51 protein-coding genes, 1 tRNA gene and 1 pseudogene (1 of these 53 cut by a window edge) are annotated in these 55,609 nt (G+C 72.6%); 23 read left to right on the plus strand and 30 right to left on the minus strand.

Going from position 1 to position 55,609, the window contains the following annotated elements; translation table 11 throughout:
- Window positions 1-235 precede the first annotated feature (235 nt).
- From KBB57_RS13685 to KBB57_RS13705, 5 genes and pseudogenes are all read right to left on the minus strand, one after another.
- Entirely contained in the window at window positions 236-640 is a 405-nt protein-coding gene (locus tag KBB57_RS13685; RefSeq protein WP_290751177.1) for a cytochrome c family protein, read from the minus strand.
- Between the two features lie 41 nt (window positions 641-681).
- Window positions 682-1,509, minus strand: a complete 828-nt coding sequence (fghA, locus tag KBB57_RS13690) for an S-formylglutathione hydrolase (RefSeq protein ID WP_290751180.1) — start codon at window positions 1,507-1,509, stop codon at window positions 682-684.
- 171 nt (window positions 1,510-1,680) lie between these two features.
- Complete coding sequence (locus tag KBB57_RS13695) at window positions 1,681-3,099, minus strand: aminotransferase class I/II-fold pyridoxal phosphate-dependent enzyme (RefSeq protein ID WP_290751182.1); 1,419 nt, start codon at window positions 3,097-3,099, stop codon at window positions 1,681-1,683.
- A gap of 11 nt (window positions 3,100-3,110) precedes the next feature.
- A pseudogene (locus KBB57_RS13700) lies at window positions 3,111-3,611 on the minus strand (aldehyde dehydrogenase family protein); the annotation flags it as partial.
- A gap of 25 nt (window positions 3,612-3,636) precedes the next feature.
- Window positions 3,637-4,473, minus strand: a complete 837-nt coding sequence (locus tag KBB57_RS13705; protein ID WP_290751183.1) for an N-acyl homoserine lactonase family protein — start codon at window positions 4,471-4,473, stop codon at window positions 3,637-3,639.
- Window positions 4,474-4,561: 88 nt separating this feature from the next.
- Between KBB57_RS13705 and KBB57_RS13710 the strand changes: the two genes are divergently transcribed.
- Complete coding sequence (locus tag KBB57_RS13710; protein WP_290751184.1) at window positions 4,562-5,176, plus strand: TetR/AcrR family transcriptional regulator; 615 nt, start codon at window positions 4,562-4,564, stop codon at window positions 5,174-5,176.
- Window positions 5,177-5,308: 132 nt separating this feature from the next.
- On the opposite strand, the gene KBB57_RS13715 is transcribed toward KBB57_RS13710, so the two are convergent.
- Both KBB57_RS13715 and gfa read right to left on the minus strand, forming a co-directional pair.
- Window positions 5,309-6,439: an S-(hydroxymethyl)glutathione dehydrogenase/class III alcohol dehydrogenase gene (locus tag KBB57_RS13715; protein WP_290751186.1), complete on the minus strand. Its 1,131-nt coding sequence runs from the start codon at window positions 6,437-6,439 to the stop codon at window positions 5,309-5,311.
- A 143-nt stretch (window positions 6,440-6,582) separates the two neighbouring features.
- Window positions 6,583-7,164 (minus strand): S-(hydroxymethyl)glutathione synthase, encoded by a 582-nt coding sequence (gene gfa / locus KBB57_RS13720; protein ID WP_290751189.1) that lies wholly within the window; start codon window positions 7,162-7,164, stop codon window positions 6,583-6,585.
- A gap of 196 nt (window positions 7,165-7,360) precedes the next feature.
- Here gfa and KBB57_RS13725 point away from each other — a divergent pair, with 196 nt between their 5' ends.
- From KBB57_RS13725 to KBB57_RS13755, 7 genes are all read left to right on the plus strand, one after another.
- Window positions 7,361-8,170 (plus strand): ABC transporter permease, encoded by an 810-nt coding sequence (locus tag KBB57_RS13725; protein WP_290751191.1) that lies wholly within the window; start codon window positions 7,361-7,363, stop codon window positions 8,168-8,170.
- A 40-nt stretch (window positions 8,171-8,210) separates the two neighbouring features.
- Entirely contained in the window at window positions 8,211-9,218 is a 1,008-nt protein-coding gene (locus KBB57_RS13730; RefSeq protein WP_290751193.1) for an ABC transporter substrate-binding protein, read from the plus strand.
- A gap of 8 nt (window positions 9,219-9,226) precedes the next feature.
- Window positions 9,227-10,009, plus strand: a complete 783-nt coding sequence (locus KBB57_RS13735) for an ABC transporter ATP-binding protein (protein WP_290751196.1) — start codon at window positions 9,227-9,229, stop codon at window positions 10,007-10,009.
- A 53-nt stretch (window positions 10,010-10,062) separates the two neighbouring features.
- Window positions 10,063-10,138, plus strand: a tRNA-Trp gene (locus KBB57_RS13740).
- 28 nt (window positions 10,139-10,166) lie between these two features.
- A complete protein-coding gene (gene secE / locus KBB57_RS13745) occupies window positions 10,167-10,364 on the plus strand; it encodes a preprotein translocase subunit SecE (RefSeq protein ID WP_290751198.1) in 198 nt (65 codons plus the stop codon).
- Between the two features lie 219 nt (window positions 10,365-10,583).
- Window positions 10,584-11,246, plus strand: coding sequence for a dienelactone hydrolase family protein (locus tag KBB57_RS13750; RefSeq protein WP_290751201.1), 663 nt, complete (start codon window positions 10,584-10,586; stop codon window positions 11,244-11,246).
- 602 nt (window positions 11,247-11,848) lie between these two features.
- Window positions 11,849-12,436: an HNH endonuclease gene (locus KBB57_RS13755; RefSeq protein ID WP_290751203.1), complete on the plus strand. Its 588-nt coding sequence runs from the start codon at window positions 11,849-11,851 to the stop codon at window positions 12,434-12,436.
- Here the strand turns inward: KBB57_RS13755 and KBB57_RS13760 are convergent.
- The gene (locus KBB57_RS13760; protein ID WP_290751206.1) at window positions 12,409-12,882 is read right to left on the minus strand and encodes a disulfide bond formation protein B; all 474 of its coding nucleotides are present in this window, start codon (window positions 12,880-12,882) and stop codon (window positions 12,409-12,411) included. The genes KBB57_RS13755 and KBB57_RS13760 overlap by 28 nt on opposite strands.
- Window positions 12,883-12,961: 79 nt before the next feature.
- Between KBB57_RS13760 and KBB57_RS13765 the strand changes: the two genes are divergently transcribed.
- Window positions 12,962-13,699, plus strand: coding sequence for a neutral zinc metallopeptidase (locus KBB57_RS13765; RefSeq protein ID WP_290751208.1), 738 nt, complete (start codon window positions 12,962-12,964; stop codon window positions 13,697-13,699).
- A gap of 145 nt (window positions 13,700-13,844) precedes the next feature.
- Here KBB57_RS13765 and gyrA read toward each other — a convergent pair whose 3' ends face one another.
- On the minus strand, window positions 13,845-16,571 hold the full coding sequence (gene gyrA, locus KBB57_RS13770) for a DNA gyrase subunit A (protein WP_290751210.1): 2,727 nt from the start codon (window positions 16,569-16,571) through the stop codon (window positions 13,845-13,847).
- Between the two features lie 247 nt (window positions 16,572-16,818).
- Between gyrA and KBB57_RS13775 the strand changes: the two genes are divergently transcribed.
- From KBB57_RS13775 to KBB57_RS13785, 3 genes are all read left to right on the plus strand, one after another.
- A complete protein-coding gene (locus KBB57_RS13775; protein ID WP_290751213.1) occupies window positions 16,819-17,007 on the plus strand; it encodes a hypothetical protein in 189 nt (62 codons plus the stop codon).
- Window positions 17,008-17,137: 130 nt separating this feature from the next.
- Window positions 17,138-17,842 (plus strand): hypothetical protein, encoded by a 705-nt coding sequence (locus KBB57_RS13780; RefSeq protein WP_290751214.1) that lies wholly within the window; start codon window positions 17,138-17,140, stop codon window positions 17,840-17,842.
- Window positions 17,743-18,603: a ParB N-terminal domain-containing protein gene (locus tag KBB57_RS13785; RefSeq protein ID WP_290751216.1), complete on the plus strand. Its 861-nt coding sequence runs from the start codon at window positions 17,743-17,745 to the stop codon at window positions 18,601-18,603. Before KBB57_RS13780 ends, KBB57_RS13785 begins: the two co-directional genes overlap by 100 nt.
- Before the next feature lie 275 nt (window positions 18,604-18,878).
- Here KBB57_RS13785 and KBB57_RS13790 read toward each other — a convergent pair whose 3' ends face one another.
- From KBB57_RS13790 to KBB57_RS13810, 5 genes are all read right to left on the minus strand, one after another.
- Complete coding sequence (locus KBB57_RS13790) at window positions 18,879-19,820, minus strand: ABC transporter permease (RefSeq protein ID WP_290751218.1); 942 nt, start codon at window positions 19,818-19,820, stop codon at window positions 18,879-18,881.
- Between the two features lie 988 nt (window positions 19,821-20,808).
- A complete protein-coding gene (locus KBB57_RS13795) occupies window positions 20,809-21,735 on the minus strand; it encodes an ABC transporter permease (RefSeq protein WP_290751220.1) in 927 nt (308 codons plus the stop codon).
- A 110-nt stretch (window positions 21,736-21,845) separates the two neighbouring features.
- Window positions 21,846-23,465 carry a hypothetical protein gene (locus KBB57_RS13800; RefSeq protein ID WP_290751222.1) on the minus strand — a complete coding sequence of 540 codons (1,620 nt, stop codon included), beginning with the start codon at window positions 23,463-23,465 and terminating at the stop codon, window positions 21,846-21,848.
- Window positions 23,462-24,883: an ATP-binding cassette domain-containing protein gene (locus tag KBB57_RS13805; RefSeq protein ID WP_290751225.1), complete on the minus strand. Its 1,422-nt coding sequence runs from the start codon at window positions 24,881-24,883 to the stop codon at window positions 23,462-23,464. The genes KBB57_RS13800 and KBB57_RS13805 overlap by 4 nt, the downstream gene beginning before the upstream one ends.
- Window positions 24,884-24,888: 5 nt before the next feature.
- Window positions 24,889-25,899: an ABC transporter substrate-binding protein gene (locus KBB57_RS13810; RefSeq protein ID WP_290751227.1), complete on the minus strand. Its 1,011-nt coding sequence runs from the start codon at window positions 25,897-25,899 to the stop codon at window positions 24,889-24,891.
- A 132-nt stretch (window positions 25,900-26,031) separates the two neighbouring features.
- Here KBB57_RS13810 and KBB57_RS13815 point away from each other — a divergent pair, with 132 nt between their 5' ends.
- A complete protein-coding gene (locus KBB57_RS13815) occupies window positions 26,032-26,244 on the plus strand; it encodes a DUF6324 family protein (RefSeq protein WP_290751229.1) in 213 nt (70 codons plus the stop codon).
- Between the two features lie 58 nt (window positions 26,245-26,302).
- Here the strand turns inward: KBB57_RS13815 and KBB57_RS13820 are convergent, their stop codons facing one another.
- Window positions 26,303-26,755, minus strand: coding sequence for an MmcB family DNA repair protein (locus KBB57_RS13820; protein ID WP_290751231.1), 453 nt, complete (start codon window positions 26,753-26,755; stop codon window positions 26,303-26,305).
- A 257-nt stretch (window positions 26,756-27,012) separates the two neighbouring features.
- On the opposite strand from KBB57_RS13820, the gene ctaD reads away from it, so the two are divergent.
- The 3 genes from ctaD to KBB57_RS13835 all read left to right on the plus strand — a co-directional run bounded on the left by ctaD (window position 27,013) and on the right by KBB57_RS13835 (window position 29,722).
- Window positions 27,013-28,671 (plus strand): cytochrome c oxidase subunit I, encoded by a 1,659-nt coding sequence (gene ctaD, locus KBB57_RS13825; protein WP_290751233.1) that lies wholly within the window; start codon window positions 27,013-27,015, stop codon window positions 28,669-28,671.
- 5 nt (window positions 28,672-28,676) lie between these two features.
- Window positions 28,677-29,231: a DUF2244 domain-containing protein gene (locus tag KBB57_RS13830; protein ID WP_290751235.1), complete on the plus strand. Its 555-nt coding sequence runs from the start codon at window positions 28,677-28,679 to the stop codon at window positions 29,229-29,231.
- Window positions 29,232-29,539: 308 nt separating this feature from the next.
- Window positions 29,540-29,722: a hypothetical protein gene (locus tag KBB57_RS13835; RefSeq protein ID WP_290751237.1), complete on the plus strand. Its 183-nt coding sequence runs from the start codon at window positions 29,540-29,542 to the stop codon at window positions 29,720-29,722.
- Between the two features lie 109 nt (window positions 29,723-29,831).
- On the opposite strand, the gene KBB57_RS13840 is transcribed toward KBB57_RS13835, so the two are convergent.
- From KBB57_RS13840 to KBB57_RS13875, 8 genes are all read right to left on the minus strand, one after another.
- Complete coding sequence (locus tag KBB57_RS13840) at window positions 29,832-30,773, minus strand: AEC family transporter (protein WP_290751239.1); 942 nt, start codon at window positions 30,771-30,773, stop codon at window positions 29,832-29,834.
- A complete protein-coding gene (locus tag KBB57_RS13845) occupies window positions 30,770-31,564 on the minus strand; it encodes an MBL fold metallo-hydrolase (protein WP_290751241.1) in 795 nt (264 codons plus the stop codon). Before KBB57_RS13845 ends, KBB57_RS13840 begins: the two co-directional genes overlap by 4 nt.
- Entirely contained in the window at window positions 31,561-32,361 is an 801-nt protein-coding gene (locus tag KBB57_RS13850; RefSeq protein ID WP_290751243.1) for a TatD family hydrolase, read from the minus strand. Before KBB57_RS13850 ends, KBB57_RS13845 begins: the two co-directional genes overlap by 4 nt.
- Before the next feature lie 27 nt (window positions 32,362-32,388).
- Window positions 32,389-33,516, minus strand: coding sequence for a DNA polymerase III subunit delta' (locus tag KBB57_RS13855; RefSeq protein WP_290751246.1), 1,128 nt, complete (start codon window positions 33,514-33,516; stop codon window positions 32,389-32,391).
- Window positions 33,513-34,127, minus strand: a complete 615-nt coding sequence (gene tmk, locus KBB57_RS13860; protein ID WP_290751248.1) for a dTMP kinase — start codon at window positions 34,125-34,127, stop codon at window positions 33,513-33,515. Before tmk ends, KBB57_RS13855 begins: the two co-directional genes overlap by 4 nt.
- A complete protein-coding gene (locus KBB57_RS13865; RefSeq protein WP_290751250.1) occupies window positions 34,124-35,296 on the minus strand; it encodes a D-alanyl-D-alanine carboxypeptidase family protein in 1,173 nt (390 codons plus the stop codon). The genes tmk and KBB57_RS13865 overlap by 4 nt, the downstream gene beginning before the upstream one ends.
- A gap of 55 nt (window positions 35,297-35,351) precedes the next feature.
- Window positions 35,352-35,855, minus strand: coding sequence for a hypothetical protein (locus KBB57_RS13870; RefSeq protein ID WP_290751252.1), 504 nt, complete (start codon window positions 35,853-35,855; stop codon window positions 35,352-35,354).
- Between the two features lie 82 nt (window positions 35,856-35,937).
- On the minus strand, window positions 35,938-37,944 hold the full coding sequence (locus KBB57_RS13875; protein ID WP_290751254.1) for a type II secretion system protein N: 2,007 nt from the start codon (window positions 37,942-37,944) through the stop codon (window positions 35,938-35,940).
- A 156-nt stretch (window positions 37,945-38,100) separates the two neighbouring features.
- On the opposite strand from KBB57_RS13875, the gene KBB57_RS13880 reads away from it, so the two are divergent.
- Window positions 38,101-38,802 (plus strand): SIMPL domain-containing protein, encoded by a 702-nt coding sequence (locus KBB57_RS13880; protein ID WP_290751256.1) that lies wholly within the window; start codon window positions 38,101-38,103, stop codon window positions 38,800-38,802.
- Window positions 38,803-38,879: 77 nt separating this feature from the next.
- Here the strand turns inward: KBB57_RS13880 and KBB57_RS13885 are convergent, their stop codons facing one another.
- Window positions 38,880-39,074, minus strand: a complete 195-nt coding sequence (locus KBB57_RS13885; protein WP_290751259.1) for a hypothetical protein — start codon at window positions 39,072-39,074, stop codon at window positions 38,880-38,882.
- A gap of 117 nt (window positions 39,075-39,191) precedes the next feature.
- Window positions 39,192-40,475 (minus strand): O-acetylhomoserine aminocarboxypropyltransferase/cysteine synthase family protein, encoded by a 1,284-nt coding sequence (locus tag KBB57_RS13890; RefSeq protein WP_290751262.1) that lies wholly within the window; start codon window positions 40,473-40,475, stop codon window positions 39,192-39,194.
- Window positions 40,476-40,759: 284 nt separating this feature from the next.
- On the opposite strand from KBB57_RS13890, the gene KBB57_RS13895 reads away from it, so the two are divergent.
- Together KBB57_RS13895 and KBB57_RS13900 are read left to right on the plus strand one after the other, a co-directional pair.
- Window positions 40,760-42,394 (plus strand): M10 family metallopeptidase C-terminal domain-containing protein, encoded by a 1,635-nt coding sequence (locus KBB57_RS13895; protein ID WP_290751264.1) that lies wholly within the window; start codon window positions 40,760-40,762, stop codon window positions 42,392-42,394.
- 92 nt (window positions 42,395-42,486) lie between these two features.
- Entirely contained in the window at window positions 42,487-42,750 is a 264-nt protein-coding gene (locus KBB57_RS13900; protein ID WP_290751266.1) for a hypothetical protein, read from the plus strand.
- A 27-nt stretch (window positions 42,751-42,777) separates the two neighbouring features.
- Here KBB57_RS13900 and KBB57_RS13905 read toward each other — a convergent pair whose 3' ends face one another.
- The 5 genes from KBB57_RS13905 to KBB57_RS13925 all read right to left on the minus strand — a co-directional run bounded on the left by KBB57_RS13905 (window position 42,778) and on the right by KBB57_RS13925 (window position 49,634).
- A complete protein-coding gene (locus KBB57_RS13905) occupies window positions 42,778-44,172 on the minus strand; it encodes an L-serine ammonia-lyase (protein WP_290751268.1) in 1,395 nt (464 codons plus the stop codon).
- Between the two features lie 390 nt (window positions 44,173-44,562).
- A complete protein-coding gene (locus tag KBB57_RS13910) occupies window positions 44,563-45,027 on the minus strand; it encodes a sarcosine oxidase subunit gamma (protein WP_290751270.1) in 465 nt (154 codons plus the stop codon).
- Window positions 45,028-45,043: 16 nt separating this feature from the next.
- A complete protein-coding gene (locus KBB57_RS13915) occupies window positions 45,044-48,043 on the minus strand; it encodes a sarcosine oxidase subunit alpha (protein WP_290751272.1) in 3,000 nt (999 codons plus the stop codon).
- Complete coding sequence (locus tag KBB57_RS13920; RefSeq protein WP_290751274.1) at window positions 48,040-48,342, minus strand: sarcosine oxidase subunit delta; 303 nt, start codon at window positions 48,340-48,342, stop codon at window positions 48,040-48,042. Before KBB57_RS13920 ends, KBB57_RS13915 begins: the two co-directional genes overlap by 4 nt.
- A 38-nt stretch (window positions 48,343-48,380) precedes the next feature.
- Window positions 48,381-49,634, minus strand: a complete 1,254-nt coding sequence (locus tag KBB57_RS13925) for a sarcosine oxidase subunit beta family protein (RefSeq protein WP_290751276.1) — start codon at window positions 49,632-49,634, stop codon at window positions 48,381-48,383.
- A gap of 103 nt (window positions 49,635-49,737) precedes the next feature.
- On the opposite strand from KBB57_RS13925, the gene KBB57_RS13930 reads away from it, so the two are divergent.
- From KBB57_RS13930 to KBB57_RS13945, 4 genes are all read left to right on the plus strand, one after another.
- Complete coding sequence (locus KBB57_RS13930) at window positions 49,738-50,703, plus strand: GlxA family transcriptional regulator (RefSeq protein WP_290751278.1); 966 nt, start codon at window positions 49,738-49,740, stop codon at window positions 50,701-50,703.
- Window positions 50,704-50,889: 186 nt separating this feature from the next.
- Entirely contained in the window at window positions 50,890-53,451 is a 2,562-nt protein-coding gene (locus tag KBB57_RS13935; protein WP_290751280.1) for an FAD-dependent oxidoreductase, read from the plus strand.
- A gap of 117 nt (window positions 53,452-53,568) precedes the next feature.
- Window positions 53,569-55,368 (plus strand): translation elongation factor 4, encoded by a 1,800-nt coding sequence (gene lepA / locus KBB57_RS13940; protein ID WP_290751282.1) that lies wholly within the window; start codon window positions 53,569-53,571, stop codon window positions 55,366-55,368.
- Between the two features lie 2 nt (window positions 55,369-55,370).
- Window positions 55,371-55,609, plus strand: partial view of a hypothetical protein gene (locus tag KBB57_RS13945; protein ID WP_290751284.1) — the 5' portion only. Its footprint extends 148 nt past the window's final position; 239 of the gene's 387 nt are visible here — the first part of the coding sequence; it begins with the start codon at window positions 55,371-55,373; the stop codon falls past the right edge of the window.

Here is a 55,609-nt window from a genome sequence, read left to right on the forward strand (position 1 = left end):
GACATGGCCCCATAGCGTCCGGGAGAGGGCGGCGACGGCTCGGTGAGACATGGGACGATCCTTGCAAGGGAGTCGTCCAGTAGAATCCAACCAGCCGCCCTCAGCCAGCACTGTGTCGTGTAGTGTGGGTGATGACGGACGCGGAATCGCGCCGTAATGAAATCAATGGCTTGCCGAATTTTCACGCGTGAACACGCGCGAGGCCGGCCGCGCGCCGGGGGCAGGGGGCGGGGGGTCAGCCGCCGCTCTGGCCCTGGATGTAGGCGATGACGTCGGCGCGCTCCTCGGGCTTCTTCAGGCCGACGAAGGTCATCTTGGTGCCGGGGAACATCTTCTTGGGGTTCTCGAGGAAGAGCGAGATCTCCTCGACGGTCCAGACATGGCCGTCCTCGCCCGCCTTCTTCATCACGTCGGAATAGGCGAAATCGGTCGTGCCGGTGACGCGGCCGACCACGCCGTAGAGGTCGGGGCCGACCTTGGCCTTGCCGCTCGGGTCGAGGCTGTGGCAGGCGGCGCACTTGCGGAACACCTTCTCGCCCGCGGCGACGTCGCCGGCCGGAGCGTCCTGGGCGAGGGCGGTCGCCGCCCAGACGGCGAGCGGCGCGGCCGCAAGCGCGAGCCGGGCGAGTTTCATGGGCATGGGCGTCATTCTCCTCTGGCTGGCGTCGGACGGCCGCGGCGTCACGCGAGGTTCTCCGCGTGCCACCGGACGTGATCCTCCATCACGCTGGCGACGTAGAAGTAGCTGTGGTCGTAGCCTTCGATCATGCGGAATTGCATCGGCTGGCGGCGCTCCGCCGCCGCGGCCGCCAGCGCCTCGGGCTTGAGGAGGTCGAGGAACTGGTCCTGGGCCCCCTGGTCGACGAGGATCGGCCCCGGATAGCCCTTCTCGCGCATCAGCACGGTGGCGTCATGCGCCTGCCAGGCCGCCTCGTCCGGGCCGAGATAGGCGGCGAGCTGCTTGCGCCCCCAGTCGGAGCGGGTGGGGTGGGCGATCGGCGAGATCGCCGACAGCGAGCGGTAGGTCCCGGGCCGGGTCATCGCGATGGTGAGCGCGCCGTGGCCGCCCATGGAGTGGCCGGTGATCCCCTGCCGCTCCGGGTCGAGCGCCAGCTCGCGGAAGACGAGCGCCGGCAGCTCGTCGACGATGTAGTCCCACATGCGGAAGTTGGGCGCCCAGGGCGCCTCGGTGGCGTTGACGTAGAAGCCCGCGCCCTTGCCGAGGTCGTAGGCCGGGTCGTCCGCCACCGCGTCGCCGCGCGGCGAGGTGTCGGGGAAGACCACGGCGATCCCGGCCTCGGCGGCCCAGCCCTGCGCGCCCGCCTTGGTCATGGCGTTCTCGTGGGTGCAGGTGAGGCCCGAGAGATACCACAGGACGGGCACCCTGCCGGCCCGCGCCTGCGGCGGCAGGTAGACCGCGAAGGTCATGTCGCAGCCGCAGACATCCGAGGCGTGGGAGTAGACCCCCTGCACCCCGCCGAAGCTCGCGTTCTCCGATACCGTCTTCATCCCCACCCCGGTCCGCCGTCTCGGCCGCCATAGGGCCAACGGCGAGGGGGGGCGTCAACTCCTGCCAAAGGTGGAGGGCGGCGGCTCGGGCGGAATAGGGATGATGGTCTGACGTGTCCCGCGCGACAATTGTCCGAGGGCGCCTGCTCCCTGTCGTCAGGCCGGCTTTCGTCAGGTCGGGCGGGCCAGCATGTCGATGGTGCGGGCGATGTCGTCGCGGGTGGTCAGGGGGTTGATCGTGCAGAGCCGCAGCACGCTGCGGCCCTTCAGCGCCGTCGAGGACACGCAGGCGAAGCCGGATTCCGAGACGATCCGCGCCCGCTCGGCATGCTCGCCGGGCTTCGCGTCCCTCAGCGCGAAGCAGACCACCCCGATCTGCGCCGGCGTGACGATTTCCCAGACGTCCGACCGCTCGCGCAGGCAGGCCTCGGCGATCCTGGCGTTGTCGATGCCCTGCTGCACGGCGGCGCGGAACTTCCGCGCGCCGTAGGTGCGGATCGACATCCAGAGCTTCAGGGCGCGGGAGCGGCGGGTCAGCTCCAGGCTGCGGTTGCCGAAGTTGACGGCGCCGGTCGCGGCCTGCACGTCCTTGAGGTATTCGGGGCTCATCGCGTAGCAGCGCTCGAGCGCGCCCGGGCGCATCACGAAGCAGGCCCCGACGTCATAGGGCTGGAAGAACCACTTGTGCGGGTCGAGCGTCAGCGAATCCGCGCGCTCGATCCCGGCGAGCGCGTGGCGGCCTTCCTCGGTGATCGCCGCCGGCCCGCCATAGGCGCCGTCGACGTGCAGCCACATGTTCTCGGCGGCGCAGAGGTCGGCGATCTCGGGCAGCGGGTCGGCGGCGCCGGTGTTGGTCGAGCCCGCGGTGGCGACGGCGAGGAGCGGGCGCTTGCCCGCCGCCTTGTCCTCGGCGATGGCGGCCTTCAGCCGCTCGACCGACATCCGGTAGCCGTCGTCGGATTCGAGGATGCGCACGTGCCCGGTCGGGCAGCCCATCTCGCGCAGGCCGCGGGGCAGCGAGGAATGGGTCTGGTCCGAGCAGTAGGCGACGCCGTGGCCGAGCTCGGAGCGGGCGGCGGCGAAGCCGGTGAGGTTGCCGATCGAGCCGCCGGAGACGAGGACGCCCTCCGTGCCCTCGGGCAGGCCCAGCATCTGCCGCATCCACTCGATGACCACCATCTCCACCACGGCCGGGCCGGACCCGCCGCCCCAGCTCGAGGAGATGGTGTTGAACCCCGTGCCCATCCATTCGCCGAGGATCGCGGCGAAGGAGCAGGGGCCCGGCACCCGCGCGAAGTAGCGCGGATGGTCGCCATGCTGCTGGTGCGACAGGGCGGCCCGGGCCATCAGCTCGAGCGAGGCGTCGGGATCGATGGGATCCTCGGGCAGCGCGCCGCCGAGCTGCGCCATGAGCCCGGCGGGGCTGCCGGTCAGGATGGCGGGCTCCGCCGCCTTGCGGCGCTGGCGGTCGACGACCATGTCGACGACCTTGTAGCCGAGCCGGCGCATCTCCTCGGGGTCGAGGCCCAGGGTGTCGGCGGGATAGGCGAACGGATCGTCGACCTCGATCGACGGATAGCCCTCGGTCATCGCGCCCCCCCTCAGCCGAAGTTGATGCCCTGCGCCAGCGGCAGCCCGGTCGCGTAGTTGGCCGGGTTCGTGGTCCGGCGGGCGCACTGCTCCCACGCGTCCGACCCGCTCTCGCGGTCGCCGCCGGTCTCCTTCCCGCAGCCGAAGGCCCCGCCGATCTCCGCGCCGTTCGGGCCGATAGTGACGTTGGCCATGCCGCAGTCCGAGCCGGAGGCGGAGATGAACCGCTCCACCTCGCGCATGTTGTTGGAGAAGATGCAGGAGGACAAGCCTTGGGGGACGTCGTCGTGGATGTCGATCGCCGAACGGGTCGGGACATGGAGGGCCGGCGCGAACGTCTCGGCCTTCACCACCTCGGTCCGGTCGGGCATGTCGGCTCCGGGTGACGGGCGTCTGGCGTCGTCTCGGCGCGGAGGCGTTTGCCGCCGGTCAGGACCCTTGCCGCCCTGCGCCGTCGCCCGCTCGATCGCGGCGGCGAAGGTCTCGTAGGCGCCCTTGTCGATCGGCGGGCCGCCGTGAACCCGGAGCTGCCGGCCTTCAGGCGAGGACCTCTGCCTCGGCGAGGCGGCGCGGGCCGTCGGGGTCGTGGGCGGGGAGCACCACCGTCGGGCGGGTCGCCGCGAAGGCGCGGATGCGGCGCAGGGTCTCGGCGGCGGTGGCCGGGTCGCCGGTCACGCCGTCGGTGCGGCCGGCGCGCAGGTTCTCCTGCGAGTAAGTCGCGTCGCCGGCGAGGAACCAGGTGACGTCGTCGCCCTCGACCACCACCGAGCAGTGCCCGGTCACGTGGCCGGGGGTGGGCACGAGCGCCACGCGCCCGTCGGAGGTGAGCGGGTGCGAGGCCGGGAACGGGCCGATCGCCGGGCCGTCCATGTCGACGAGCTCGGGCGCGAGCCACACCGGCCAGCGCCGGGGGAGGCAGCCGGTCATCATGCCGCGCAGCCCGGTCGACACCGCGTAGTTCTCGCGCGGGCCGATGATCCGCGTGTGCGGGAAATGGTCGAGGCCGCCGGTGTGGTCGTGGTGGAAGTGCGTCAGCACCACCGCGGCGAGGTCGCGGGCCGGGTCGAGGCCCATCGCGGCGAGCCGGGGACCGACCTCCTCCTGCGGCGCCACCCGGATCGACACCTGCCGGTAGAACGGGTTCCACCCCGGCAGGTAGCCCGGGACCGAGTTCCGCCAGGTGTCGCCGGTGTCGACGAGGAACCGCCCCTCCGGGTGCTCGACGAGGAAGCACAGGATCGGCAGCGGCTCGACCCAGGCCCGGTCGCGGAAGATGTCGATCTTCCGCCCGAGCGGCCCCCGCCCCTCCGCCCCGGTGCGCTGCGCCGTCTTCATCCGCGCCTTGCCCGTCTCGATCGCCGTCACCCGGATCATGTCCCGATTCCTCAAAACGAATGATCGTTCGTTTTATGCCTCCCCCGGGGCGGGTTGTAAAGAACGATCGTTCGTTTTAGAGGTCCCCATGCCCAGAATCTCCGACGAGCGCCGCGCGGCGCGGCGTGGCCAGATCCTCGACGCCGCCTGGACCTGCTTCCAGAGGCAGGGGCTGCACGCGACGACGATGGACGACATCATCCGCGCCTCCGGCCTCTCGGCCGGCGCGGTCTATTCCTACTTCCCGAGCAAGGAGGAGCTGATCTTCGCCGCGGTGACGACCTCGCTCGGCGCGATCGGCGAGGAGGTCGCGCCGATCCTCCGCCAGCGGCCGCCGCTCGCGCCCGACGCCCTCGTCCGCGCCCTCGCGGAGACGGTGACGCGCTTCACCGCGCGCGACGGCTACGACCTCCGCCGCATCGCGCTCCTCGGCTGGGCCGAGGCCCAGCGCAACGAGCGGCTGCGGGGGGTGATGCGCGAGGCCTATCTCGGCTTCCGCGTCGGGCTCGCCGCCGTCGCCGGGGCTTGGCGCGCCGAGGGCGCGCTCGGCCCGGACGTCGCCCCGGAGGACGTCGCCAAGACGCTGCTCGCCACGGTGCTCGGCTTCGTCGTCCAGTCGGCGCTGCTCGGCGACGTCGAGGCGGAGGAGCTGGCCGACGGCCTCCGCGCCCTCGGCGGGATCGAGCGTTCCGGAGGCGGCTGACGTCCGCGTCGCGGGGGTCGTCCCGCCGGCGCGTCCCGATGTGTCGGACAGAAAAGGCCGGGGCGATCGCCCCGGCCGAAGGTGGATCGTCCCCTGCGTCGTCCTCGGCGCGCGCGGGGCGGCCCGAAGGGCTTAGTAGACCACGACCGAGCGGATCGACTCGCCGGCGTGCATCAGGTCGAAGCCCTTGTTGATGTCCTCGAGCCGCAGCAGGTGGGTGATCATCGGGTCGATCTGGATCTTGCCGTCCATGTACCAGTCGACGATCCGCGGCACATCGGTGCGGCCGCGCGCGCCGCCGAAGGCGGTGCCGAGCCACTGCCGGCCGGTGACGAGCTGGAACGGCCGCGTCGAGATCTCCGCGCCCGCCGGGGCCACGCCGATCACCACCGACTTGCCCCAGCCGCGATGGGTGCATTCCAGCGCGTCGCGCATCACCTTGACGTTGCCGGTGCAGTCGAAGCTGTAGTCGGCGCCGCCGATCTGGTCGGCCTTGGTCTTCGTCATGTTGACGATGTGCTGGACGACCGAGCCCTCGACCTCCTTGGGGTTGACGAAGTGCGTCATCCCGAAGCGCTCGCCCCACTCCTTCTTGTCGTTGTTGAGGTCTACGCCGATGATCATGTCGGCCCCGGCCATCTTCAGGCCCTGGATGACGTTGAGGCCGATGCCGCCGAGCCCGAAGACCACCGCCTTGGCGCCGATCTCGACCTTGGCCGTATTGATGACCGCCCCGATCCCGGTCGTCACGCCGCAGCCGATGTAGCAGATCTTGTCGAAGGGCGCGTCCTCGCGGACCTTCGCCACGGCGATCTCCGGCAGGACGGTGTAGTTCGAGAAGGTCGAGCAGCCCATGTAGTGCAGGATCGGCTCGCCATCGAGCGTCGAGAAGCGCGAGGTGCCGTCCGGCATCAGGCCCTGGCCCTGGGTGCCGCGGATCGCGGTGCAGAGGTTGGTCTTGCGCGAGAGGCAGGACGGGCACTCGCGGCATTCCGGGGTGTAGAGCGGGATGACGTGGTCGCCGGGTTTCACGCTGGTCACGCCGGGGCCGACCTCGACCACCACGCCCGCGCCCTCGTGGCCGAGGATCGACGGGAAGAGGCCCTCCGGGTCGGCGCCCGAGAGGGTGAACTCGTCGGTGTGGCAAATGCCGGTCGCCTTGATCTCCACGAGGACCTCGCCGGCCTTCGGGCCCTCGAGGTTCACCTCCATGATCTCCAGCGGCTTTCCGGCGGCGACGGCCACGGCGGCGCGCGTTCGCATGGGCTTTCTCCTTCAGGTCGGTCTCGGCGTCCGGCCAGTCGGGCGAGCGGCCGGTACGGCGCATGCGCCGGGTAGGACGGAGGGCGGCCCCGGCCGCCGCGCGCCCGGAGCGGGCCTTGCGCGGCGGCCGGGGCCGGCGGCGTTCAGGCGGGCAGGGCGCCCGACTTCTTGGCGACGTGGGTGGCGATCGCGTCCATCAGCGGCGGCGACAGGCAGTCGTAGGGCTCGAGCCCGAGCTCCTTCAGCCGGCCGCGCACGCCCTCCATCCGCGACGGATCGACGCCGGATTCGATGATGGACGACACGAAGGCGGCGAACTGCGGCTCTGACCAGCCGCTCTCGGGGGAGAGCTCGGTATGGACGAAGTCGAGGCCGTAGAACGGGTGCTCCTTGTTCTCGATGCGGCCGTACATGTGGACGCCGCAGCCGGTGCAGGCGTGGCGCTGGATCGGCGCGGCCTCGTTGACGATCTTGAGCTTGTGGCCGTTCTTGGTGACGGTGATCTTGTCGCGGCCGACGACGGCGACCTGGCTGAAGGTCGCGCCTTCCGGCTTCCAGCATTTCGTGCAGCCGCAGACGTGGTTGTGCGCGGTCTGCCCGCCCACCTTCACCTCGACCTTGTCGGTCGCGCACTTGCAGCTGAGCGTCCCGCCCGAGAAGCCCGCATCGCCCTTCCTGACGCCCCCGTCGACCGCCGGGTGGATCTTCACGTTCTCGTAGGTCATCCGAGGCCCTCCCCTCTGGGTTCTTGCGCGCGCCAGTCTCCACGGCCCGCGCCCTTCCGTCCATTCAGCCAAACGGGTGACGGGGGCGGCCGTCAAGCCGGCAGGCGGGGCGCGCGGCTTCGCATCCACCGAATGGTGGACGGGGCGGCGCGCTCCGCCGGCTTGCGCAGGTCCCGGGGATCGCGGACAAACGGTCATGGCCGATGCCCGCCCCCTGCCGCCGCGCCGGCGGACGCAGCCGGCCGCCGCGCGCGGCGGCCGGTCGGGCGTGGTCGCGCTGCGGCTCGGCTTCCTCGCCGTCGTCCTCCTGCTCTGGCAGCTCGCCGCCAACGCCGCGCCCCCCGGGCTCTTCGCCTCGCCGGGCGCGGTGGCCGGGGCGCTGGCCGGGCTCGCCGCCGGCGGGCGGCTGTGGCCGGCGCTCGGGCAGAGCCTGTCGATCTATCTGGCGGGCACGGGGGCGGCCGTCGTCGCCGGGATCGCGATCGGGGCGCTGATGGGCACGGTGCGGCCGATCGGAAGGACGCTCGACATCTATGTCCACGGGCTCGCCGCCACGCCGCGGGTCGCCTTCATCCCGCTGATCATCGTGCTCCTCGGCCTCGGCTTCGAGGCGAAGGTGCTCGTCGTCTTCCTCGGTGCCGTGATGCCGGTGATCCTCAACGCCTATGCGGGGGTGCGCGCCGCCGACCCCGACCTCGTCGAGATGGCGCGGGCGACGGGGGCGTCGCGGGGGCGGATCCTCGCCCATGTGGTCCTGCCGGGGGCGATGCCCTATCTGGTCGCCGGCGTGCGCATCGGCGCGACGATCGGCCTCATCAACACGGTGGTGGCCGAGCTCTACACCGCCGTCTCGGGCCTCGGCGGCCTGCTCGCGCTCTATGGCGGGCGCTTCCAGATGGCGGAATACCTCGCCGTGGTCGTCGTGCTGGCGGCGATCGGCGTGACGATGACGGAGGGCCTGCGCATTGCGGAGCGGCGCTTGCTGCGCTGGCGCGGGCCGGAGTGAGACGGCGCGGGAAACGCGCGATGACAGGGAGAGAAAGACCATGCCGAGACGCCTGATCGCCGCCGCCGCGCTGGCGGCCGCCCTCGCCGGCCCGGCCGCCGCCGAGCCCTTCCGGCTGATCGTCACCGACATGGAGACGCCGCTGGTGCCGAACTCGGTGATGGAGCTGGCCGAGCAGGAGGGCTACTTCGACCGCGCCGGCGTCGACGTGGAGTTCGTCCGGGTCCAGCAGACCCCGCTCGCCATGGCGGCGCTGCGCGCCGGCGAGGGCGAGATGGCCAACGTCGCGGTCGAGGCGCTGCTCCAGGCCGTGGCGCAGGGGGCGGCCGATCTCCGGGCGGTGATGTCGCCCAACAGGTCGCTGCCCTACCTGATCGCCGGGCGCGACGTCGCCTCCGTCGCCGACCTCGCCGGCAAGCGCTTCGGCATCGGGCGGGTGGGCAGCGTCGACCAGCTCCTGTCGAGCAAGGTGCTGGCGTCGCAGGGGATCGACATGGCGGGCCTCGAGCTTGTCGCGCTCGGCCAGCCGCAGGCGCGCGCGCAGGCGCTGGTCGCCGGGCAGATCGACGCGACCACCATGTCGATCGGCGCCTTCACCGCCATCGACGGCGATCCGGCGATCAAGGTGCTGGTCGACGTCGAGGACTACTACCGCGCCGCGCCGATCCTCTCGAAGCTCAACGCCGTGCGGAGCGACACGCTCGCCAGCCGCGAGAAGGAGGTCGAGGCGGTGATCGAGGCGGTCACGCTCGCCTCGCGCGACTTCGCCGCCGACCCGGACAAGTGGGTGGCGGCGATGCGGAAGGCGCGGCCCGACGTGGACGAGGCGGACCTGAAGCTGCTCGCGGCGGCCTTCGCGGGGTCGTGGAGCATCGACGGCGGGATCAGCGCGCCGGAGCTGGAGGCGGCGCAGGCCTGGCTGCATGAGGGCGAGGACTTCGCCGGGATCGCGCCGGCGCCGCTCGACGCCTGGGTCGACCTCGCGCCGCTCGACGCGGTGATCGCGCGGATCGGCGCGCCGGACCCGGCGATCGTTCCCACCCGCTGAGCCCCTCGTTGCGCGACGCCGCCCATCTCACCCTCCGCGGCGTCGCGCTCTCGCTCGGCGGAAGGCGGGTGCTCGAAGGCGTCGACCTCGTCGCCCGCCGCGGCGAGACGGTGGTGCTGCTCGGGCCGTCGGGCTGCGGCAAGACCTCGCTGCTGCGGCTCGTCGCCGGGCTGATCGCGCCGGACGAGGGCGAGGTGCGGGTCGACGGGGCGGCGCCGGTCCCGGGGCGGGCGGCGGCGATGGTGTTCCAGTCCTATCGGTTGCTGCCGTGGAAGTCGGTGCGCGGCAACGTCGCCTTCGCGCTCCCCCATCTCGATCCCGCCGAGCGGGAGGCCCGCGCGGAGCGGGCGCTGGCCCGGGTCGGGCTCGCGCGCTTCGCCGAGGCCTGGCCGCGGGAGCTGTCGGGAGGGATGCAGCAGCGGGCGGCGCTGGCGCGCGCCTTGGCGGTGGAGCCGGCGCTCCTGCTGATGGACGAGCCCTTCGCCGCGCTCGACGCCCAGTCGCGCGAGCTGATGCAGGGCGAGCTCCTGCGGCTGACCGGAGGACCGGCGGGGCCGACGGCGCTCTTCGTCACCCACAGCGTCGACGAGGCGCTGACCCTCGCGGACCGGGTGCTGCTGATGTCGCCGCGTCCGGGCCGGATCGTCGAGGAGGCGGCGGCGGGGTTTCGCCGGGCGGAGGGCGATCCGCGGGAGGCGCCCGGGTTCGCGGAGCTGCGCCGGCATCTCTGGGAGCGGCTGCGCGAGATGGTGCTGTCGGACCCGCATTCGGACTTCTTTCGCGGGGCGTAGAGGCCTTGCATCGCGGCACGCCGCGGCGTATCTCCGCGGCCACGCGCCGGCCTAGGGGTGTAGCTCAGTCGGTAGAGCATCGGTCTCCAAAACCGAGGGTCGTAGGTTCGAGTCCTATCGCCCCTGCCAGCGCGGGAGACGACGAGAGAAGAGTCCCATGGCCCGCGCGAATCCGCTGCAGTTCATCCAGCAAGTCCGGGCCGAGACCGCGAAGGTGGTCTGGCCGACCCGCCGCGAGGTGGGGCTGACCACGGTCATGGTGATGATCATGGCGACGCTCTTCGCGACGTTCTTCTTCCTCGTCGACATGCTGATCCGCTTCGGCCTCGAGACGATCCTGCGCTTCGCCGCCTGAGAGCGGGGGCGTCCCATGGTGGGACATGGGCCAAGCTGTTGAAATGCTTGGATTCCGCAAAATGACGAGATCTCCTCAAGCTTGATGGGCGGACATTGCCCGGGCAGGTCCCGGCGTTTCGCCCCCTGTTGCGTCCCGATGGCGGGGGCGCGCCGCGGGCGGCGGCTTGCGGGGCGGGGGGATTGTGCCTAACACCGGCGGCGACGAAGGAGGCGGGCCATGACGACGCTGAAGGGGCCGTCCCGGGCCGCGGCTTCCGGGAAGGCGACGAGCCAGGTGATCTTCCTGCACGGCTACGGGGCGGACGGCGAGGATCTCGTCGGGCTGGCCGGGCCGCTGGCGCCGCATCTGCCGGACACGCGCTTCCTCGCGCCGAACGCGCCGGAGCGCTGCATCAACAATCCGATGGGATACCAGTGGTTTCCCATTCCCTGGCTCGACGGGTCGGACCCGGCTGCGGCGGCCGTGGCGGCGGGGAGCGCGTTCGCGCTGCTCGACGGCTGGCTCGACGCGGCGACGGCGGAGGGGATCGGGCCGGAGCGCACGGCGCTCTTCGGCTTCTCGCAGGGCACGATGATGGCCTTGCAGGTCGGGCTGCGGCGCAAGCCCGCGCTCGCCGGGATCGTCGGCTTCTCGGGGCGGCTCCTGCGGCCGGAGAAGCTCGCGGCGGAGATCGCGGCGCGGCCGCCGGTGCTGCTCGTCCATGGCGACGAGGACCCGATGGTGCCGGTGGCGAGCCTCGCCGAGGCGGCCGAGGCGCTGCGCGCCGCGGGGGTGGAGACGGCGACGCATGTCTCGCGCGGGGTCGGCCACGGGATCGCCCCGGACGGGCTCGGGCTCGCCGTCGGCTTCCTGCGCGACCGGCTGGGCTACGGCGGCTGACGCTGCGCCGGGGGACCGCCTCGGGACGGCTGCATCGCCCGTCTTTCCGCGTCGGCGGTTGTCGCCGGACCCGACGACTTCCCGGGAGGGCGTCGGCGCGCCCGCGGGGATGCGCGCCAGGCCGTCGTGCCGAAGCGCGCCTCGGGTGGGCGGGCGGAGACGACGCCAGCGCATCGGCGGAGCGAGGGTGCGCCCCGGTGCGCCCCGGCCCGGGGCGGGGCGACAGACGGAGAGCGGCGGAGGGGGGCGGGCCGGTGGGGGCATCGAGCCCCCTCCGGCCCGGCGCGCGAGGGCGCGCAAGGGGCTCCGGTCCCACCAGCGAACAGGAACCCCCGGGCCTGTTCCCCGCAGGCGTCCTTGACGAATCGCGCCCCGCGCCCCTTTCCGGCGTCAACGCGACGGCGGCTCCGGGGAACAGGCCCTGCCGGGGCGCCCGGCGCGCGCGCCGTCACAATTCCGCCGTGGCCGCGCTGTAGCTTGTCGGCGCCGGCCGGGAGCATCCTCGATCTAGAGGCTTGCCAGTGGAGGCGGGCGAGATATAGTCGGAGACGACGTTGCGCATTGCAGCATGCGGCGGCGCGGCGTCCGGCCAGGGAGCGGCGATGCTGCAAGCGACCCACATGCCGAGCTTCGTGCGGAGCCCCTCGGGCCTCCGCGACCACCCGGCGCTGGTCCTGAACGCGGATTTCCGCCCCCTGAGCTACCTGCCGCTGTCGCTCTGGCCCTGGCAGGAGGCGGTCAAGGCCGCGGTGCTCGACCGCGTGGTGGTGGTGGCCGAGTACGACGAGGTGGTGCGCTCGCCGTCGATCCGGTTCCGCATCCCCTCGGTCGTGGTGCTCAAGGACTACGTGCGGCCGGCGCGGACCACCGCCTTCACCCGGTTCAACCTGTTCCTCCGCGACGAGTTCACCTGCCAGTATTGCGGCGCCAAGGACCACCTGACCTTCGACCACGTGGTGCCGCGGGCGCGCGGCGGGCGGACGACCTGGGAGAACGTCGTCGCCTCCTGCGGGCCGTGCAACCTGCGCAAGGGCTCGCGGACGCTGAAGCAGGCGGGGCTGAATCTGCGGCGCAAGCCGGTCCGGCCGACCCCGGAGCAGCTGCAGAACGTCGGGCGGAAGTTCCCGCCCAACCACCTGCACCAGAGCTGGATGGACTATCTCTACTGGGACGCCGAGCTCGAGGCGTAGCCGCGGGCCCAGATCAGCGCCAGCACGGCCGAGGCGAGGCCGTTCCACGCCGCCATGGAGAGGCCGAGGAAGCTCCAGGCGATCTCGTCGCAGCGGGTGACCGGGGCGTCGAGGATCCGCTGGAGGAGCTGCTCGGGGGTGAGGCCGGCGATGTCGGGCGCGACGCAGGTCGTGGGCCCGGTCCACCAGCCCTGCTCGACGCCGGCGTGCCAGGCGGCGATGCCGGCGCCGGCGGCCATGACGAGCGCGCCGAGGAGCGCGAGCTCGCGGCGGGGCCAGACGAGCGTGGCGAGGCCGAGGACCACGGCGATGGCGTGGGGCCAGCGCTGCAGCAGGCAGAGATGGCAGGGCGCGTAGCCGCCGAGGTGCTGGAAGGCGAGGGCGGCGGCGAGGAGCAGCGCCGAGCCGGTCGCCGCGCCGATGGCGGCGCGCTGGAGCGCGTTCACCTTGCGGCTCCGCGGATCGGGGTGGGTTCGGCTAACACGTCCTTCACGCCTCCGGCCGACAAGTCTCGGGTCAAGCATCATGGCGCGGCGGCCGGGTCAAGGCCGCCGGAGAGGAGGGCCGGTGGCGGAGGCGCGGGGCGGGCGGTCGCTGGGGCTCGGGTTCGGGCTCCTCGCGGTGACGGTGGCGAGCGTCGGGCTCGCCGTCGCCTGGTCGGGGCGGGCGGGCGTGGAGGCCGGGGCCCTGTCGGCGGAGCGGGCGGGCGTGGCGGCGCGGCTCGCGGAGGCCGCGGTGGCGGAGGCCGGCGCGGTGTGGCGGGAGCGGGCGCGGGCCGAGCGGGGCGTCGGCTATGCGCCGGCTTCGTTGCGGCTCTATGCCGGGGCGGCGCCCGATCCCTGCGCCGGGGGCGCGGCGACGGCGGGGGCGTTCTTCTGCGCGGAGACGCGGACGCTCGGGGTCGACCTTGCGACGCTCGACGGGATCCGGGCGCGGATGCGGCGGGACGGCGAGGCGGCGACGGCGCTCTTCGCCGGTCGGGCGGCGGCGCTGGCGGCGCAGGCGGCGCTGGGGATGGACGCGGGCGGGGCGGGGGCCCGGGCGGCGGCGGGGGATTGCCTCGCCGGGGTCTGGGCGGCGCGGTCGGGGCTGCGCGGGGCGACGCCGGCGGTCTACGGGCGGACGCTGGCCGCGGCGCGGGAGGCGGTCGCGCCGGGCGTGGCGCGGGACGCGGCGCTGTTCGCGGCTGGGGCGGAGGGGCCGCGGCAGGCGGCCTTCGCCCGGGGCCTGGCGGCGGGGACGCTCGCGGCCTGCGGGCCTTGAGGGCGGGCGCGCGGGGCGGGAGCTTCGGCCGCCACGCTGGAGACGATCAGCACCGATAGAGGTGCGCACCGGGCGCGGAGCGTCCGGGCGTGGGGCGGGTCGCCTCTGCGGCGTGGTGGGAGCCGGGGCGATTGCGGGGAGGGGCTCAGCCCTCCTCCTCGCCGCTCTCGGCGACCACCAGCGCCACCGAGACCACCCGCTCGTCGGGCGCGGTGTTGAAGACGCGGACGCCGCCGGCGCTGCGGGAGCGGAAGGAGATGTCGGCGACGGGGACGCGGATCGACTGGCCGGCGTCGGTCGCGAGCATGATCTCGGCGTCCTGCTCGACCGGGAAGAGCGTCACCAGCGGGCCGCCGCGCATGGCCTTGTCCATGGCGACGACGCCCTGGCCGCCCCGGCCGCGGACGGGGTAGTCGTGCGACGAGGAGAGCTTGCCGGCACCGCGCTCGGTGATGGTCAGCAGCAGGTCCTCGGCCTCGGACATCTCGACGTAGCGGGACTGGCCGAGCTCGAAGGCGCCGGAGGCGGCGGCCTCCTCGTCGTCGTCCGTCGCCTCGGGCTCGTCGTCGGGGGCGCCGGCCACGGCGCGGCGCATCTTGAGATAGGCGGCCCGCTCGTCGGGAGTGGCCTCGAAGTGGCGGATGACGCCCATGGAGACCACCTCGTCGCCCGTCCCGAGGCGGATGCCGCGGACGCCGGTCGAGTCGCGGCCCTTGAAGACGCGGACGTCCGGGACCGGGAAGCGGATGGCGCGGCCGGCCTTGGTGGTGAGGAGGACGTCGTCGTCCTCGGAGCAGATGCGCGCGGCGATCAGGCGGACGCCGCCGGGGAGCTTCATCGCGATCTTGCCGTTGCGCATGACGTTGGTGAAGTCGTCGAGGGCGTTGCGGCGGACGTCGCCGTCGGAGGTGGCGAACATGATCTGCAGGGCGGACCATTCCTCCTCCGGCACGTCAACCGGCATGATCGCGGCGATGGAGACGCCTTGGGGGATCGGCAGGATGTTGACGATGGCCTTGCCGCGGGTGTTGCGGCCGCCGAGGGGCAGGCGCCAGGTCTTGAGCGTGTAGACCATGCCCTCGGTGGTGAAGAAGAGCAGCGCGGTGTGGGTGTTGGCGACGAAGAGGGTGGTGACGAAGTCCTCCTCCTTGGTCGCCATGCCCTGCGTGCCCTTGCCGCCGCGGCGCTGGGCCCGGTACTCGGTCAGCGGGGTGCGCTTGATGTAGCCGCCGGCGGTGACGGTGACCGCCATGTCCTCGCGCTCGATCAGGTCCTCGTCGTCGAGGTCGGCGTCCCATTCGACGATCTCGGAGCGGCGGGGGACGGCGAAGAGGCCGCGGACCTCGCGCAGCTCGTCGGAGATGATCGCCATGATGCGGGCGCGGGAGCGCAGGATGTCGAGGTAGTCGGTGATCTTGCCGGCAAGCTCCGCCAGCTCGTCGGTGACCTCCTTGACCCCGAGCGCGGTCAGGCGCTGCAGGCGGAGGTCGAGGATGGCGCGGGCCTGGACCTCGGAGAGGTTGTAGCTGCCGTCCTCGTTGATGGTGTGGGAGGGATCGTCGATCAGGCGGATGTAGTCGGCGATGTCCTGGGCCGGCCAGCGGCGGGTCATCAGCCGGTCGCGCGCCTCGGCCGGGTCGGCGGAGGCGCGGATGGTGGCGACGACCTCGTCGACGTTGGAGACGGCCACGGCGAGGCCGCAGAGGATGTGGGCGCGTTCCCGGGCCTTGCGCAGCTCGAAGGCGGTGCGGCGGGCGACGACCTCCTCGCGGAAGGCGATGAAGTGGACGAGGAAGTCGCGGAGCGTGAGCTGGAGCGGGCGGCCGCCGTGGAGGGCGAGCATGTTGCAGCCGAAGCTGGTCTGGAGGGGGGTGAAGCGGAAGAGCTGGTTCAGGACGACGTCGGGGGTGGCGTCGCGGCGGAGCTCGATGACGACGCGGACGCCGAAGCGGTCGGACTCGTCCTGGACATGGGCGATGCCCTCGATCTTCTTGTCGCGGGCGAGCTCGGCGATGCGCTCGATCATCGTCGCCTTGTTCACCTGATAGGGGATCTCGGAGACGATGATCGCGGTGCGGCCGCCGCGGACCTCCTCGATGCGGGTCTTCGAGCGGACGATCACCGAGCCGCGGCCCTCGTGGTAGGCCTTGCGCGCGCCGGAGCGCCCGAGGATCAGGGCGCCGGTGGGGAAGTCGGGGGCGGGGACGAACTCCATCAGCTCGGCGACGGAGAGGTCGGGGTTCTCGATGAGGGCGAGCGTGGCGTCGATCACCTCGCCGAGGTTGTGCGGCGGGATGTTGGTGGCCATGCCGACGGCGATGCCGCCGGCGCCGTTGACCAGCATGTTGGGGAAGCGCGCCGGCAGGACCGTCGGCTCCATGTCCTTGCCGTCGTAGTTCGGCTGGAAGTCGACGGTCTCCTTGTCGATGTCGGCGAGGAGGAAGCCCGCCGCCCGGGCCATCCGCACCTCGGTGTAGCGGAAGGCCGCCGGCTTGTCGCCGTCCATGGAGCCGAAGTTGCCCTGGCCGTCGAGGAGCGGCAGGGACATCGAGAAGTCCTGCGCCATGCGGACGAGGGCGTCGTAGATCGCGGCGTCGCCGTGGGGGTGGTACTTGCCCATGGTGTCCGCCACCGGGCGGGAGGACTTGCGGTAGGGCTTGTCGTGGGTGTTCCCGACCTCGTGCATGGCGTAGAGGATGCGCCGGTGGACGGGCTTCAGGCCGTCGCGGAGGTCGGGGATGGCCCGGGCGACGATCACGCTCATGGCGTAGTCGAGGTAGGAGGCCTTCATCTCGGCCTCGATCGCCACCCCCGGCCCGGTGGGCACGGCGCGCGGCGTCTCGGGATCGTCGTCTTCGGGCGTGTCGGTCAAGGGAGGGCCTCGGGGTGGGGCTGGTATCCTTCTATAGGCGGCGAAGGGGTGGGAGGCAAGGGGCTATCACGCGTGATAGCAGGATTAAGTGTTTGAAAGATATGTGTATTTTACCCATTGGGTTCGGCTCGGGGCCTCTGCCAGGTTCGGCTAGGGGCCTCCACAACCGCATAAGAAAAACTGCAAATGGGGCTTGCATCCGACTAGCAACGAAGGCTAGCTAATTAGCAAAGAAGAAGGAATAGCCATGTCTGATCCTAGACTGTACTATGCGCGCTTCATGCTGGTGCAATTCCCATGGATCTACATCGGCGTAGACTTCATGGACCTCGGTGGATTCTGGCTACTGGAGATGGTCATTCTGTTCGTGTTCATCCTGATCGGCGGCGCCGTCGCCTACTGGGTGAACGGCCCCATTCCGGCTAAGAGGGTGTAGCCATGACCACGCAGACGCAGGCGGTCAGCAACACCGAAGTCGCCAAGTTCGAGGCATTGTCTGGGGCAAGCTCTACGATCTGACCGATAAGGTAGTCACCACCGGCATAGCTGGCAGCGTCACAGCCCTGGTGGGCTTCTCGCTGGCGGGCCTTCTCGGCCTCGCTGGGGCGGGGCTGGTCGGCGGAATGGCCGGGGCCGCAGCCGGCTGGTTCGCCCATGACACGTTCACCGTCTACAAGGAGAACAATCTCGACGGCATCGACAATGTCGTGCCGGGCACTCGCAGCGACCGGAACCTGGTATCGTGGGATTCGGCTGCGAATGACGACGGCGACGACTACACGGCCTGGACCATCAACGGCGTGCAGATCACCCGCAAGCTCAGCACCTGCGAGCTGACGATGCAGGGAACCCCCAAGGGCGATGTTCTGCAGGACTGCAACAGGTCCGATGGTGATCTGTTCGGCGGCGACGGAGCTGACAGGCTCTACGGCGTGAACGGCGACGACTACCTGAGCGGAGGCGACAACAGCGATAGCCTGTTCGGCGGGGAGGGAACCGACTCGTTGGCGCGAGGCAACGGGGACGATAACACGATCATGCCGACGAGTTGTTCGGCGTGGCGCGCTGCGTTCGATCGCAAGCCATTGGGGCGCACGCGCCTCCGAAGCATGGGGCAACATGCTTCGCGCATCGTGCATCCTCCCCGGCGCACGAGCCGCGGAGGATTGGAATGGAAGACACGGTGGAACTCGTCTCGCTCGACGAGATCGACGACGGGGCGGTGCCGCGGGAGCGGACCGGGCTCGATGCGGAGGCGTTCGAGGAGCTGAAGCACTCGATCCTGCGGTCGGGACTGCGGCAGCCGGTTGAGCTGTTCGCGCTGGAGGGCGCCGGCGGGGCGCGGTTCGGGATCGTGTCGGGGTATCGGCGGATCACCGCGTTCCGGGCGCTCCGGGAGATGGGGCTGGACCGGTTCGGGGCGGTGCCCGCCTTCGTGCGGCCGGCGCGGGCGCTGGGGGAGACGCTGGCGGCGATGGTGGAGGAGAATGCGGTGCGGGCCGATCTGTCGGCCTGGGAACAGGGGCGGATCGCGATGGTGGCGCGCGACCTTGGGGCCTATCCGACGATCGAGGCCGCGGTGGAGGCGCTCTATCCGGGCGTGGGCGCGATGAAGCGGTCGCGGTTGCGGGCGCTGGCGCGGTTCGCCGAGGCGTTCGACGGGATGATGACCGCGCCGGAGACGTTGTCGCTCAGGCAGGCGCTGCGGGTGGCGAATGCGGTGCGGGACGGGTTCGGGGAGGTGATGGCGACGGCGCTGGAGCAGGCGAGCCTGAAGGATCCGGAGACGCAATGGGCGTTGCTGCGGCCCTATCTCGAGGAGGCGGAGAAGGCGGCGGGCGAGGCGGGCGGGCCGGCCTTGGCGGGCGGGCGGCGGCGGCCGATCCGGGTGTCGCGGCCGCGGGCCGGGATCGTGATCCGGCGGGAGATGGCGCGCGACGGCTGGGTGCTGCACTTCACCGGCAGGGAGGCGCGCGGGATGCTGATGGACCGGGTGATCGAGGAGATCGAGCTCATGTTCGCGCCGGGCTGACGGGGGTGGACGCCCGTCGCGCCGGGCCCCTCGCCGACGTCGTGCGGGAGGTCGGCCGGTCGCGTCGTCGACAGCGGCGGGAGGGCGCCGGCCGCGGGGGGCCTGCGGGGCTCGGGGCCGCCGGCTTGTCGCCGTCCATGGAGCCGGGGGTGCTGGCCTTCTCTACGGGTGGCGGAGGGGCGGGAGGCGAGGGAGCAGGGCGCGGGAGGCTGCGGCTAAAAGATTGATAGTAAGGAAGTGTCTGCGGCGGCTGCGGGCCTCGCGGCGCCTCCGCCTCAGGCCGGGGGGCGGTTGCGGCCGGAGGCGGCGAGGATGACGGCGATGATGATGAGGCCGGTCATGATCAGGCGGACGCCGGCGCCGAGGCCGTAGGTGTTGAGCATGGTCACCACGAGGAACATGAAGAGCGAGGCGCCCCAGATGCCGGGGACGTTGCTGTCGCCGCCCGCCACCGAGGAGCCGCCGATCACTACGACGGCGATGGAGGTGAGCAGGTATTCGGCGCCCATGTTGAGGGCGGCGCCGCCGGAGAAGCTGGCGAGGAGGAAGCCGGCGAGGGCGGCGAGGAGGGCGGAGAGGATGTAGGCGCCGAGGCGGACGCCGTCGACGGGGACGCCGGCGAGGCGGGCGGCGCGCAGGTTCTGGCCGATGGCGAGGACGCGGCGGCCGTAGAGGCTGCGCTCGAGCAGCACCCAGACGGCGAGGGTGAGCGCGAGCGCGATCCAGGCGAGGTTGGGGACGCCGAGGGTCGAGCCGGTGGAGAAGGACGCCAGCGCCGCCGGCGGCTTGATGCGCAGGCCGCGGTTCGCCCAGATCGCCGTCGACTGGACGATGAAGGCCATGGAGAGCGTGGCGATGATCGGCGGGATCGCCAGCAGGCGGATCAGGCCGAAGTTGAGGAGGCCGACGCCGAGGCCGACGCCTAACGTCACGAGGAGGCCGAGGAGTTCCGCGCCGGGGGTCTCGGCCATCGCCTTGAGCGCGAGGGTGCCGGCGAGGGTCATCGTGGCGGGGATCGAGAGGTCGACGTTGCCGGGGCCGAGGGTGATGACGAGCATCTGGCCGAGCCCGACGATCACCGAGAAGGCGGCGAAGGTGAGCGCCGCCTGGGTGAGGCCGAGGGCGCTGGCGCCGCCGGTGAAGAGCGTGGTCGCGAGCCAGACGGCGCCGGCGGCGACGAAGGACCAGATCCAGGGGCGGGAGAGGAGCTGGGTCATGCGGGGGGTTTCCGGCTTTCGGGCATGGGGGCCGGGAGGCGGTTGGAAAGGCCGGGAAAAGCGGGGCGGGAAAGGGGCTGGAATCCGGGTGGAATCCGGATTGCCGCTTTTTTTCGAAGCGTTGACGGGGTGGGGCCGGCTGCGGGCGAGCGCCTCGGATCGGCGTTCCGCTTCCAGCCCGGCGTCGGCGGTTGCGCCCGGTCCCGCCGACATCTCAAGAGGGCGTCGGCGCGCCTGCCTGGGCTGGCGCGAAGCGCCTGCCGGGGGGCAGGCAGGCGCTGCCGATGCTGGCGCATCGGCGGGGATGGGGATGGCCGGCGCGTGCCGCTCTGGGCGGGGCGACCGGGCGCAGGGCTTGACGGCCTCGGATCGGCGTTCCGCTTCCAGCCCGGCGTCGGCGGTTGCGCCGGGACCCGCCGACCTCTCAAGAGGGCGTCGGCGTGCCTGCCTGGGCTGGCGCGAAGCGCCTGCCGGGGGGCAGGCAGGCGCTGCCGATGCTGGCGCATCGGCGGGGACGGGGGCGGCCGGTGTGCGCCGCTCTGGGCCGGGCGACCGGGCGCAGGGCTTGACGGCCTCGGATCGGCGTTCCGCTTCCAGCCCGGCGTCGGCGGTTGCGCCGGGACCCGCCGACCTCTCAAGAGGGCATCGGCGTGCCTGCCTGGGCGGGCGCGAAGCGCCTGCCGGGAGGCGGGCAGGCGCTGCCGATGCTGGCGCATCGGCGGGGATGGGGGCGGCCGGTGTGCGCCGCTCTGGACGGGGCGACCGGGCGCAGGGCTTGACGGCCTCGGATCGGCGTTCCGCTTCCACTCCGGCGTCGGCGGCTGCGCCGGGACCCGCCGACATCTCAAGAGGGCGTCGGCGGGCCTGCCTGGGCGGGCGCGAAGCGCCTGCCGGGGGGCGGGCAGGCGCTGCCCATGCCGGCGCATCGGCGGGGATGGGGGCGGCCGGCGCGCGCGGTCCGGGGGGTGGCTATGGGGCGAGGCGCGGGTCACAGGCGGGCCTCGCGGCGGTTGAGGAGGAGGCGGATGGCGAGGACGAGGATCAGGATCGCGCCCTGGGCGCCGATCTGCCAGTCGGGCGAGAGGCGCAGGAAGGTCAGGAACGAGCTCGCCAGCGTCAGGGTCAGGGCGCCGACGACGGCGCCGATGGCGGAGACGCGGCCGCCGGTGAACTCGCCGCCGCCGAGGATGACGCCGGCGATGGAGAGGAGCGTATAGCGCAGCGCGATGTTGGCGTCGGCCGAGGTGGCGAGGCCGACGAGGGCGACGCCGGAGAGGGTGGCGAAGAGCCCGGCGAGCGCGTAGGCGCCGGCGCGCAGGCGCAGCGCCGACCAGCCGGCGCGCACGACGGAGCGCTCGTTGCCGCCGACGCCGCGGACGGCGACGCCCCAGCTCGAGCGCATGACGAGGAGGTGGGCGACGGCGGCGATGGCGAGGCTGGCGACGATGGCCATCGGCAGGACGGGCGGCTTCGTCGTCATCAGCGCGCGCAGCCAGCCCGGCGCGGCGCCGCCCGGCGCGGGCAGCATGAGGACGGCGAGGCCGCCCCAGACGAAGCTCATGCCGAGCGAGACGACGATGGAGGGCAGGCCCCGCAGGTGGATGAGCGCGCCGAGGGCGGCGTAGACGCCGATTCCGCCGGCGAGGACGAGGAGGCCGAGGAGCGGGGTGTCGTGGAGGAGCGTCGCGGTCACGCAGGCGACGAAGCTGACGAAGGCGCCGATGGCGAGGTCGAGGTCGTTGACCGCGATGATCAGCATCTGCGCGATGGTGGCGAGCGCGATCGGCACGGCGAGGTTGAAGAGCAGGTTGAGCCCGACATAGCTCATCGCCCGCGGTTGCAGCCAGAACACCGCCGCGAGCAGCGCGGCGAAGGAGAGGAGCGGCACCAGGGTTCGCAGTGTGTCGGGCTTCATGCGGGCTCACCGCTGCGTTTCTGTTTCGCGACCTCGGATGTGATCAGTATCCAGCGGATGCCGGCGGCGTGGTCCACCATCGGGAGGTGGACCGCTGATCCTGATCACGCTCATGTCGCGCCCGTCCGACGATGCGCCGGCATGTCGGACACCACGATCTGCTGCGTCTGCGGGTCGAAGCAGTAATAGATGCGCAGGCAACGGATCGGATCGCGTGTGTTTCCGCCATTCTTTATGTGCCAGTCGGCTGAGAACCTACGGCCGTTCCAGTCAAAATCATAGGTGTCTGCACCACAGGAGGCGTTTTGAATTCCATCCATGATCGCCACGTTGCTCATGTTGCCCCAGCCGCCGTTGATCCTTTGATCCCGGCCGTCCGTGGCCAGCCAGAGCAGGCAGCGAGCCACCGTCTCGAAGTCCTGATAGAGCGGCTTGCGGGTGCCGCGGTGCGCGTTCGGTGTCAGCACCAAACGGCCGGCTAGGTTCTGATCGCTCCAGTCCGCAAGCTCGGACCAACTCGACGGCAAACCGATGTCGTGGTCAGGATCGTTGCCTTTGGATTTCAGCTGGTCAGTGAGGTACTGTATCCGATACGCGGATTTCTGTGCCTGAGATTCCGAGAGTTCCGCGCGCGCCCGCTCCTTCCCGAATTCCGTAATGTAGTAGTCCTGTTCAGAACCCAGCGAAGCTACCTGCTTTTCAAGCGCAGCGATCCGGTCGTTCGCGGCGGCGAGCTGATCATTGGCGCTGGCATCCTCGTTCCGAAGATTTTGCTGGCGCAGTTGCAGGCTGGCGTCCCGGATCGCCGCGAAGGGCAGTACATCGCGGCCAAGCTTGGTTCGCAGGACGCTTTCCTGCGCCGCCAGCTGCCGCATCCAGCGAGTTGCCCGAGCAGCGCCCTCGGCCGTGTCCAGCTGATTGGCGAGAACGAGGCGGTGGATGTAGGGGTCGGCATCATCGGAGAAGCCGGGCAGATAAACACGTGCCGCGCCACCGAAGACCGACCTCAACTTACCGAACCGTTGGGTCAGCCGCCAAGTCGCCGCGGGGTGAAGCAGTGCAATATGCCCGATGCCCAGCAAGGCACGGCTTAGGGCGGCCGTGTCGAGCGTCGGATGATCCACCTGTCCGCTCTCGGCCAAGGTCACCACAAAGATGGGCAGTTGCCGGAACGGATCGATCAGATAGTCGATCAGGTCCTCGGCGTCTGCCTCGGTCTCATGGACGGTTGGCGCTACGGAGAGCGGCTTCTTGCCGCTGATCAGGCTGCAATTCCCGACGACCTGCTGTATGAAACCCGGCGTGTGCGGCTCGATCTGCAGGTCGGCTTCAGGCGTGCTGACCAGCAATCGAGCGCTGAATTTTGCGGGCTGTTCGGGAAGCAGACCAATGACAACCTCCGTGGTCCATGCCCGTTCGGCGACGGTCTTATCCGGGTCGTCGGCGCGGATGGCCCAGAGGTCGGACGTGCCTGACTGGAGACGCACGCAGGTGCTGTTCCGCCCGCCCGACAGGTAATCGAAGGACTTGCGCTCCCACGCCTCGGGCGGCAGCTGACCACCACAGCGTTTCTGTGCCCATCTCAGCACTTCCCTGATGGCGGTGTTGGCGACAGCTGCGGGTTCGTCTCCCGGAATCCAGCCGGCGACGCGGAGCACCTCGTGCTCGCGCACGACGCGCCGCATGCGGCTTGCCAGCGGCGAAAGAGCGTCGGTCATGTTGTTGGTCATGCGGCGGCGCCCTGGAAGGAGGCGGCGAGGATCGCCGCCTCGGTGACGCCGGCGCCCTCGAGCTCGGCGACGACGCGGCCGTTGCGATAGACGTAGACGCGGTCGCAGAGGGTGACCTCGTCCATCTCGGTCGAGTGCCAGAGGAAGGTGCGGCCCGCCTCGGCCTCGGCGCGCAGGCGCGCATAGACCTCCTGCTTGGTGCCGACGTCGACGCCGCGCATCGGGTCGTCCATCAGCACCAGCGGCGCCCGCGTGCCGAGGGCGCGGGCGAAGAGCGCCTTCTGCTGGTTGCCGCCGGAGAGGGAGGTTATCGGCGCGGCCATGTCGGGCGTGCGGATGCCGAGCCGCGCGCGCCAGTCCTCGCCGAAGGCCGCCTCGGCGGCGCGGTCGAGGAGGCCGCGGCGGGCGAGGTCGGGCAGCACGGAGGCGGTGGCGTTCCTCAGGATCGACCAGCCGGGGAAGACGCCGTCGTTGACGCGGTCGCCGGCGACGAAGGCGACGCGGGCGCCGCCGCCGCGCCAGTCGCCGGAGAGGCCGAGATAGAGCCGGCGCAGCGCGGCGCTCTGGCCGTGGCCGGCGAGCCCGGCGAGGCCGACGATCTCGCCGCGGCCGGCGCGCAGCCCGTCGCGGTCGAGGACGGTCGCGCCGGCCGCGACGCCGGCGCGGGCCGCGGCGTGGCGGCCGGCGACGCTGCCCATGGCGGCGACGAGGGCGCGGGCGTCGAAGCCGCCCGCCGGGCGCTCGGCGACGACGCGGCCGTCCTTCATCACGACGATGCGGTCGCAGACGCCGAGGACCTCGGAGAGGATGTGGCTGATGAAGACGACCGCGCCGCCGGCGGCGACGAAGCGGCGGATATGGGCGAGGAGCTCGGCCGCGCGGCTGGCGTCGAGCGAGGAGGTGGGCTCGTCGAGGATGACGAGGCGGGGGGCGGGGCCGATCGGCAGGAAGGCGATGGCGATCTCGGCCATCTGGCGCTGGGCGATGGTCAGCTCGGCGAGGCCCGCGCCGGGGACGACGCCGTGGCCGGGGAAGATCGCGTCGAGCATGGCGGCGACCGCGGCGCCGGCGCGGCCGCGCCAGCCGATGCCGGGCGGGCCGGCGCGGAGCACGCGGACGTTCTCGGCCACGGTGAGATTCGGGCAGAGCGACAGCTCCTGGAACACCGAGCGCAGGCCCGCCGCCTGCGCCTCGGCGACGGCGTAGCCCGCGACCTCGCGCCCGTCGACGAGGACGCGCCCGGCATCGGGCGCCACGCCGCCGTTCAGCACGCCGACGAGGGTCGACTTGCCGGCGCCGTTATGGCCGACGAGGCCGACGCATTCGCCGGGCGCGACGGAGAAGTCGACGCCGTCGAGGGCGCGGACCGCGCCGAAGGCCCGGGCGGCCCCGGCCGTCGCGATGACCGGGGCCGGCATTCGGCTCAGCTCGCGCCGCCGATGACCTTGGCCGCGTCCTCCTGGGTGTACTCGACGTTGGCGACGCCGCCGGCCTGGGTGGTGGCGAGGTTCTGCTCGAGGTTGTCCTGGTCGATGCGCAGGAACGGCACGGTCAGGTCCTTCGGCACCTCCTTGCCGTCGAGGATCGCCTGGGCGACCCAGAAGGCGAGGGTGGAGACGCCCGGGGCGATCGAGACGGACATGGTCTCGTAGCCGGAGGCGTCCTTCTGCTCCTTCCACCAGGCGAGCTCGTCCTGGCGGTTGCCCATGATGATCGTCGGCATCGGCCGCCCGGCGGCGGCGAAGGCCTGCGCCGCGCCGTAGCCGTCGCCGCCCTGCGTCACCACGGCGACGATGTCCTGCGGCAGCGAGGGCAGGATGCCGGCGACCGCCTTCTGCGCCACGTCCTGGGCCCAGTCGCCGTGGACGGAGCCGACGATCTCGAACTTGCCGGTCTCGGCGACGCCCTCGTGGATGCCGGCCGAGATCTCGTCGTCGACGAAGACGCCGGCGAGGCCGCGGATCTCGAGGAGCTTGCCGCCGTCGGGCAGCTTGTCGGCGAGGTAGAGCACCTCGTCCTTGCCCATCTGGTGGAAGTCGACGGCGATGCGCCAGGCGCAGGGCTCGGTGACGATGCCGTCGAAGGAGACGACGACGATGCCGGCGTCGCAGGCCTCCCTGACCGCGCCGTTGAGCGCGGTGGGCGAGGCGGCGTTGAGGACGATGGCGTCGTAGCCTTGCAGGATCATGTTCTGGATCTGCGCGGCCTGCTCGGTGGCCTGGTTCTCGGCGGTGGTGAAGGGGTCCGCCGCGGCGACGATGCCGGCCTCGACGGCGGGCCTGGTCACGGTGTCCCAGCTCGTCAGCATCGCCTGGCGCCAGGAGTTGCCGGCGTAGTTGTTGGAGAGCGCGATGCGCTTGCCGGAGGTGTCGGCGAGGGCGGCGGCGGCGGCGAGCATGGCGGCTCCCGCCAGCAGGAGCGTGCGTGCGGTCATGGTGGTCCTCCCCTGGAGCTCCGCCTTCCGTCGGGCGGATGCCGCGGCAGCCTAAGGGATAGCCGGGCTCACGGTAAAGTCCCGTGCGCGGGCCTCTTGCGGCGGGGCGGGCCGGCGGCGAGAATGCGGGCCATGAGGAAGGGCCGGACCGACATCAACAGCGAGAGCGACGTCTCGGGGAGCCTGCAGATCGGGCCGACCTCGCTCGGGATGGTGCGCATCTTCGTGGAGACCGCGACGGGCGGCTTCCCGCTCGACTTCGAGCCGGAGGAGGCCGAGGAGATCGCCGAGGAGCTGCGCGCCGCCGCCCAGCGGGCGCGCGCGGGCGGCAAGCCGCGGCGCTGAGCCGGGGCGACGGAGTCGGGGCGACGGCGCGGGCCGTGGCGGGCGCTTCCGGGTGGCGCTATCCCGGCTCGCCGAGGCCGGGCGTCGGGTCGGCGAGGGTGGCGAGGCGGCTGGCGGCGAGGCGGGCGAAGCGGAGGCTGAGGGCCTTGCGGCGGGCGCCGGGGAGGGGGGTGTCCAGCGCCATGCGGGCGATCTCGGCGCCCCAGGCGTCGGCGACGATCAGCCCGGCCTCGGGGGGCAGCAGGTCGGTGGGGAACTCGGCGTCGACCGCCCAGAAGAAGCGGTCGCACCAGTCGAGGTAGCCCGTCCACTTGCGGTCGGAGACGAAGTCGGCGCGGGAGGACTTGCACTCGACGATCCAGACCTCGCCCCTCGGGCCGAGGGCGATGACGTCGACGCGGAGCCCGGAGGCGAGGACCAGCTCGCAGAGCGGCGCGAAGTCCCAGGAGCGCAGCAGGCGGCAGACGCCGCGGGCGAGGCGGAAGCCGGGGGCGAGATCGGGCGCGGGCATGGCCGCGATGATCCGCCGCGCCGCCGCCGCCGTCAAGCCCGCGGGCGGGGAGTCCCACAGGGGGACATGGGGCAAGCACTTGACGCGCAAGGGTTATCCCGACGGCCGCGCGCCTTGCCGCGGCGCCGTCGCGCCGGCGCCGAAAGATCCTGTCGGGACGCGAAGTGACGCTTGAGGCCGGCCGCCCTACGGGCTAGACAGGACGAGGCGGCGCGCCTCAAGGCGGGCGTGCGGCCGCGCGTTCCGAGGAGAGAGCCATGGCCGACGCCGCCCACAGCCACGCCCACGACCACGCCCATGGCTCGCCCGGCTTCTTCACCAGGTGGTTCATGTCGACGAACCACAAGGACATCGGCATCCTCTACCTCGTCACCGCCGCGGCGCTCGGGTTCGTCTCGGTGCTGATGACGGTCTACATGCGGCTCGAGCTGATGCAGCCGGGCGTGCAGTTCATGCTCCAGGACGGCGTGCCGAACGGGCACCTGTGGAACGTGCTGATCACCGGCCACGGCATCCTGATGATGTTCTTCGTGGTCATTCCGGCGCTCTTCGGGGGCTTCGGCAACTACTTCATGCCGCTGATGATCGGCGCGCCGGACATGGCGTTCCCGCGGATGAACAACCTGAGCTACTGGCTCTACGTCGCGGGCTCGTCGCTCGCGGTGGTGTCGCTCTTCGTGCCGGGGGGCGGCGGCGAGCCGGGGTCGGGCGTCGGCTGGGTGCTCTATCCGCCGCTCTCGACGACCGAGCAGGGCATGTCGATGGACCTGGCGATCTTCGCGGTCCACCTCTCGGGCGCCTCGTCGATCCTCGGCGCCATCAACATGATCACCACCTTCCTCAACATGCGCGCGCCGGGGATGACGCTGCTCAAGGCGCCGCTCTTCGTGTGGTCGATCGTGGTGACGGCGTTCCTGATCCTGCTGGCGCTGCCGGTGCTCGCGGGCGCGATCACCATGCTGCTCACCGACCGCAACTTCGGCACGACGTTCTTCTCGGCCGACGGCGGCGGCGACCCGATCCTCTACCAGCACATCCTGTGGTTCTTCGGGCATCCGGAGGTCTACATCGTGATCGTGCCGGGCTTCGGCATCATCAGCCACGTGATCTCGACCTTCTCGCGCAAGCCGATCTTCGGCTACCTGCCGATGGTGTTCGCGATGATCGCGATCGGCGCGCTCGGCTTCGTGGTCTGGGCGCACCACATGTACACGGTCGGCATGTCGGTGACCCAGCAGGCCTACTTCATGCTGGCGACGATGGTGATCGCGGTGCCGACGGGCATCAAGATCTTCAGCTGGATCGCCACGATGTGGGGCGGCTCGGTCGAGTTCAGGACGCCGATGCTGTTCGCGATCGGGTTCATCTTCCTCTTCACCGTCGGCGGCGTGACGGGCGTGGTGCTGAGCCAGGCGGCCATCGACCGGGCCTATCACGACACCTATTACGTGGTGGCGCATTTCCACTACGTGATGAGCCTCGGCGCGGTGTTCGCGATCTTCGCCGGCCTCTACTACTGGATCGGCAAGATGAGCGGCCGGCAGTATCCGGAATGGGCCGGGCGGCTGCATTTCTGGCTGTTCTTCATCGGCGCCAACGTTACCTTCTTCCCGCAGCACTTCCTCGGGCGGCAGGGGATGCCGCGGCGCTACATCGACTATCCCGAGCAGTTCGCGCTCTGGAACTTCGTGTCGTCGATGGGCGCCTTCCTCTCCTTCGCCTCGTTCCTGTTCTTCTTCGGGGTGATGTGGTACACGCTTCGCCACGGCCAGCGGGTGACCGATCCGCAGTACTGGGGCCCGCAGCCCGATCCGACGCTGGAATGGACGCTGCCGAACCCGCCGCCCGAGCACACGTTCGAGACGCTGCCGACCCCCGACATGTGGGACCATCGCGGCGGCGCCCACGGCCACTGAGGGCGGTGGCCACGGGCCGGCAGGACGATGATTGCGGGGCGGCCGGCGACGGCCGCCCCGATCCGTTCGGGCGGGCGGATCCGCCGGTGCTGGCGCTGACCTTGTGGCCGAACCGCTCGCTGTCGCGGCGGGGCTTCGTCCGGGTGGTGGGCGCGGTGGGGGTCGGGGCGGCGCTGCTGCTGGCGCCGTTCCTCGGGACGCCGGCGGTCTGGGGGCTCGCGCCCTTCGCGGCGATCGCGCCGGTGGCGCTCTATCTCGCGATCCGCCGCAGCTACGCCGACGGGCGGCTGACGGAGGAGCTGCGGCTCTGGCCCGACCTCATCACCGTCGAGCGGCGCGAGCCGCGGGGGGCGGTGCGGCGCTGGCACGCCGATCCGCACTGGGTGCGGCTGCGGCTGATCGACGACGCGCCGGTGGAGAAGTACCTGACGCTGACGGGCAACGGCCGCGAGATCGAGCTCGGGGCCTTCCTGAGCCCCGGCGAGCGCGAGGCGCTCTACCGCGACCTGCGCGCCGCGCTGGGGCGGCTGCGCCCGGCGGGCGTGGTTTTCGGCGGCTGAGGGGAGCGCGGGCGAGGCGGCCGGTCCTTCTGGCGGCGGCGCTGGCCCCGGCGGCGGCTGTGTCCCCTCCCCGCCGGTGCGCCAGCATCGGCGACGCCTGCCCGCGGCAGGCGCTTCGCGCCGGCCAGCGCAGGCGCCCCGCTCTGGCGATGTCGGCCCGGCAAGGGCGCAATCGCTTAGGCATGGCAGGAGGCGCGGGGCGGATCCGGGGCGATCGCCGGAGCCGAGTCACGCGGCGGTAACGCAGGGGGCGGCAGAAGGGCGGGGACGCCGGCGGGAAGCCGGCGCGACCGACAGGAGCCGCCGTCATGCCCATGCCGCATCCCCCGATCGTCCCGGCTTCCGCGCCCCTGCGCCCCCGGCAGGACGAGGCGCGCGCGACGCCGTGGCTGGTGGCCATGCTGGCGCTGGTGGTGGCGAGCGCCTTCGTGGCGGACGTGGGCGTTCCCGCGCGGGTCGAGCCCGGGGCGCTGGGCGCCGCCCTGCGCTAAAGCGATGTCCAACCGGACGGAATCGTCCGGTGATCAGGACATTGCGCAAATTCGAGACTCCAGAGCGGATGGCCCGGTTTGACCGGGACGACTCCGCTCTTGCGCGGCGTCAGTTGACTCCGCCGAGGATGGTCAGCCAGACCGAGATCGTCAGCACGGAGACCGCGGTGCAGAACAGCACCGCGCTCGCCGCCTGGGCCTGGCCGCGGGCGTAGAGGCTGGCGAAGACGTAGGCGTTGACCCCCGGCGCCATAGAGGCGGTGACCACGGCGGAGCGGACGAATTCCGGCGGCAGCGCGAAGGCCATGCAGAGGCCGTAGGCGATCGCCGGGTGCAGCGCCAGCGACAGCACGGCGATCATGCTCGCCTCCCCGAGCGAGGCGCGGATCGCGTAGCGGGTCAGCACGCCGCCGAGGCCGAAGAGCGCCGCGGGCAGCGCGGAATCGGCGACCATGTCGACGGCGACCGCCACCGGCTCGGGGATCGGCACGCCCGAGACGTTGACGAGAAAGCCGATGGCGAGGCCGATCATCAGCGCGTTGCGGAACATGGCGCGGGCCACCGCCTGGGCGGTGCCGGCGAGGCCGCGGCCGTCGGCGCGGGCGAACTCCATGGCGGTGATGCCGAGCAGGTAGCAGATCGGCGCGTGGATGGCGATGATGGCGAAGTTCGGCGCCAGCGCGTCGACCCCGTAGGCGCGCTGCATGATCGGGATGCCGAGGAGCAGCGAGTTGGAGAAGAGCGCGCCGAAGCCGATCGCCACCGCCTCGCCGGGGCGGCGGTGGAAGATCATCCGGGCCCCGAGGATGCCGAGGGCGAAGCAGACGACGGCGCCGGTGTAGAAGGAGACGAGGAGGCGGGCGTCGAAGACCGAGCCGAGGTCGAGGTCGGCGATGCCGCGGAAGAGCAGCACCGGGACGGCGAAGTTCTGGGTGTAGACCATCAGCCCGTCGACGCCCCCGGCGGAGAAGCGTCCGGTCCGCGCCGCGAGCCAGCCCGCGCCGATGACGAGGAAGACCGGCAGGACGACGGTGGCGAGCGTCAGGATCATGGCGCGAACCCGAAGGCGAGCCCGTCATGGGCGGGGACGACGCCCTCGGGGATCTCGGCGGCGAGGGTGGCGTAGTCGAGGTCGTTGTGCAGGTTGGTCAGGATGGCGCGGCGCGGGGCGAGGCGGGCGATCCATTCGAGCGAGCGGGCGAGGTGGACGTGGCTCGGGTGCGGCAGGTAGCGCAGCGCGTCGAGGACGAGGACGTCGAGGCCGGCGAGGAGCGGCCAGCTCGCGTCGGGGATGCCGGAGACGTCGGGGATGTAGGCGAGCCCGCCGATGCGGAAGCCGAGCGCGACGATGTTGCCGTGCCGGACCGGGATCGGGGTGAAGGGGATCGGGCCCCCCGGGCCGTCGATGGCGAAGGGGCCGTCGATGAGCACGAGGTCGAGGATCGGCGGGTAGTCGGAGCCCGCGGGCGTGGCGAAGGCGTAGCCGAAGCGCGCCTCGAGCGCCGCGGCGGTGGCGGCGTCGGCCCAGGCCGGCAGGCGCGAGCGGCGGTTGAAGACGACCATCCGGAGGTCGTCGATGCCGTGGGTGTGGTCGGCGTGGGGATGGGTGTAGACGACGGCGTCGAGGAGCCCGACGCCGGCGTCGAGGAGCTGGGCGCGGACGTCGGGGGAGCTGTCGATCAGGACCCGGGTGACGGCGTCGCCGTCGCGCCGCTCGACGAGGAGCGAGCAGCGGCGGCGGTAGTTGCGCGGGTTCGCCGGGTCGCAGGCGCCCCAGAGGCCGCCGAGGCGGGGGACGCCGCCGGAGGAGCCGCAGCCGAGGATGGTGGCGCGGAAGCTCACGCCGGCCTCCAGGCGGCGGCCTTGGCGAAGAGCCGGTCGAAGTTCGCCGAGGTGGCGAAGGCGAACTCGTCCGCGTCGCGGCCGAGATGCCCGGCCATGGTGCGGGCGGTGTCGGCGACGAAGGCGGGCTCGTTGCGCTTGCCGCGGTGGGGGAGCGGCGCGAGGTAGGGGGCGTCGGTCTCGACGAGCAGCCGGTCGAGCGGCGCGGCGGCGAAGACCTCGCGGAGCGCGCCCGCGCTGCGGAAGGTCGCGATGCCGGAGATCGAGAGGTAGAAGCCGAGCGAGAGCGCCGTGGCGGCGAGGTCGGCGCTCGCAGTGAAGCAGTGCATGACGCACGCGAAGGGGCCCGCGGCGTGCTCCTCGATCAGGATGCGGGCGATGTCGGCGTCGGCGTCGCGGGCGTGGATGATGAGCGGCAGGCCGGTGCGCCGCGCCGCCTCGCAATGGACGCGCAGGCTGGCGGCCTGGAGGTCCTTGGTCTCGGCGGAATAGTGGTAGTCGAGGCCGGTCTCGCCGATGCCGACGAGCTTCGGGTGCGCGGCCAGCGCGACCAGCGCCTCGACGGTGACGGGCGGCTCCTCGTGGACGTGGAGCGGATGGCCGCCGGCGGCCCAGAACACCCCCTCGTGCGCCTCGGCGATGGCGCGGACCCGGTCGGCCTGCCGGAGCCGGGTGCAGATCGTCACCATGCGGGTGACGCCCGCCGCGGCGGCGCGGGCGACGATGGCGTCGGTCTCGCCGTCGAAGTCGGGGAAGTCGAGGTGGCAATGGCTGTCGACGAGGGCGGACGCGGACATGGGGGTCGCTCGGAGAAAAGAGGGCCGTCAGCCGGCGAGAGCGCGGGCCTCGGCCGCCGCCGCGTCGATGCGCAGGAGGGTATCGAGGATCACCTGTCCCGGGTCAAGATGCACGGCGCGGGCGTGCTCGATCCGCGGGCCGAGGCGGGCGCCGAGCTCGGCCCAGATGCGGGCCTGGGCGGGGTCGGCGGCGTGGCGGGCGAGGGCGCGGGCCTCGGCCGCGGAGACCGGCGGGGTGGGGGCGCCGGCCGCCGCGCGGGCGGCGCGGGCGAGCGCGAGGCGGATCAGCGCCAGCGCGGCGTCGTAGCGGGTCTCGGCGGCGCGGCCCGCGCAGGACTCGGCCAGCGCGACAGCGCGGCGGCGGTCCATGCCGGGCGCCTCGGCGAGAAGGCCGGCGATGGCGTCGTAGAGCGCCGGGCCCTCGACCGCGGCGAGGCGCATCGCCTCGCCGACGGAGCCGCCGCCGAGGGTGGCGAGCGCGGCGGCGCGGTCGGGGTCGCCGTGGGCGGCGGCGCCGGGCGCGCCGCCTTCGGCGGCCGCGAGCGCGCGGGCGAGGTCGTCGGGGCCGAGCGGGGCGCAGCGCAGCTCGCGGCAGCGCGAGCGGATCGTCGGCAGGAGCCGCGCCGGGGCGTGGCAGACGAGGAGGAGGAGGGCGCGGGCCGGCGGCTCCTCCAGCGTCTTGAGGAGGGCGTTCGCGGCCTGCGGGGTCAGCTCGTCGGCGGCGTCGACGATGGCGACGCGCCAGGCGCCGTCGGCGGCGGTGAGCTGGAAGAAGCCCTTGAGCGCGCGCACCTCGTCGACGCCGATTGCGGTTTTGAACCGCTTCGCCTTGTCGTCCCAGCCGCGGCGGACGAGGGCGATCCCGGGCTCGCCGAGGGCGGCGACGCGGCGGAAGACCGGGTGGGCGGGGTCCATGTCGAGGCTGGCGTCGAGGCTGGCGCCGCCGCCGGCGCGCAGGCGGCGGGCGATGCGCCAGGCGAGGGTCGCCTTGCCGACGCCGCGCGGCCCGGTGACGAGCCAGCCGTGGTGGAGCCGCCCGGCGGCCTCGGCGGCGAGGAAGGCGCGCTCGGCGGCCTCCTGGCCGTAGAGCCGTTCCGTCAGGCGCGGATGCGGCGCGCCCTCCAGCCGGTCCGGCTCGTCCTCCGGCCCGCTCACGGCAGGGCGACGGCGGCGACGCGCGCGGCGACCGCGTCGGCGTCGCCGGCGGCGGGCACGAGGCGGCAGCGGTCGGGGAACTCGGCGGCGAGCGCGAGGAAGCCGTCGCGCAGCCGGCGCTGGAACTCGGGGCCGAGCCGCTCGAAGCGGTCCTCGCTCCCGCCGCGGGCGGCGCCGCGGGCATGGGCCTCGTCGGGATCGAGGTCGAGGATGATGGTGAGATCGGGCTCGCGGCCGATCATCAGGGCATGGAGCGCGTCGACGGTCGCCCGCAGGTCGGCGCGAGCGGCGCCCTGGTAGACCCGGGTCGAGTCGGCGAAGCGGTCGGTGACGACGGTGCGTCCGGCGGCGAGCGCCGGCGCGATGGTGCGTTCGAGGTGGTCGCGGCGGGCGGCGGTGAAGAGCAGGCACTCGGCCTCCGCCGACCAGCGCCCCGGCGCCCCCTCGACGAGCAGCCGCCGGATCTCCTCGGCCCCGGCGGAGCCGCCCGGCTCGCGGGTCTCCACCACGTCGGCGCCGGCGGCGCGCAGCGCGGCGGCGAGGCGGCGGAGCTGGGTGGTCTTGCCCGCCCCGTCGACGCCCTCGAAGCTGATGAAGCGGCCGGGGATCATTCCTCCGCCGCCGCGGGGGCCTCGCCGCGGCCGGGCAGGAGCGCCAGGGCGCGGTCGATCGCCGTCCTTCCGGCGGCCTGGATGCGCACCCCGAGGCCGCCCTCCGCCACGTCGGCGCCCGCGAGGAGCGGGAAGCTCGCCGGCGGCGCGTCGGGCAGCGTCACCTCGAGCCGCCCGATCTGCTGGCCGGCGGCGACCGGGGCCGGCACCGGCCCGTCATAGACGACGCGCGCCTTGGCCTGCGCCGCGGCGCCGCGGGGCACCAGCATCTGGATCGTCTCGCCCGGGACCAGCGGCACCGTCGGCGCCGCGCCGAGCCAGACCTCGGCCTGCGCCACCTCGGCGCCCTTGTCGTAGAGCTTCAGCGTCTCGAAGGCCCCGAAGGCCCAGTTGACGATCTCCGCGCTCTCCGCCGACCGGTCCTGCAGCGAGCCCAGGCCGCTGATCACGAAGACGATCCGCTGGCCGTCGCGCACCGCCGAGCCGACGAGGCCGTAGCCCGCCTCGGAGGTGTGCCCGGTCTTCAGGCCGTCCGCCCCGAGACCGGCGGTCAGCAGCGGGTTGCGGTTCTGCTGGGTGATGCCGTTGTAGGTGAACTCGGTCTGCGAGAAATGCGCATACTCCTCGGGGAAGTCGGTCATGATCCGCCGCGCGATGGTCACGAGGTCCTCGGCGCTCATCACGTGGCCGGGCTCGGGCCAGCCGGAGGCGTTCTTCAGCGTGGTCCCGTTCATGCCGAGCTCGTGGGCGCGCTCGGTCATCGCCTTGGCGAAGGCGCTCTCCGAGCCATAGAGGTTCTCCGCCACCACCACGCAGGCGTCGTTGCCGGACTGCACGATGATGCCGAGGATCAGGTCCTTGACCTGCACCTTCTTGCCGGCCTCGAGGAACATGCGCGAGCCGCCCATCTCCTGCGCATGGTCCGAGACGATGAACTCGGTCTCCGGGGTCACCCGCCCGTCGCGCAAGGCATCGAAGAGCATATAGAGCGTCATCAGCTTCGACATCGACGCCGGCGGCAGCGGCGTGTCGGCGTTCTTGGCGTAGAGCGTCAGCCCGGTGGCGTGGTCGACGACGAGCGCCGTGGAGCCGCGGCTCTCGAAGGCCCCCGCCGGGGCGGCCGCGACGAGCGCCAGCGCCAGCGCCGCGAGCCAGGTTCTGGGGGTCATGCGAGGTCTCCTTCCCGCCGCTCGACGCAACCCATAGGCGAGGCGGGGCGGGGTGTCAAAACAGCCGCCCGATGAGCGCGGCCGGGCCGGAGGCGGGCTTCGCCGCCGTGGCAGGCCCGGTTGCGGGCCCGGCGGCGGTCTCGGCGAGCCGCGGCTCGCGGCGGAGCGCGGTCACTCGCACCCGGGCCGGCCCGTCGCCGACGCCGAGGGCCTCGGCGGCCGCGGCGGAGATGCGGATCGCCCCGCCGCGCCCCGCCGCGCCGCGGAAGAGCGCGACGTCCACATGCGCCTCGCCCCCGGCGAGGGCGACGCGGGCGCGCTCGGGGCGGGCGAGGCCGGGAACGACGGCCCAGAGGCCGGGCGCGCCCTCCGGGTCGGCCGCCGCGGGGCCGGTCCAGTCGAAGACGCCGGGGGCGAGCATGTCCTCGAAGCTCAGCCGCAGCTCCTCCGGCCCGCGGGGGGCGGGGGGGGGCGGGTCGGCCGCCGGCGTCGCGCAGCCGGCAAGGGCGGCGGCGAGCGTCGCGGCGGCCGAGAGCTTTGCGAGCGCTGGCCAAGCCATGCCGCCTCCGAGATCCTGCCGCCGCGATGTAGGCGCCGCGCCGGCGGGAGGGAAGGGCGGCGCCGGGGTCAGGGCGCCGGGATCAGTCGGGCAGCCGCAGCACGCTGTCGCGGCCGCGCGAGCGCAGCTGCACGCCGTCGGCGGCGATCGCCACGACCTGCACGCCCTTGACCGTGTCGCCGGCCTTGACGCGCTGGGTGTCGCCGTTCGGCAGCTGGATCAGCGCGTGCTTGCCGCCGGCCCCGCCGAAGATGCCGACGAGCGCGAGCTTCGAGCTGCTGACCGCGGGCTCCTGCCGGCGCTGCGCCTGGGCGCGGACGGTCTGCTTCGGCGGCTCGGGCCGCTGGGCGACGGCCTTGGCCGGCACGGTCGGGATGGTGGCGCGGACGGTCGGCTTCCTTGCCGGCTGCGGGGCCGGCGAGACGGCGCGAACGGTCCTCGGCGCCGCGGCCGCCGCCTTCGGCGCGGCGGGCTGGGCGTAGCGCGTCGTCGTGCGGGCCGGCTGCGGCGCGGGCTGGAGCGCCGCGGTCTGCACGCGCGGGGGCTGCGCCCTGGCCGGCTGGGCGGTGACGACGGGCTGCGTCCGCACCGCGGGCTGCGCCGCGGCCGCGGGGCGCGCCGGTGCCGGCGCGGCGGAGGCCCGCACCTGCGCCGGTTGCGCCTTGGGCTGCGGCGCAGCGGCGCGCACGGGCGCCTGCTCCGGACGCGGCGTGGCGCGGACGACCGGCTGCGGCGCGGGCGTGGGCGTCGCCGCGATGCGGCGCGGCTCGGGGGCGAGGACGGAGGAGAGGCCCGGCGTCTCGGCGAGCGGCGCGAGCGAGGCGACCTGCACGCCTTTCGGCTCCGGCGCCTTGCGGGCGGGGATCGCCAGCGCCAGCGCGTCGGGGCGGGCGCGCGGGGTGACGCTGGCGGCCGCGGCGAAGGCGTCCTCCGGCGTCGCCGCCTCGGCCGGGGTGGCGATGGCGGCGTCGAGGCTCGCCACGAGGCTCTCGACCGCGCTGCGGCGCGGCGCGGCGGCGGGACGCGGCGCCGGGCCGCCCTCGACCAGCGCGGCGGTGCGGACGGGGGCCGCGACAGGGGTCGCGACGGCGGCCTCGGCGCGCGGGCGCGGCATCGGCGCGCCCGCGGCGGCAGGCGCGGCGGCCGGGATCGCGGCGGCGGCCGGGGCGGGCGCGATGGCCGCCGGCCGCGCCGGCGGCGGCGCGACGTCGACGAGCGGCGTCCCGAGCCGCGGCGCCGGCGGCGTCCCCGGCAGGTCGGGCGGCATGCCGCGGGTGGCGATGGTTGCCGGCCCGAGCGCGGGATCGGCCGGGATGACCGCATAGGTCCGCTCCGGCGGCGGCGCGACGAGGCCGAGCGGCCGGGACGGCGGCGGCGCGGCGCGCAGCGTGGCGGTCCGGGCCGGCGCGGCGGGCTTCGCCGCCGGCGCGGCGGCTGCGGGCGGCGTCAGCGCCTCGGCCTCGGGCGCCTCGGCGACCGCCATGGGCGCGGCCTCGGCCGGAGCCTCGGCGCCGGGGGCGAGCGCGACGGCGTCCGCGGGCGCCGGTTCCGAGGCCCAGGGGCCCAGCCAGGCGAGGAGGGCGAGCGTCGCAGCGACGCCGGTCGCCGCCGTGGCGGCGCCGCCGGGCAGCGCCGGCAGGCCGCTGCCGAAATCGGGGGCCGCGCCGAAGCCGGGGAAGGCCCCGCCGCCGGTCACCCGGGCGGGGCGGATGCCGGCGCGGGCGAGGAAGCCGCGCGCCTCGCGGAGGGTCGCGCGCGACACGGCGGCGGCGGGACGCAGGCCGTCGGCGCCGCGCGGCCCGAGGCGCAGCGCCAGCGTGCGGCCGGAGGCGCCGAGCGCCCGGCCGGCGGCGCGGGCGGCGGCCTCGCGGTCGGGGGCGCGGCCGCGCCAGACCTCGCGCTCGGGCAGGATGGCGGTCAGCCGCCCGCGCCGCCGGCGAATGTCCGCTCCGACGGCGCCCAGCGCCTCGACCGCGTCCGCCGCGTCGAGCTCGACGACCCGCGGCGCGGCGCCGTCCTCCTCCACCACGAGTTCGGGATAACCGAAACGCAGGCGAAACTCCGGCCTGCCCGTGCCTGTCGCGTTCATACTGGCCCCGATCTTTGTCGGTTGTCTGCTCTGCGGGCAGCGTAACCCATCCCGTCGCGCCATGCCAGCATTGCGTGCGCCTCACGCGACTTTTAGTTGTCCCCCCGCGTGGGTTGCGGCAGATGGTTCACGCAGATCGCCCGAGGAGCCCCCGACATGCGTCCCATCCACGCCGCGCTGACCGTCGTCGCGCTCTCCCTGCCGCCCGTCGCCCTCGCCCAGGGCGCGCCGGGGACGGCGCCCGAGCCGCGGCGGCTGACCGTGAGCGGCGAGGCCGAGGTGCAGGCGGCGCCGGACCGCGCCGCCTTCACGGCAGGCGTGCAGACCGAGGCGCTGAGCGCGGCCGACGCGCTCGGCGCCACCGCCAAGGCGATGCAGGCGGTGTTCGCGGCGCTGGAGGCGCAGGGCGTCGCCGCGGCGGACATGCAGACGAGCCAGCTCTCGGTCGACCCGCTCTGGGATTCGCCGCCCGACGGCCGCCAGCCGCGGGTGCGCGGCTATGCGGCGGCCAACATGGTCACGGTGCGGGTGCGCGACGTGGCGAAGCTCGGCGCGTTGATCGACGCGGTGGGCGCCGCCGGCGCGAACCGGATCTTCGGGATCTCCTTCGACGTCGAGGATCCGAAGGCGAGCCTCGACGACGCCCGCCGCCGCGCCGTCGAGGACGCCCGCTCCAGGGCGGAGCTCCTCGCCACGGCCGCGGGCGTGACCCTCGGCCCGGTGATCTCGATCCGCGAGGGCGGCGGCGGCGGCCCGGTCCCGATGTTCGCCCGCGCCGAGGCGATGGGAGACATGCCCGTCGCCGCCGGGACCGTCAGCCTGTCGGCAAGCGTCGAGATCGTGTACGGGATCGAGTAGCTCCGCCCCTTGCGCGCGGTCGACGCCCGCCCGCCCCCCCGTTTGCGCGTGTGCGAGGTCGGGGCCTTTCAACCCGACTACGCCTCTGACGTCAGACGCACGTTTGGCGTCGATCCCGCAGTAGCAAAACGGCCGTCACGCCCCTCCCGCACGAGGCTCTCGCTGTCGGTCCCCCGCCGCAAGCGCGCCCGCATCCGGGCAGCGGCGCCGGCAAAATCGGCGGCGGCCTCCGCGAGGGCCTTGTCGACGTTCTGGGTGATGCGCTGCCCCACGGCGGCCTCCCTGAAGGATGACGCCAGTGATGTCGTAGCGCGGTCATCGTCACAAGCGCGCTCCGTCCGCGATCTTCCCGTCGAAGAGGCTGATCGCGGACGGACGCGGTAGGGCCGTCAGCCGACGGCCTTGACCAGCGCCTGCTCGAGGTCGGCGATCAGGTCGTCGACGTTCTCGATGCCGATCGACAGGCGCACGACGTTCGGGGCGGCGCCCGAGGCGATCTGCTGCTCGGGCGTCAGCTGGCGGTGGGTGGTCGAGGCGGAGTGGATGATCAGCGAGCGCGCGTCGCCGAGGTTGGCGACGTGGCTGAAGAGCTCGACCGCGTCGACGAACCGCACGCAGGCCTCGTAGCCGCCCCTGAGCGCGAAGGTGAAGAGCGCGCCCGCTCCCTTCGAATAGAGCCGCTTCGCCCGGTCGTGGTAGGGCGAGGAGGGCAGGCCCGCATAGGTGACGAACTCGACCTCCGGCCGCGCCTCCAGCCAGGCGGCGACCTTCTCGGCGTTCTGGACGTGGCGCTCCATCCGCAGCGACAGCGTCTCGATGCCGAGCAGCGTCTGGAAGGCGGTGGTCGGGGCCATCGTCATCCCGAGGTCGCGCAAGCCCACGGCGATGCCGTGGAAGGTGAACGCCATCGGCCCGAAGGTCTCGTGGAACCTCAGCCCGTGATAGGCGACCTCCGGCTCGGAGAGCGAAGGGAACTTGCCGCTGGCCGACCAGTCGAACTTGCCGCTGTCGACGATGCAGCCGCCGGTGACCGTGCCGTTGCCGGTGAGGTACTTCGTGGTGGAGTGGACGACGAGGTCCGCCCCCTGCTCCAGCGGCCGGCAGAGCCAGGGCGTCGCCGAAGTGTTGTCGACGATCAGCGGCACGCCGGCGCGCCTCGTCACCTCGGCGACGGCGGGAATGTCGGTGACGTAGCCGCCGGGATTGGCGATCGACTCGCAGAAGACCGCGCGGGTGTTCCCGTCGATGGCGGCCTCCAGCGCCGCGAGGTCGTCGAGGTCGACGAACTTCGCCTCCCAGCCGAAGCGGCGGATGGTGTGGGTGAGCTGCGTGTAGGTGCCGCCGTAGAGCCGCGTCGAGGCGACCACGTTGCAGCCCGGCCGCATCAGCGGGAAGAGCGCCATGATCTGCGCCGCGTGCCCCGAGGAGCAGCAGACCGCGCCGACGCCGCCCTCGAGCGTGGCGATGCGCTCCTGCAGGACCGAGACGGTGGGGTTGGTCAGGCGCGAATAGATGAAGCCCACCTCCTGGAGGTTGAAGAGCGCCGCCGCATGGTCGGCGTCGCGGAAGACGTAGGCGGTGGTCTGGTAGATCGGCGTCTGCCGAGCGCCCGTGGCCGGATCTGGCCGGGCGCCGGCGTGGATCGCCAGCGTGTCGAAGCCGTATGCGCTCATCGTCTCTCCCCCGGGGGTTCTTCCTTGGCGGGCGGACGCTATGCGAGCCGCCGCGGCGAGGCAACGGGGCGCGCCCCGGGGGCGGCGCCGCGGACGTCGCCCGCGCCGGCGTCGGGGTTCCGGTTAACCCTCGGCGCGGGGCGACGCGGCGCGTCAGCGCTTCGTTAAGGCCCGCCATGCAGGCTCCGGGGCGGGGTAGCCCGGCCTTTCGGCGCGGGCGTGTGTGGGGAGCGAGCGGCCGGACGCATGCGTCCGGCGCGCCGCGGCGTGTCGCGGGGGTGGACATGGGCCGCATGAAGGTGTCGACGCCGGTCGGGGACGTGCGCCTCGACGGGGTGACCTCGAGCTACGCCTGGGCGGACCTGCGGGTGAGCTTCAGCATTCCGGACGCAAGGGCCGACTACGGCTCGGGCTACATCGACCCGGTGATCTCGAAGTTCTCCGCGATCAGCGCCACGCAGGCGACGACGGCGCGGTGGATCCTCGAGCGCGGCGGCGGGTTCTCGGTCGAGGGGTTCACCGGGCTGCGCGTCACCGAGGGGGCGCGCGGCTCGGGCGCCGGCGAGATCCGGCTCGGCAACGCCGGCGGGGTCTCCACCGCCTACGGCTACATGCCGGGCGATCATCCGCTGAGCGGCGACGTCTGGTTCGGGCTCGCCGGCCGCCGGCCGGTCGCCGGGAACTACGACCACCTGATCATGCTGCACGAGCTCGGCCACACGCTGGGGCTGAAGCATCCCCACGAGCGCGACGGCCGCTTCGGCGCGTTGCCGACGGGCTGGGACAGCATGGAATACACGGTGATGACCTACCGCCCGTGGATCGGCGCGGCGGCGAACGGGCTGCGCGCCGAGAAGGGCGGCTACGCGCAGAGCTTCATGATGCTCGACATCGCGGCGCTGCAGCGGCTCTACGGGGCGGATTTCACCACCAACGCCGGCGACACGGTCTATCGCTGGACGCCTTCGGGCGGGCAGACCTACGTCGACGGCAAGGCGGCGATCACGCCGGGCGAGAACCGCATCTTCCTGACGGTGTGGGACGGCGGGGGCAGGGACACCTACGACCTCTCGGCCTACCGGACCGACGTCCGGATCGACCTGACCCCGGGCGGGCATTCGGTGCTCTCGAAGAGCCAGCTCGCCGACCTCGGCGGCGGGCCGAACGGCGGCGACGCGCGGGGCAACGTCTTCAACGCGCTGCAGTACCGGGGCGACCCGCGCTCGCTGATCGAGAACGCCGTGGGCGGCGCGGGGGACGACGTCCTCATCGGCAACGCCGCGGCGAACCGGCTCCTCGGGGGGGCGGGCGACGACCGGCTGCTCGGCGGGGCGGGGAACGACGTGCTCTACGGCGGCGCCGGCTTCGACCGGCTCTGGGGCGGGGCGGGGAACGACACGCTGCACGGCGGGACGCTCGGCGGGGTCCTGTCGGGCGAGGCCGGGAACGACCGGCTCTACGGCGGTGCGGGGGCGGACCAGCTCCTCGGCGGGACGGGCGTCGACCTGCTGCGCGGCCGGGCGGGCGCGGACCGGCTGGTCGGCGGGACCGGCGCCGACACGCTGATCGGCGGGACGGGGGCGGACACGTTCCGGTTCCTCTCCTGCGCCGACTCGGCGCCGGGCGCGGCCGACCATATCCTCGCCGGCGACGGCGCGGCGGCCTTCGAGGGCGTCGGGCGCGCGGCCGGCGACCGCATCGACCTGAGCGCCATCGACGCCGACGCCCTGACCCGCGGCGACCAGGCCTTCGTCTTCGGGACCAAGACGGACAAGGGCTGCCTCTGGGTGGTCGAGATCGGCGGCGACACCTGGGTCCGCGGCAACGTCGACAACGATCGCGCCCCCGAGTTCGAGCTGGTCATCGAGGACGGCGGGGTGCGGGCGTCGAGCTACACGGCGCACGATTTCATCCTGTGAGGCGGCGGCGGAATCCGGCCGGCGCGCGCGTCTCGCGATTGCGCCGGGCGCGCCGGCAGGCGATACTGTCGCGTCACAGGGGAGTCCCTCGGATGCGCGATATCGGCTTGGGCGAGCCTGCCACGGCCAGTGTCATCGATTTCTACGCCCGGACCCATGAGCGGAACGATCTCGTGCTGCGCACGAGCGTCGCCATGCGGGCGATGCGGTCGATCCTGTCGCGCTGCGGCCTCAGCGACGCGGAGCTGCTGGCGTTGATCGAGGCCTCGGCCGTCCGCCACTGCGCCGCGGTGGAGTTCGATTTCCCCCGCCGCAAGCGGCCGGCGAGCGAGGCGGTCACGTCGCCGGCGGCCTGATCGCCTCCCCGTTGGCGGGGCGCCGGGTCAGCACTCGGGAAGGTTGACGGCGAGGCCGCCGGTCGAGGTCTCCTTGTACTTCACGCTCATGTCGTGGCCGGTCTGGCGCATGGTCTCGACGCAGGCGTCGAGCGGGACGATGTGCGTCCCGTCGCCGCGGAGCGCGAGGGAGGCGGCCGCCACCGCCTTGATCGCGCCGAGGCCGTTCCGCTCGATGCAGGGGACCTGGACGAGGCCCTTCACCGGGTCGCAGGTCATGCCGAGGTGGTGCTCGAGCGCGATCTCGGCGGCGTTCTCGATCTGGGCGTTGGTGCCCCCGAGCGCGGCGCAGAGGCCGGCGGCGGCCATCGCGGCGGCGGAGCCGACCTCGCCCTGGCAGCCGACCTCGGCGCCGGAGATCGAGGCGTTGGTCTTGATGATGCCGCCGACGGCCGCGGCGGTCAGCAGGAAGTCGCGGATGCCGGCGTGGGTCGCGCCGACGCAGTGGTCGCGGTAGTAGCGGATCACCGCCGGCACCACGCCGGCGGCGCCGTTGGTCGGCGCGGTGACGACCTGGCCGCCGGCGGCGTTCTCCTCGTTGACCGCCATCGCGTAGACCGAGAGCCAGTCGTTGACGGTGTGGGGCTGGGCGAGGTTGTTGCCGCGCTCGGCGAGCAGCGCCTCGTGGATCGCCTTCGCCCGGCGGCGGACCTTGAGGCCGCCCGGCAGGATGCCGTCGGCGGCGAGGCCGCGGTCGATGCAGGCGTCCATCACCGACCAGAGGCGGTCGAGGCCGGCGTCGAGCGGGACGTGGCGCCCGGCGGTCTCGTTGGCGCGCTTCATCCGGGCGATGGAGAGGCCGGAGGCTTCGCCCATCGCGAGCATCTCGGCGGCGGTGGCGAAGGGGTGGGGGCGGGTGACCTTGGCGTCGTCGCCCTTCATCGTCTCGGTGCGGAGCTGGCGCTCGGTCAGCACGAAGCCGCCGCCGATCGAGTAGTAGGTCTCGGTCAGGTGCAGGTTGCCGGCGGCGTCGAAGGCGCGGAGCACCATGCCGTTGGCGTGGCCGGGGAGCGGGGGCCCGTAGTCGAAGACGACGCCCTCCGCGGGGTCGAAGGCGAGGGGTCCGACGCCGGGGACCTCGATCCGGCCGGTCTCGCGGAGGGCGGCGAGGCGGCGCTCGGCCTCGTCGGGGTCGAGGGTGTCGGGGACGAAGCCGAGAAGGCCGAGGATCACCGCGCGGTCGGTGGCGTGGCCCTTGCCGGTGAAGGCGAGGCTGCCGTGGAGCGTGGCCTCCAGCCGGGCGGCGCTGGCCGAGCCGGGGATGCGGTCGGAGCCGTCGCGGAGCGCGTCGAGGAAGCGCGCGGCGGCGAGCATCGGGCCCATCGTGTGCGACGACGACGGGCCGACGCCGATCTTGAAGATGTCGAAGACGCTGAGGAACATGGGCCGCCTCCGGCTGCGCCAACCCGGGCTAACACGCGTGATAGCTGGGTCAATATGCTGATTTCACGAGGATTTTCTGCTTCGTTAACCCGGCGGAAGGGAAGATGGACGCGAATTGGCGGCGCTCCGCCTGGGTCGGGCGGGGCGGGCCGCAGTTGCGGCCACAAGGTGCGCGCAGGTGCGCGCAGAGTCCTTTGTCTGGCGCAGGCCTGTGGGCCTGCGCCGGCGGGGCGCTCGCCGCCCCCGCACCCCCGGCACTGCTCTCCAGGTTTCTGGCCGGAAGAGGAAGGGGCCGCATGCGGCAGCCGCGGATCCGGCGGGAGGCCGGGGCGGCGGCGGCGGCGGCGCGGCGGAGGGTGGCGGCGTAGGTCATGGGGCGCGCGCAGGGCCTCAGAGGCCTGCGGCGAGCTCGCGCTCGGCGAGGGCGAGGAGGGCGCGGACGTGGGGGGCGAAGGAGCGCCAGACGGTGAGGTGGAAGCGGCCGGGAGCCTCGCGGGTGACGACGACCTGCACGCTGTCGAAGATCGTCCGCGCGCCCGAGCCGACGGGCATCGCCGCGAGGTCGCGGGGGCAGCCGGTGGCGAGGAGGTCGAGGACGGCGGGGCCCTCGAGCGCGTAGGTGATCTCGCGGTCGGTGACCTCCACGGCGCTCAGGGGCTGCGGCAGGGCGGCGATCAGGGCGGCGGCGCCGTCGCCTTCGAGCAGCCACTCGTCGGGGCCGAGGCAGAGGGCGGCGCCCTCGCGCGCGCCGATCCGGGTCGGCAGGGGCTGGCCCGCGGGATCGGCGAGGCGGAGCGAGATGCGGGGGCTCGGCGGCAGCTCGGTGATGGTCACGCCGGCGGCGGTGGCGGTCATGGGCGTCGCTCTCCTCTCAGGCGCCCAGCCGGGCGTTCTCGGGGTCGAGGAAGGCCGTGGCCCTCGTGACCTTCGCCGCGATGGTCCGGTCCGGCATGGGGATGTGCAGGGTCTCGCCGTCGCGGGCGCGGCCATCGGCGACGACGGCGAGGGCGATGGAGCGGCCGAGGGCGTCGGACCAGTAGGCCGAGGTCACGTGGCCGAGCATGGTCATCGGCTTCGGCTGGGCCGGGTCGGCGACGATCTGGGCGCCTTCCTGGAGCACCACCTTCGGGTCCTCGGTGAGGAGGCCGACGAGCTGCTTGCGGCCTTTCGCCACCATGTCGGGGCGGGTGAGGGAGCGCTTGCCGACGAAGTCGGGCTTCTGCTTGCCGATCGCCCAGGCGAGGCCGGCGTCGTCGGGGGTGAGGGTGCCGTCGGTGTCCTGGCCGACGATGATGTAGCCCTTCTCGGCCCGCATCACGTGCATCGCCTCGGTGCCGTAGGGGGCGATGCCGTGTTGCTGGCCGGCCTCCCAGAGCTTTTCCCAGAGGGCGCGGCCGTGGCGGGCGGGGACGTTGACCTCGAAGCCGAGCTCGCCGGTGAAGGAGACCCGGAAGAGCCGCGCCGGGAAGCCGGCGACGGTGCATTCGGCGACGGCCATGTGGGGGAAGGCCTCGGCCGAGATGTCGAGGCCGTCGACGAAGGGGGCGAGGAGCTTGCGGGCGTTGGGGCCTTGCAGGGCGACGACGGCCCATTGCTCGGTGGTGGAGGTGAGCCAGACCTTGAGGTCGGGCCATTCGGTCTGGAGGTAGTCCTCCATCATGTTGAGCACGCGCGCCGCGCCGCCGGTGGTGGTGGTGACGTGGAAGCGGTCCTCGGCCAGCCGGCCGATCACGCCGTCGTCGCGGATGAAGCCGTCCTCGCCGAGGAGGAGGCCGTAGCGGCAGCGGCCGGGGGCGAGCTTGGCCCAGGGGTTGGTGTACATCCGCTCCATGAAGGTGACGGCGTCGGGGCCGACGACCTCGATCTTGCCCAAGGTGGAGGCGTCGAAGATGCCGACGGAGGCGCGGGCGGCGCGGCACTCGCGCGAGACGGCGGCGTGCATGTCCTCGCCGGGGTTCGGGAAGTAGCGGGCGCGGCGCCAGAGGGCGACGGGCTCGAAGACCGCGCCGTTGGCCTCGGCCCAGGGGTCGATCGGCGTCTTGCGGGTGGCCTCGAAGGTCGCGTCCTTGTGGTAGCCGGCGAAGGCGCCGAAGGTGGTCGGCGAGTAGGGCGGGCGGAAGGTGGTGAGGCCGACCTGCGGCGGCGCCTTGCCGAGGGCGTCGGCGGCGATCATCAGGCCGTTGACGTTCGACATCTTGCCCTGGTCGGTCGCCATGCCGTTGGTGGTGTAGCGCTTGACGTGCTCGATCGAGCGCATGCCCTCGCGGACGGCGAGGCGGATGTCCTTGGCGGTGACGTCGTTCTGGAAGTCGATGAAGGCCTTGGCCTTGCCGGGGTCCCTGTCGGTTGGCAGCTCCTTGCAGGTGACGCCCGAGCCGGTGCGGTCGGCGTCGACGGCGAAGGTGGGGGCGGCGACGTCGTGGCCGGCGTCGCGGGCGGCGAGGGCGCCGGCCTCGGCTCCGTCGGCCAGCGCGGCGGCGACGCCCCAGAGGCCGCGGCCGGCGCCGGCGATCTGCACGGCCTCGGTCTTGGCGCCGGGCAGGTAGACCTGCAGCGTCTCGTCCCAGGCGAGCTTGCCCTGGGTGTGGCTGAAGAGATGCAGGCAGGGCGTCCAGCCGCCGCACATCAGCACGGTGTCGCAGGCGACGTCGCGGGCCTCGCCGGCCTTGCCTTCGGCGACGCGGTTGACGCGCAGGGACCTCACGCGGAGGCGGCCGGAGGTTCCGGTGACGGTGCGGCCGAGCAGGGTCTCGATGCCGAGGGCGCGGGCGCGGTCGGTCAGCGCCGGGTCGACCGTCGCGCGCACGTCGACGATGACGGCGGGCTTCGCGCCGGCCTCGGCGAGGTCGAAGGCCGCGTGCCAGGCGCTGTCGTGCGACGTGACGATCGCCGGGCGGTCGCCGACCTTGACGCCGTAGCGGTGGAGGTAGGTCTGGGCGGCGCCGGCGAGCATCACGCCGGGGCGGTCGTTGCCGTCGAAGACGAGGGGCTTCTCCAGCGCGCCCTGGGCGAGGACGACCTCGCGGGCGCGGACCTTCCACATCCGCTCGCGCGGGGCGCCGGCGGGCGGCGTGTCGAGGTGGTCGGTGAGGCGCTGGCAGAGGCCGACGAGGTTCTGGTGGTAGTAGCCGATCGCGGTGGCGCGCGGCAGGACGGCGACGTTCGGCAGCGAGGCGAGCTCGGCGAGGGTGGCGGCGAGCCAGTCCCAGGCGGGCTTGCCGTCGATGGTGACCGAGGGCTCGGAGAGCAGCGTGCCGCCGGGCTCGGAATGCTCGTCGACCAGCATGACCGACGCACCGGAGCGGCCGGCGGCGAGCGCGGCGGCGAGGCCGGCGGGGCCGGCGCCGACGACGAGAACGTCGGTGTGGGCGAAGCGGGAGGCGTAGGTGTCGGCGTCGGGCTCGGTCGGGGAGACGCCGAGGCCCGCGGCGTTGCGGATCACCGGCTCGTAGACGCGGTCCCAGAAGGCGCGGGGCCACATGAAGGTCTTGTAGTAGAAGCCCGCGGAGAAGAGCGACCCGAGGTTGTCGTTGATCGCGCCCATGTCGAAGGCGAGCGAGGGCCAGCGGTTCTGGCTGGTGGCCTCGAGGCTCGCCCGCAGCTCCTGCAGGGTGGCGCGGGTGTTCGGCTCGAAGCGGCCCGGCCCGCGGCGGGCGCCCATGAGCGCGTTCGGCTCGTCGGAGCCCGCGGAGACGACGCCGCGCGGGCGGTGGTACTTGAACGAGCGGCCCATCAGGTGGACGCCGTTGGCGAGCAGCGCCGAGGCCAGCGTGTCGCCGGCGAGGCCGGCATAGCTCTTGCCGTCGAAGGTGAAGCGGACCGGGCGGGCGTGGTCGACGCGGCCGCGGTTCGGGAGGCGGTAGCTGGTCATTTCGCCTCTCCCGTCAGGCTGGCGACGTCGGGGCGGGGCGCGCCCGCCTTGTAGGTGGCGAGGAACTTGTCGCCGACGGTCTCGCGCACCGCGTTGAAGAAGCGGGCGCAGCCGTTGACGTGGCGCCAGCGCTCGAAGTGGACGCCCTTCGGGTTGGCGCGGACGAAGAGGAAGTCGCGCCATTCCTCGTCGCTGAGCGCCGAGGGGTCGGCGGGCCGGGAGACGTGGGCCTCGCCGGCATAGGCGAACTCCAGCTCGGGGAGGTCCTGCTCGCAGTAGGGGCAATGGATCAGCAGCATGGCGGGACCTCAGTGCGTGTTCGCGGTCATGCGCGCCGTCAGTGCGCGACGGCGGCGGCGGCGGCCTCGTCGATGAGGCGGCCGGTGGTGAAGCGCTCCAGCGTGAAGGGCGCGTTGATCGGGTGCGGCTCGTCCCGCGCGACGGTCCAGGCGAGGACGTGGGCGGCGCCGGGGGTGGCCTTGAAGCCGCCGGTGCCCCAGCCGCAATTGACGTAGAGCCCGGGGACCGGGGTCTTGCCGAGGATCGCCGAGCGGTCGGGGGTCACGTCGACGATGCCGCCCCATTTGCGCAGCATCCGCATCCGGCGGAAGATCGGGAAGATCTCGCAGATCGCGGCAAGGGTATGCTCGATCAGCGGCAGGCCGCCGCGCTGGGAGTAGCTGACGTACTGGTCGGTGCCCGAGCCGATGACGAGCTCGCCCTTGTCGGACTGGCTGATATAGGCGTGGACGGAGTTCGACATCGCGACGCAGGGGAAGACGGGCTTGATCGGCTCGGAGACCAGCGCCTGCAGCGGGTAGGACTCCAGCGGCAGGCGGACGCCGGCGGTCTCCATGACGACCGAGGTGTGGCCGGCGGCGGAGACGGCGACCTTCTTCGCGGCGATGAAGCCCCTGGCGGTCTCGACGCCGGCGACGCGGCCGTCGGGGCCGCGGCGGATCGCGGTGACCGGGCAGTTCTGGAGGATGTCGACGCCGCGCGCGGCGGCGGCCCGGGCGTAGCCCCACGCGACCGCGTCGTGGCGGGCCGTGCCGGCGCGGCGCTGGAGGGCGGCGCCCAGCACCGGATAGCGGGCCCCCGGGTCGATCGAGAGGGGCGGGCAGAAGGCCTTGGCCTCCGCCGCCGTCAGCCACTCGTTGTCGACGCCGTTCAGGCGGTTCGAATGCACATGCCGCTGGAAGGACTGCACGTCATGGACGTTGTGCGCGAGCATGAGCACGCCGCGCTTGGAGTACATGACGTTGTAGTTCAGGTCCTGCGACAGGTTCTCCCACAGGTCGAGCGCGTGGTCGTAGAGCCGGGCGCTCTCGTCGTAGAGGTAGTTCGAGCGGATGATCGTGGTGTTGCGGCCCGTATTGCCGCCGCCGAGCCAGCCCTTGTCGATCACCGCCACGTTGGTGATGCCGTGCTCCTTCGCGAGGTAGTAGGCGGCCCCGAGCCCATGCCCGCCTGCGCCGACGATGACGACGTCGTAGGCCGCCTTCGGCTCGCGCTCCGGCCACTGGGCGGTCCAGTTCTTCTGGCCGGTCAGCGCCCCCCGGATCACCTGGGCGAAGGAGAAATGCGTCATGGCCGGGCCTCCCGAGGTCTCCGCCCGTCTATACTGGATTCGCGGCCCGCCGGGATGTATCCCTGCGTCATATCCGGTGTAACCTCGCGACGAAGGCCGGCGATTGGCCCAGCTCAGGATCGGCTTCGTGCTCGCCCGGCGCTTCACGCTCTGCGCGCTCGGGAACTTCGTCGACGTGCTGCGGCTCGCGGCGGACGAGGGCGACCGCTCGCGGCCGATCCTCTGCTCGTGGCGGGTGGTCTCGCCGACGATGGAGCCGATCGCGTCGAGCTCCGGCATCGTCGTGCAGCCGGAGGAGCCGCTGGGCGACCCCGGCCGCTTCGACTACCTCGTCGTGGTCGGCGGGCTCGTCGACGAGGTCGAGCACCTGCATCCCGACATTGTGCGCTTCCTGGAGCGGGCGGCGGCGGCGGGCATCCCGCTGGTCGGGGTCTGCACGGGCGCCTTCGCGCTGCACCGGGCGGGGCTGATGCATGGCTACCGCGCCTGCGTCAGCTGGTTCCACCACGACGACTTCCTCGAGCGCTTCGACGGGCTGACCCCGGTGAGCGACCGGATCTTCGTGGTCGACCGCGACCGGCTGACCTGCTCCGGCGGCGTCTCGGCGGCGCATCTCGCCGCCTTCATCGTGCGCCGCCACCTCGGGACGGCGCGGGCGGCCAAGAGCCTGCACATCATGATCCTCGACGAGGCGGCGGGCGACGAGCCGCAGCCCGGCATGCCGCTCGCGCTCGTCACCGACGACCCGCTGGTGCGGCGGGCGCTCCTCGCCATGCAGCAGTCGATCGACGCGCCGCTCTCCATCGCCCGGATCGTCGAGCGGCTGGGCGTGGGCCGGCGCAAGCTCGAGCGGCACTTCCGCGACGCGCTCGGCATGACGCCGCTCGACGCCGACCGGCTGATCCGGGTCGAGCGCGCCAAGCGCCTGCTGGTCACCACCGCGCGCTCCGCCACCCGGATCGCCGCCGAGACGGGCTTTTGCGACCTGCCGCACATGATCAAGGTGTTCAGGACCGCGGAGGGCCTGACGCCCGACGCCTTCCGCAAGGCGCACGGCGACGCCCGCTGACCCGGCGGATGCGATGACAAGGCGGCGGCCGACCGGCGATGGTCGCGGAGCCGTCAGCAGGCGTCGCACTTGCGGCGGGCCGGCGGCGCGAAACAGGGTAATCGGTCCCGCAGGGACCGCGCGCGGGCGACGGGATCCGGGCGCCGGGGCGCGGCGGGCGACGGTCGGGAGCGAGGGGAGGAACGCATGTCAGGGTTTCCGGAACGGGCGCGGGTGGTCATCGTCGGGCTCGGCGGCATCGTCGGGGCGTCGGTCGCCCATCACCTGATCGAGCGCGGCTGGGACGACATCGTCGGCATCGACAAGTCCGGCATCCCGACCGACATCGGCTCGACCGCCCACGCCTCTGACTTCTGCTACGCCACCAGCCACGACTTCCTCAGCTGCTGGACCACGCTCTACTCGGCCGATTTCTACGAGAGGATGGGCCACTACGCCCGGATCGGCGGCATCGAGGTGGCGCGGGTCGGCGACGACGAGCGCATGAACGAGATCCGGCGCAAGGTCGACAGCGCCAGGGCCTTCGGCACCCGGGCGCGGCTGATGGAGCCGGCCGAGATCAAGGAGAGGTTCCCGCTGATCGAGGAGAGCCTGGTGCAGGGCGGGCTCTGGGATCCCGACGCCGGGCTCGTCATCCCGCGCTCGCAGACCGTCGCCGGCAAGCTCGTCGACCGGGCCGAGGCGGCGGGCAAGCTCCGCGCCTTCGCGAACACCCCGGCGACGTCGCTCGTCATCGAGGACGGCCGGATCCGCGGCGTGGCCACCCCGCGCGGCACGATCCGCGCGGACCATGTCGTGGTCTGCACCGGCCTCTGGGGCCGGCTGATCGCGGCGATGGCCGGCGAGGATCTGCCGGTCATGCCGATCGACCATCCGCTGACGTTCTTCGGGCCCTATGACGCCTTCGCGGGGACGGGCAAGGAGATCGGCTTCCCGCTGCTGCGCGACCAGGGCAACTCCGCCTACATGCGCGACACCGGCGATCCGCGGACCGCCGAGGGCGGGCAGATCGAGTGGGGCTACTACGAGGAGCACGACCCCCGGCTCGTCCACCCCCGCGACCTCCCGGAGAAGGAGCAGGCGCGGCTGTCGCCGTCGCAGCGCGACCTCGACCTCGAGCAGGTGGTGGCGCCGATGGAGCGGGCGATGGAGCTGACGCCGATCCTAGGCCAGCTCGGCTACAACGAGGGCCACTCTTTCAACGGCCTCCTCCAGGTCACGACCGACGGCGGCCCGTCGATCGGCGAGAGCCAGAAGGTCCGCGGCCTCTGGTACGCCGTCGGCATCTGGGTCAAGGACGCGCCCGGCATGGGCAAGCTCGTCGCCGACTGGATGACCGACGGCCGCACGGCGATCGACCACGCCCGCATCGACTACGCCCGCTTCAACCCCTTCGCGCTGACCGAGGACTTCATCGCCGCGCGCTGCACGGAGACGGCGCGCAAGGTCTACAACCCGCCCGTCCACCCGCGCGAGCCCTTCGCCGGCGGCCGCGGCATCCGCCGCTCGCCGTTCTGGGAGCGCGAGAAGGCGCTCGGCGGCCACTTCATGGAGCTCGGCGGCTGGGAGCGGGCGCATGGCTACGCCGCGAACGAGCACCTGCTCGCGAAATACGCCGACCGGATCCCGGTCCGCGAGAACGAGTGGGACAATCGCCACTTCTGGCGCGTCTCCAACGCCGAGCAGCTGGCGATGAGCGAGGATTGCGGCATCGTCAACCTCTCGCACTTCCACATGACCGACATCTCCGGCCCCGACCACGTCGCGATGATGGAGTGGCTCTGCGCGGCGAAGGTCGGCGGCGACGCCAATATCGGCAAGGGCATCTACACCCACTTCCTCGACGATGCGGGCAACGTCCGCGCCGACTTCACCCTCTTCCGCATGCCCGACCGCATCCGCCTGGTGAACGGCGCCGACGCCGGTCCGCGCGACTTCCACTACATGCGCCGCGTGGCGCAGGACCGCGGCTACGACGTGACGATCGAGGACGTCGCCGAGAGGTTCGTCACCATCGGCATCTGGGGCCCGAACGCGCGGGAGACCCTTGCGAAGGTGGTCGAGGACCCGGCCGCGCTCGCGACGGAGAGCTTCCCCTTCGCGGCGATCCGCCCCCTCCGCATCGCCGGCAAGGACGTGACCGCGTTCCGCATCTCCTATGTCGGCGAGCAGGGCTGGGAGCTGCACATGGCGTACGGGGACGGCCTCGCCGTCTGGGACGCGCTCCGCGCCACCGGCGTGATGGCGGTGGGCGTGGAGACCTACGCCAACAGCCGGCGCATGGAGAAGAGCCTGCGCCTCCAGAACGCCGACCTGCTGACCGAATACAACCTGCTGGAGGCGGACCTGGCCCGGTCAAAGGTCAAGGAGGCTGACTTCCGCGGCAAGGCGAGGCACCTCGAGCACCGCGCCCGCGCCCACCAGCCGGCGATGCTCTGCACCCTCGTCATGACCGACAACGCCGACGGCGCCGGCGTCGCCCGCTACCCGGTCGGAACGCTGCCGGTTCTCGATCCCGCGACCGGCGAGACCCTGGTCGACGCGCTCGGCCGGCGGTCCTTCACCACCTCGATCGCCTTCGGGCCGAGCGTGGGCCGGAACATCGCGCTCGCCTACCTGCCGTGGGAGTGGTGCCAGACCGGCCGCAGGCTCGCCGTCCAGTACTTCGGCGAGACCTACCCGGTCGAGGTCGCCGCCGTCGGCTACCGGCCGCTCTACGATCCCGAGAACCTGAAGCCGAGGAGCTGACCCGCCCCGGCCAGCCCGACGACCACCCGGGGCCCGCGGGCGCAGCGCGCAGGCGGGCCCCGGGTGGCCTCCGCCGCCCCTTGACGCCCGCGCCGGCGCGCCCGCATACCCGCGCGCATGACCGAGACCGCGCGCATCCGAAACTTCTCCATCGTCGCCCATATCGACCACGGGAAATCCACCCTGGCCGACCGGCTGATCCAGACCACCGGCACGGTCGCCGACCGCGACATGCAGGCGCAGATTCTCGATTCCATGGACATCGAGCGCGAGCGCGGCATCACCATCAAGGCCAACACCGTCCGCCTCGACTACCGCGCCCGCGACGGCCAGGACTACGTCCTCAACCTCATCGACACGCCCGGCCATGTCGACTTCGCCTACGAGGTCTCCCGCTCCATGCGCGCCGTCGAGGGCTCGCTCCTCGTCGTCGACGCCTCGCAAGGGGTCGAGGCCCAGACGCTCGCCAACGTCTACCAGGCGATCGACGCTGGCCACGAGATCGTCCCCGTCCTCAACAAGATCGACCTCCCCGCCGCGGAGCCCGAGCGGGTGAAGGAGCAGATCGAGGACGTCATCGGCATCGACGCCTCCGACGCCATCCCGATCTCCGCCAAGACCGGCCTCGGCATCGCCGACGTCCTCGAAGCCATCGTCGCCCGCCTCCCCGCCCCCCAGGGCGACCCTGCCGCCCCCCTCAAGGCGATGCTGGTCGACAGCTGGTACGACGCCTATCTCGGCGTCGTCGTCCTCGTCCGCATCATCGACGGGGTGCTGAGGAAGGGCGACCGCATCCGCATGATGTCGACCAACGCCGTCTACCCGGTCGACCGCGTCGGCGTCTTCCGCCCCGGCATGACCCCCATGGACACGCTGGGCCCGGGCGAGATCGGCTTCCTCACCGCCTCGATCAAGCAGGTCCGCGACACCCGCGTCGGCGACACCATCACCACCGAGCGCAAGGGCGCGACCGAGCCGCTCCCCGGCTTCAAGCCCTCGATCCCCGTGGTGTTCTGCGGCCTCTTCCCGGTCGACGCTTCCGACTTCGAGGCGCTCCGCGACGCCATCGAGAAGCTTCAGCTCAACGACGCCAGCTTCACCGCCGAGATGGAGACCTCCGCCGCCCTCGGCTTCGGCTTCCGCTGCGGCTTCCTCGGCCTCCTCCACCTCGAGGTGATCCGCGAGCGCCTGGAGCGCGAGTTCGACCTCGACCTCATCACCACCGCGCCCTCGGTCGTCTACCACATCTACCGCACCGACGGCACGATGCTCGAGCTCCACAACCCCGCCGACATGCCCGAGGCGGTCAAGATCGACCACATCGAGGAGCCCCGCATCAAGGCGACGATCCTCGTCCCCGACGAGTACCTCGGCGACGTCCTGAAGCTCTGCCAGGACCGCCGCGGCGTCCAGCTCGACCTCACCTACGCCGGCTCCCGGGCGATGGTCGTCTACGACCTGCCGCTCAACGAGGTGGTCTTCGACTTCTACGACCGCCTGAAATCCGTGACCAAGGGGTACGCCTCGTTCGACTACACCGTGACCGGCTACCAGGAGGACGACCTCGTGAAGATGGCGATCCTCGTCAACGACGAGCCGGTGGACGCCCTCTCCACCATGGTCCACCGCGCCCGCGCCGAGGCCCGCGGCCGCGCCATGGTCGAGAAGCTGAAGGAGCTGATCCCCCAGCACCTCTTCAAGATCCCGATCCAGGCGGCGATCGGCGGCCGCATCATCGCCCGCGAGACCATCTCGGCCCTGCGCAAGGACGTGACGGCGAAGTGCTACGGCGGCGACATCACCCGCAAGCGCAAGCTGCTGGAGAAGCAGAAGGCCGGCAAGAAGAAGATGCGCCAGTTCGGGCGGGTGGACATCCCGCAGGAGGCGTTTATTAATGCGCTGAAGATGGATGGGTAGTGATGGACGAGCGCTATGAGATGACTCGTGCATTTGAGAACGACGTAAGGAATGTTTGTCGAGAGCTATGGCCAGATGCTTTCTCCGGGAGTGCTGAGACGCTTCAGGGACACGAGCGTGATGGTGTTTTCAGAACTTTAGATACAGTGCACCTCGTCGAGGCTACTGTAAGTGGAAAGCTTCAAGCAGCCAAAGAGAAGCTTCAAAAGCTAACCAAACTCGTGTCAGAGATGAGGCGCGA

It is taken from the genome of Amaricoccus sp., from assembly GCF_017993425.1.
Lineage (GTDB): Bacteria > Pseudomonadota > Alphaproteobacteria > Rhodobacterales > Rhodobacteraceae > Amaricoccus.

What these genes read in the sequence shown, in the direction of transcription:
- KBB57_RS13685 (WP_290751177.1), bottom strand. Translation starts at nt 640, where the DNA reads ATGCCCATGAAACTCGCCCGGCTCGCGCTTGCGGCCGCGCCGCTCGCC.
- fghA (WP_290751180.1), bottom strand. Translation starts at nt 1,509, where the DNA reads ATGAAGACGGTATCGGAGAACGCGAGCTTCGGCGGGGTGCAGGGGGTC.
- KBB57_RS13695 (WP_290751182.1), bottom strand. Translation starts at nt 3,099, where the DNA reads ATGACCGAGGGCTATCCGTCGATCGAGGTCGACGATCCGTTCGCCTAT.
- KBB57_RS13705 (WP_290751183.1), bottom strand. Translation starts at nt 4,473, where the DNA reads ATGATCCGGGTGACGGCGATCGAGACGGGCAAGGCGCGGATGAAGACG.
- KBB57_RS13710 (WP_290751184.1), top strand. Translation starts at nt 4,562, where the DNA reads ATGCCCAGAATCTCCGACGAGCGCCGCGCGGCGCGGCGTGGCCAGATC.
- KBB57_RS13715 (WP_290751186.1), bottom strand. Translation starts at nt 6,439, where the DNA reads ATGCGAACGCGCGCCGCCGTGGCCGTCGCCGCCGGAAAGCCGCTGGAG.
- gfa (WP_290751189.1), bottom strand. Translation starts at nt 7,164, where the DNA reads ATGACCTACGAGAACGTGAAGATCCACCCGGCGGTCGACGGGGGCGTC.
- KBB57_RS13725 (WP_290751191.1), top strand. Translation starts at nt 7,361, where the DNA reads ATGGCCGATGCCCGCCCCCTGCCGCCGCGCCGGCGGACGCAGCCGGCC.
- KBB57_RS13730 (WP_290751193.1), top strand. Translation starts at nt 8,211, where the DNA reads ATGCCGAGACGCCTGATCGCCGCCGCCGCGCTGGCGGCCGCCCTCGCC.
- secE (WP_290751198.1), top strand. Translation starts at nt 10,167, where the DNA reads ATGGCCCGCGCGAATCCGCTGCAGTTCATCCAGCAAGTCCGGGCCGAG.
- KBB57_RS13750 (WP_290751201.1), top strand. Translation starts at nt 10,584, where the DNA reads ATGACGACGCTGAAGGGGCCGTCCCGGGCCGCGGCTTCCGGGAAGGCG.
- KBB57_RS13755 (WP_290751203.1), top strand. Translation starts at nt 11,849, where the DNA reads ATGCTGCAAGCGACCCACATGCCGAGCTTCGTGCGGAGCCCCTCGGGC.
- KBB57_RS13765 (WP_290751208.1), top strand. Translation starts at nt 12,962, where the DNA reads ATGGCGCGGCGGCCGGGTCAAGGCCGCCGGAGAGGAGGGCCGGTGGCG.
- KBB57_RS13775 (WP_290751213.1), top strand. Translation starts at nt 16,819, where the DNA reads ATGTCTGATCCTAGACTGTACTATGCGCGCTTCATGCTGGTGCAATTC.
- KBB57_RS13785 (WP_290751216.1), top strand. Translation starts at nt 17,743, where the DNA reads ATGGAAGACACGGTGGAACTCGTCTCGCTCGACGAGATCGACGACGGG.
- KBB57_RS13790 (WP_290751218.1), bottom strand. Translation starts at nt 19,820, where the DNA reads ATGACCCAGCTCCTCTCCCGCCCCTGGATCTGGTCCTTCGTCGCCGCC.
- KBB57_RS13795 (WP_290751220.1), bottom strand. Translation starts at nt 21,735, where the DNA reads ATGAAGCCCGACACACTGCGAACCCTGGTGCCGCTCCTCTCCTTCGCC.
- KBB57_RS13800 (WP_290751222.1), bottom strand. Translation starts at nt 23,465, where the DNA reads ATGACCAACAACATGACCGACGCTCTTTCGCCGCTGGCAAGCCGCATG.
- KBB57_RS13805 (WP_290751225.1), bottom strand. Translation starts at nt 24,883, where the DNA reads ATGCCGGCCCCGGTCATCGCGACGGCCGGGGCCGCCCGGGCCTTCGGC.
- KBB57_RS13810 (WP_290751227.1), bottom strand. Translation starts at nt 25,899, where the DNA reads ATGACCGCACGCACGCTCCTGCTGGCGGGAGCCGCCATGCTCGCCGCC.
- KBB57_RS13815 (WP_290751229.1), top strand. Translation starts at nt 26,032, where the DNA reads ATGAGGAAGGGCCGGACCGACATCAACAGCGAGAGCGACGTCTCGGGG.
- KBB57_RS13820 (WP_290751231.1), bottom strand. Translation starts at nt 26,755, where the DNA reads ATGCCCGCGCCCGATCTCGCCCCCGGCTTCCGCCTCGCCCGCGGCGTC.
- ctaD (WP_290751233.1), top strand. Translation starts at nt 27,013, where the DNA reads ATGGCCGACGCCGCCCACAGCCACGCCCACGACCACGCCCATGGCTCG.
- KBB57_RS13835 (WP_290751237.1), top strand. Translation starts at nt 29,540, where the DNA reads ATGCCCATGCCGCATCCCCCGATCGTCCCGGCTTCCGCGCCCCTGCGC.
- KBB57_RS13840 (WP_290751239.1), bottom strand. Translation starts at nt 30,773, where the DNA reads ATGATCCTGACGCTCGCCACCGTCGTCCTGCCGGTCTTCCTCGTCATC.
- KBB57_RS13850 (WP_290751243.1), bottom strand. Translation starts at nt 32,361, where the DNA reads ATGTCCGCGTCCGCCCTCGTCGACAGCCATTGCCACCTCGACTTCCCC.
- tmk (WP_290751248.1), bottom strand. Translation starts at nt 34,127, where the DNA reads ATGATCCCCGGCCGCTTCATCAGCTTCGAGGGCGTCGACGGGGCGGGC.
- KBB57_RS13865 (WP_290751250.1), bottom strand. Translation starts at nt 35,296, where the DNA reads ATGACCCCCAGAACCTGGCTCGCGGCGCTGGCGCTGGCGCTCGTCGCG.
- KBB57_RS13870 (WP_290751252.1), bottom strand. Translation starts at nt 35,855, where the DNA reads ATGGCTTGGCCAGCGCTCGCAAAGCTCTCGGCCGCCGCGACGCTCGCC.
- KBB57_RS13875 (WP_290751254.1), bottom strand. Translation starts at nt 37,944, where the DNA reads ATGAACGCGACAGGCACGGGCAGGCCGGAGTTTCGCCTGCGTTTCGGT.
- KBB57_RS13880 (WP_290751256.1), top strand. Translation starts at nt 38,101, where the DNA reads ATGCGTCCCATCCACGCCGCGCTGACCGTCGTCGCGCTCTCCCTGCCG.
- KBB57_RS13890 (WP_290751262.1), bottom strand. Translation starts at nt 40,475, where the DNA reads ATGAGCGCATACGGCTTCGACACGCTGGCGATCCACGCCGGCGCCCGG.
- KBB57_RS13895 (WP_290751264.1), top strand. Translation starts at nt 40,760, where the DNA reads ATGGGCCGCATGAAGGTGTCGACGCCGGTCGGGGACGTGCGCCTCGAC.
- KBB57_RS13900 (WP_290751266.1), top strand. Translation starts at nt 42,487, where the DNA reads ATGCGCGATATCGGCTTGGGCGAGCCTGCCACGGCCAGTGTCATCGAT.
- KBB57_RS13905 (WP_290751268.1), bottom strand. Translation starts at nt 44,172, where the DNA reads ATGTTCCTCAGCGTCTTCGACATCTTCAAGATCGGCGTCGGCCCGTCG.
- KBB57_RS13910 (WP_290751270.1), bottom strand. Translation starts at nt 45,027, where the DNA reads ATGACCGCCACCGCCGCCGGCGTGACCATCACCGAGCTGCCGCCGAGC.
- KBB57_RS13915 (WP_290751272.1), bottom strand. Translation starts at nt 48,043, where the DNA reads ATGACCAGCTACCGCCTCCCGAACCGCGGCCGCGTCGACCACGCCCGC.
- KBB57_RS13920 (WP_290751274.1), bottom strand. Translation starts at nt 48,342, where the DNA reads ATGCTGCTGATCCATTGCCCCTACTGCGAGCAGGACCTCCCCGAGCTG.
- KBB57_RS13925 (WP_290751276.1), bottom strand. Translation starts at nt 49,634, where the DNA reads ATGACGCATTTCTCCTTCGCCCAGGTGATCCGGGGGGCGCTGACCGGC.
- KBB57_RS13935 (WP_290751280.1), top strand. Translation starts at nt 50,890, where the DNA reads ATGTCAGGGTTTCCGGAACGGGCGCGGGTGGTCATCGTCGGGCTCGGC.
- lepA (WP_290751282.1), top strand. Translation starts at nt 53,569, where the DNA reads ATGACCGAGACCGCGCGCATCCGAAACTTCTCCATCGTCGCCCATATC.